The 54,368-nt window shown below is 35.4% G+C and carries 45 protein-coding genes; 22 read left to right on the top strand and 23 right to left on the bottom strand.

Going from position 1 to position 54,368, the window contains the following annotated elements:
• Nucleotides 1-212 precede the first annotated feature (212 nt).
• The gene (locus VB776_RS22190; protein WP_323699063.1) at nucleotides 213-1,127 is read right to left on the bottom strand and encodes an SDR family oxidoreductase; all 915 of its coding nucleotides are present in this window, start codon (nucleotides 1,125-1,127) and stop codon (nucleotides 213-215) included.
• Between the two features lie 47 nt (nucleotides 1,128-1,174).
• On the opposite strand from VB776_RS22190, the gene VB776_RS22185 reads away from it, so the two are divergent.
• Nucleotides 1,175-1,324, top strand: coding sequence for a hypothetical protein (locus tag VB776_RS22185; RefSeq protein WP_323699062.1), 150 nt, complete (start codon nucleotides 1,175-1,177; stop codon nucleotides 1,322-1,324).
• A gap of 41 nt (nucleotides 1,325-1,365) precedes the next feature.
• Here the strand turns inward: VB776_RS22185 and VB776_RS22180 are convergent, their stop codons facing one another.
• The gene (locus tag VB776_RS22180; protein ID WP_323699061.1) at nucleotides 1,366-2,076 is read right to left on the bottom strand and encodes a peptidylprolyl isomerase; all 711 of its coding nucleotides are present in this window, start codon (nucleotides 2,074-2,076) and stop codon (nucleotides 1,366-1,368) included.
• 213 nt (nucleotides 2,077-2,289) lie between these two features.
• Between VB776_RS22180 and VB776_RS22175 the strand changes: the two genes are divergently transcribed.
• Nucleotides 2,290-3,873, top strand: a complete 1,584-nt coding sequence (locus VB776_RS22175; protein ID WP_323699060.1) for a GDSL-type esterase/lipase family protein — start codon at nucleotides 2,290-2,292, stop codon at nucleotides 3,871-3,873.
• Between the two features lie 85 nt (nucleotides 3,874-3,958).
• Here the strand turns inward: VB776_RS22175 and VB776_RS22170 are convergent, their stop codons facing one another.
• The 5 genes from VB776_RS22170 to VB776_RS22150 form a co-directional block, all read right to left on the bottom strand.
• The gene (locus tag VB776_RS22170) at nucleotides 3,959-4,351 is read right to left on the bottom strand and encodes a hypothetical protein (RefSeq protein WP_323699059.1); all 393 of its coding nucleotides are present in this window, start codon (nucleotides 4,349-4,351) and stop codon (nucleotides 3,959-3,961) included.
• Nucleotides 4,352-4,420: 69 nt separating this feature from the next.
• Nucleotides 4,421-5,350: a hydroxymethylbilane synthase gene (gene hemC / locus VB776_RS22165; protein WP_323699058.1), complete on the bottom strand. Its 930-nt coding sequence runs from the start codon at nucleotides 5,348-5,350 to the stop codon at nucleotides 4,421-4,423.
• A gap of 177 nt (nucleotides 5,351-5,527) precedes the next feature.
• Nucleotides 5,528-6,637, bottom strand: a complete 1,110-nt coding sequence (locus VB776_RS22160; RefSeq protein ID WP_323699057.1) for a DNA polymerase III subunit — start codon at nucleotides 6,635-6,637, stop codon at nucleotides 5,528-5,530.
• Between the two features lie 159 nt (nucleotides 6,638-6,796).
• Complete coding sequence (locus tag VB776_RS22155; RefSeq protein ID WP_323699056.1) at nucleotides 6,797-7,951, bottom strand: GlmU family protein; 1,155 nt, start codon at nucleotides 7,949-7,951, stop codon at nucleotides 6,797-6,799.
• A gap of 324 nt (nucleotides 7,952-8,275) precedes the next feature.
• The gene (locus VB776_RS22150; RefSeq protein WP_323256622.1) at nucleotides 8,276-8,521 is read right to left on the bottom strand and encodes a type B 50S ribosomal protein L31; all 246 of its coding nucleotides are present in this window, start codon (nucleotides 8,519-8,521) and stop codon (nucleotides 8,276-8,278) included.
• Nucleotides 8,522-9,263: 742 nt separating this feature from the next.
• Here VB776_RS22150 and VB776_RS22145 point away from each other — a divergent pair.
• From VB776_RS22145 to VB776_RS22125, 5 genes are all read left to right on the top strand, one after another.
• Entirely contained in the window at nucleotides 9,264-11,744 is a 2,481-nt protein-coding gene (locus VB776_RS22145; RefSeq protein ID WP_323699055.1) for a ribonucleoside-diphosphate reductase subunit alpha, read from the top strand.
• Nucleotides 11,745-11,924: 180 nt separating this feature from the next.
• Nucleotides 11,925-12,389, top strand: a complete 465-nt coding sequence (locus VB776_RS22140) for a hypothetical protein (protein ID WP_323699054.1) — start codon at nucleotides 11,925-11,927, stop codon at nucleotides 12,387-12,389.
• 188 nt (nucleotides 12,390-12,577) lie between these two features.
• Entirely contained in the window at nucleotides 12,578-13,111 is a 534-nt protein-coding gene (locus VB776_RS22135) for an LVIVD repeat-containing protein (RefSeq protein WP_323699053.1), read from the top strand.
• The gene (locus tag VB776_RS22130) at nucleotides 13,108-13,851 is read left to right on the top strand and encodes an LVIVD repeat-containing protein (RefSeq protein WP_323699052.1); all 744 of its coding nucleotides are present in this window, start codon (nucleotides 13,108-13,110) and stop codon (nucleotides 13,849-13,851) included. The genes VB776_RS22135 and VB776_RS22130 overlap by 4 nt, the downstream gene beginning before the upstream one ends.
• Complete coding sequence (locus VB776_RS22125) at nucleotides 13,848-14,555, top strand: hypothetical protein (RefSeq protein ID WP_323699051.1); 708 nt, start codon at nucleotides 13,848-13,850, stop codon at nucleotides 14,553-14,555. The genes VB776_RS22130 and VB776_RS22125 overlap by 4 nt, the downstream gene beginning before the upstream one ends.
• 58 nt (nucleotides 14,556-14,613) lie before the next feature.
• On the opposite strand, the gene nadA is transcribed toward VB776_RS22125, so the two are convergent.
• The 3 genes from nadA to VB776_RS22110 all read right to left on the bottom strand — a co-directional run bounded on the left by nadA (nucleotide 14,614) and on the right by VB776_RS22110 (nucleotide 17,547).
• A complete protein-coding gene (gene nadA, locus VB776_RS22120; protein ID WP_323699050.1) occupies nucleotides 14,614-15,603 on the bottom strand; it encodes a quinolinate synthase NadA in 990 nt (329 codons plus the stop codon).
• Nucleotides 15,604-15,710: 107 nt separating this feature from the next.
• Nucleotides 15,711-16,565, bottom strand: coding sequence for a carboxylating nicotinate-nucleotide diphosphorylase (gene nadC / locus VB776_RS22115; protein WP_323699049.1), 855 nt, complete (start codon nucleotides 16,563-16,565; stop codon nucleotides 15,711-15,713).
• 16 nt (nucleotides 16,566-16,581) lie between these two features.
• Complete coding sequence (locus VB776_RS22110) at nucleotides 16,582-17,547, bottom strand: leucine-rich repeat domain-containing protein (RefSeq protein ID WP_323699048.1); 966 nt, start codon at nucleotides 17,545-17,547, stop codon at nucleotides 16,582-16,584.
• 305 nt (nucleotides 17,548-17,852) lie between these two features.
• Here VB776_RS22110 and VB776_RS22105 point away from each other — a divergent pair, with 305 nt between their 5' ends.
• The 5 genes from VB776_RS22105 (at nucleotide 17,853) to VB776_RS22085 (ending at nucleotide 25,286) form a co-directional block, all read left to right on the top strand.
• Nucleotides 17,853-18,215 carry a hypothetical protein gene (locus VB776_RS22105; RefSeq protein WP_323699047.1) on the top strand — a complete coding sequence of 121 codons (363 nt, stop codon included), beginning with the start codon at nucleotides 17,853-17,855 and terminating at the stop codon, nucleotides 18,213-18,215.
• A gap of 125 nt (nucleotides 18,216-18,340) precedes the next feature.
• The gene (gene secDF / locus VB776_RS22100) at nucleotides 18,341-21,295 is read left to right on the top strand and encodes a protein translocase subunit SecDF (protein ID WP_323699046.1); all 2,955 of its coding nucleotides are present in this window, start codon (nucleotides 18,341-18,343) and stop codon (nucleotides 21,293-21,295) included.
• Nucleotides 21,296-21,517: 222 nt separating this feature from the next.
• Nucleotides 21,518-22,966, top strand: a complete 1,449-nt coding sequence (locus VB776_RS22095) for an APC family permease (protein ID WP_323699045.1) — start codon at nucleotides 21,518-21,520, stop codon at nucleotides 22,964-22,966.
• 148 nt (nucleotides 22,967-23,114) lie between these two features.
• Entirely contained in the window at nucleotides 23,115-24,716 is a 1,602-nt protein-coding gene (locus VB776_RS22090; RefSeq protein WP_323699044.1) for a peptide chain release factor 3, read from the top strand.
• A 126-nt stretch (nucleotides 24,717-24,842) separates the two neighbouring features.
• Entirely contained in the window at nucleotides 24,843-25,286 is a 444-nt protein-coding gene (locus VB776_RS22085; protein WP_323699043.1) for a TM2 domain-containing protein, read from the top strand.
• Nucleotides 25,287-25,349: 63 nt separating this feature from the next.
• Here the strand turns inward: VB776_RS22085 and VB776_RS22080 are convergent, their stop codons facing one another.
• The 5 genes from VB776_RS22080 to VB776_RS22060 form a co-directional block, all read right to left on the bottom strand.
• Nucleotides 25,350-26,222 carry a hypothetical protein gene (locus tag VB776_RS22080; protein WP_323699042.1) on the bottom strand — a complete coding sequence of 291 codons (873 nt, stop codon included), beginning with the start codon at nucleotides 26,220-26,222 and terminating at the stop codon, nucleotides 25,350-25,352.
• Nucleotides 26,170-26,997, bottom strand: a complete 828-nt coding sequence (locus VB776_RS22075; protein WP_323699041.1) for a tetratricopeptide repeat protein — start codon at nucleotides 26,995-26,997, stop codon at nucleotides 26,170-26,172. Before VB776_RS22075 ends, VB776_RS22080 begins: the two co-directional genes overlap by 53 nt.
• A 68-nt stretch (nucleotides 26,998-27,065) precedes the next feature.
• Complete coding sequence (gene yidD / locus VB776_RS22070) at nucleotides 27,066-27,500, bottom strand: membrane protein insertion efficiency factor YidD (protein ID WP_323699040.1); 435 nt, start codon at nucleotides 27,498-27,500, stop codon at nucleotides 27,066-27,068.
• Nucleotides 27,481-28,098: a hypothetical protein gene (locus tag VB776_RS22065; RefSeq protein WP_323699039.1), complete on the bottom strand. Its 618-nt coding sequence runs from the start codon at nucleotides 28,096-28,098 to the stop codon at nucleotides 27,481-27,483. The genes yidD and VB776_RS22065 overlap by 20 nt, the downstream gene beginning before the upstream one ends.
• A gap of 229 nt (nucleotides 28,099-28,327) precedes the next feature.
• Nucleotides 28,328-30,082 (bottom strand): phospho-sugar mutase, encoded by a 1,755-nt coding sequence (locus VB776_RS22060; protein WP_323699038.1) that lies wholly within the window; start codon nucleotides 30,080-30,082, stop codon nucleotides 28,328-28,330.
• A 321-nt stretch (nucleotides 30,083-30,403) separates the two neighbouring features.
• Between VB776_RS22060 and VB776_RS22055 the strand changes: the two genes are divergently transcribed.
• The 6 genes from VB776_RS22055 (at nucleotide 30,404) to VB776_RS22030 (ending at nucleotide 39,778) form a co-directional block, all read left to right on the top strand.
• Nucleotides 30,404-33,412 carry a SusC/RagA family TonB-linked outer membrane protein gene (locus tag VB776_RS22055; protein ID WP_323699037.1) on the top strand — a complete coding sequence of 1,003 codons (3,009 nt, stop codon included), beginning with the start codon at nucleotides 30,404-30,406 and terminating at the stop codon, nucleotides 33,410-33,412.
• Between the two features lie 28 nt (nucleotides 33,413-33,440).
• Nucleotides 33,441-34,883: a RagB/SusD family nutrient uptake outer membrane protein gene (locus tag VB776_RS22050; protein ID WP_323699036.1), complete on the top strand. Its 1,443-nt coding sequence runs from the start codon at nucleotides 33,441-33,443 to the stop codon at nucleotides 34,881-34,883.
• Between the two features lie 191 nt (nucleotides 34,884-35,074).
• On the top strand, nucleotides 35,075-37,705 hold the full coding sequence (locus VB776_RS22045) for a T9SS type A sorting domain-containing protein (RefSeq protein WP_323699035.1): 2,631 nt from the start codon (nucleotides 35,075-35,077) through the stop codon (nucleotides 37,703-37,705).
• Between the two features lie 214 nt (nucleotides 37,706-37,919).
• Entirely contained in the window at nucleotides 37,920-38,762 is an 843-nt protein-coding gene (gene accD, locus VB776_RS22040) for an acetyl-CoA carboxylase, carboxyltransferase subunit beta (protein ID WP_323256664.1), read from the top strand.
• A gap of 229 nt (nucleotides 38,763-38,991) precedes the next feature.
• Nucleotides 38,992-39,297, top strand: coding sequence for a type II toxin-antitoxin system TacA family antitoxin (locus VB776_RS22035; RefSeq protein ID WP_323699034.1), 306 nt, complete (start codon nucleotides 38,992-38,994; stop codon nucleotides 39,295-39,297).
• Nucleotides 39,269-39,778 (top strand): GNAT family N-acetyltransferase, encoded by a 510-nt coding sequence (locus VB776_RS22030; RefSeq protein WP_323699033.1) that lies wholly within the window; start codon nucleotides 39,269-39,271, stop codon nucleotides 39,776-39,778. Before VB776_RS22035 ends, VB776_RS22030 begins: the two co-directional genes overlap by 29 nt.
• A 98-nt stretch (nucleotides 39,779-39,876) precedes the next feature.
• Here the strand turns inward: VB776_RS22030 and VB776_RS22025 are convergent, their stop codons facing one another.
• The 4 genes from VB776_RS22025 to VB776_RS22010 all read right to left on the bottom strand — a co-directional run bounded on the left by VB776_RS22025 (nucleotide 39,877) and on the right by VB776_RS22010 (nucleotide 43,937).
• Entirely contained in the window at nucleotides 39,877-40,224 is a 348-nt protein-coding gene (locus VB776_RS22025) for a heavy-metal-associated domain-containing protein (RefSeq protein WP_323699032.1), read from the bottom strand.
• A 347-nt stretch (nucleotides 40,225-40,571) separates the two neighbouring features.
• Nucleotides 40,572-41,135 (bottom strand): helix-turn-helix domain-containing protein, encoded by a 564-nt coding sequence (locus tag VB776_RS22020; RefSeq protein ID WP_323699031.1) that lies wholly within the window; start codon nucleotides 41,133-41,135, stop codon nucleotides 40,572-40,574.
• Between the two features lie 6 nt (nucleotides 41,136-41,141).
• Nucleotides 41,142-43,400: a TonB-dependent receptor gene (locus tag VB776_RS22015; RefSeq protein WP_323699030.1), complete on the bottom strand. Its 2,259-nt coding sequence runs from the start codon at nucleotides 43,398-43,400 to the stop codon at nucleotides 41,142-41,144.
• A gap of 105 nt (nucleotides 43,401-43,505) precedes the next feature.
• Nucleotides 43,506-43,937 carry an HYC_CC_PP family protein gene (locus tag VB776_RS22010; RefSeq protein ID WP_323699029.1) on the bottom strand — a complete coding sequence of 144 codons (432 nt, stop codon included), beginning with the start codon at nucleotides 43,935-43,937 and terminating at the stop codon, nucleotides 43,506-43,508.
• A 330-nt stretch (nucleotides 43,938-44,267) separates the two neighbouring features.
• On the opposite strand from VB776_RS22010, the gene VB776_RS22005 reads away from it, so the two are divergent.
• From VB776_RS22005 to VB776_RS21995, 3 genes are all read left to right on the top strand, one after another.
• On the top strand, nucleotides 44,268-44,558 hold the full coding sequence (locus VB776_RS22005) for a DUF2752 domain-containing protein (protein WP_323699028.1): 291 nt from the start codon (nucleotides 44,268-44,270) through the stop codon (nucleotides 44,556-44,558).
• The gene (locus VB776_RS22000) at nucleotides 44,555-44,914 is read left to right on the top strand and encodes a TM2 domain-containing protein (RefSeq protein ID WP_323699027.1); all 360 of its coding nucleotides are present in this window, start codon (nucleotides 44,555-44,557) and stop codon (nucleotides 44,912-44,914) included. The genes VB776_RS22005 and VB776_RS22000 overlap by 4 nt, the downstream gene beginning before the upstream one ends.
• A 205-nt stretch (nucleotides 44,915-45,119) precedes the next feature.
• Complete coding sequence (locus tag VB776_RS21995; protein WP_323699026.1) at nucleotides 45,120-46,022, top strand: hydroxypyruvate isomerase family protein; 903 nt, start codon at nucleotides 45,120-45,122, stop codon at nucleotides 46,020-46,022.
• 64 nt (nucleotides 46,023-46,086) lie between these two features.
• On the opposite strand, the gene VB776_RS21990 is transcribed toward VB776_RS21995, so the two are convergent.
• From VB776_RS21990 to VB776_RS21980, 3 genes are all read right to left on the bottom strand, one after another.
• Nucleotides 46,087-50,652, bottom strand: coding sequence for an Ig-like domain-containing protein (locus tag VB776_RS21990; RefSeq protein ID WP_323699025.1), 4,566 nt, complete (start codon nucleotides 50,650-50,652; stop codon nucleotides 46,087-46,089).
• Nucleotides 50,653-50,769: 117 nt separating this feature from the next.
• Nucleotides 50,770-51,825, bottom strand: a complete 1,056-nt coding sequence (obgE, locus tag VB776_RS21985; RefSeq protein ID WP_323699064.1) for a GTPase ObgE — start codon at nucleotides 51,823-51,825, stop codon at nucleotides 50,770-50,772.
• 78 nt (nucleotides 51,826-51,903) lie between these two features.
• A complete protein-coding gene (locus VB776_RS21980; RefSeq protein WP_323256686.1) occupies nucleotides 51,904-52,476 on the bottom strand; it encodes an adenylate kinase in 573 nt (190 codons plus the stop codon).
• 221 nt (nucleotides 52,477-52,697) lie between these two features.
• Between VB776_RS21980 and VB776_RS21975 the strand changes: the two genes are divergently transcribed.
• The gene (locus tag VB776_RS21975; RefSeq protein WP_323699024.1) at nucleotides 52,698-53,705 is read left to right on the top strand and encodes a Gfo/Idh/MocA family oxidoreductase; all 1,008 of its coding nucleotides are present in this window, start codon (nucleotides 52,698-52,700) and stop codon (nucleotides 53,703-53,705) included.
• A 471-nt stretch (nucleotides 53,706-54,176) separates the two neighbouring features.
• Here the strand turns inward: VB776_RS21975 and VB776_RS21970 are convergent.
• Nucleotides 54,177-54,368, bottom strand: a 192-nt coding sequence (locus tag VB776_RS21970; protein WP_323699023.1) for a hypothetical protein, incomplete at its 5' end; no start/stop codon positions are given.

Raw genomic sequence — 54,368 nt, 5'->3', positions numbered from 1 at the left:
AATCAAACAAAATTGTATTTTTTAAATAAAGCACCTCAGATGAAAGCAAAAATCCACCCAGAACATGAGTGGATTTTATCGTAAAGCAATATCGAAAAACAATTTTCAAGGGAAGCCTAGTTCTTGTAGGGATTTTTTTGTTGAGTTGAATCCAAATTTATCACTAGGGCTGGACTTAAGTCTAGCCCTAGTGATAAATTTCAAGTTTGAATTTAATCGTTCTCTTTAGTTTGTTCCGCCACAACAGCAATCCCCTCTTCAAAACTTACTGGATTGTATCCTAATTCAGCAATAGCTTTATCCAAAATAAAACCAGTTCTTGGTGGGCGTTTCGCTGGCTGAGTGAAATTACTTGAATCGGCTTCGCTAATTAATGATTTATCTAAATGGAAAAAATCAGCCGTTTTAATCGCCATTTCATAAGGCGTTAAAAAGTCTTTCCCCGAAATATGAAAAACTCCTTCCGCTTCTTTATCAGTCATTAACCAGCAGCCTTTTGCCAAATCTTCTGCCAAAGTAGGTGTGCGAAACTGGTCGGTAACCACTTTGATATTTTTACCTTCTTCTAAGGATTTTTTTACCCATAAAATAATATTACTTCGGCTCATGTCCGAAACGATACCATAAACCAAAACTGTTCTGGCGATACTCCAACGACATTTTGAACGCTTCACTACTTCCTCCGCTGCATATTTCGTCCAACCATAATAACTTACTGGACTTGGTTGTGCTTCCTCTGAATATAGTCCAGCTTTCCCGTCAAATACAAAATCTGTTGAAAGGTGACAAAGATAAATATCATGCTTTTCGCAAGCTTCTGTCAAATACTCCACAGCTTTTACGTTCATTGCCCAACATAAATCTTTTTCAAATTCACACTGATCAACATTCGTCATAGCGGCGGTGTGAATAATGGCATTTGGTTTTACTTGTTCTATTATTTCTGCTACTTGTTCAGGATTGGTAATATCCATTTCCAGATATTCGTAGCCTTCTGTAAATGGTAATCGGTTTTTGCCACGAGCCGTAGCAATTAAATGAATATCGCTTTGGTTTGCCAATAACAAAACTAGCTTTTGCCCTAACAAACCATTAGAACCTGTAATAAGTATTTTCTTTTTTGACATATATATATTCAAAAATCATTTTTGGGTTTGTCCCGTTTATCAAAACTATGTCACATAAGCTAGAGAGTAAAATCCTATTCTCTACTGCTTACTTTTCTTGTCTTGAAACAAGAAAAGTAACAAAAGAAATTCAAGAAATTCCGAAACTCGCTCCGCTCAAACAGCGGAATTTCGAAAAATACTTCTACCTTAATTAATAAAAATATTACATAAAGTATTAATGTTCTTTTCTTAACATTTAATCTCCAAATGTATAAGCATACAATTTAGTAATCTTCTTTTTACGCATTTTTTTACAAGTAATTTTCATCGGAATATCTTTTAAAGGACGATTATTTTTGTCTCTCGCCTGATTTGCTACCGAATCTACCACCCATAAATTATCAATTACTTGTCCGAAAACGGTATAATTTCCATCCAAATGTGGAGTTCCGCCAATGGTTTTATAAACGTTTTTTTGTTCTTCCGTATAAGTTCTCAACGGACTTCTCGCCATTTGTTTCGTCAAACTTGAATCATTCCAAACCTGACCTTGCACGATATAATACTGACAACCCGAAGACGCTTTTTCTGGATTATTATCACGTGCCGCCGCCAAAACACCTTTTTTATGAAACAATTCAGGCGTGATTTCAGCAGGTACTTTGTAGCCCACATCGCCATTTCCTAATAACTCTCCTTCTTTTGCTTTTTTTGAATTCGGGTCTCCACCTTGAATCATAAATGACTTGATAACACGATGGAAAAGTAAACCATCATAAAATTTATGATTCACCAATTTCAAGAAATTCTTTTTGTGCTGTGGCGTTTCATTGTGCAAAATAGCGTGCATTTCGCCAAAAGGTGTGCTAAAAGTAACGAGATATTCTTTTCTTTTACTTTGCGAAAAAGTCTCCAAAGAAATGAATGATACGAGTAGGAATAAGAGTGTTTTTTTGTTTGAAATCATGCCAAACGAGACCATTTTAGTGAGATGAAACGTTAAAAACTAAATGTACTATTTTTTTCTTGATGCACAGAATCACAATCATAAAAACCAGCATCAGTTTTTGGAATTGGATATTGTTAACTGATAATTCATGATTAACTTCAAGCATATTTTGACAGACATAGAATTACATTCATGCTGCTTAATTCATTACAATCTCAAATTTTAATAACTATGAAAAAAACACATTACAGTTTAATTTGTGCTTTACTCCTCAGTTTCTCTACTTTCTCACAGGAAGTCACCAAATTGTATTCAGGCAAAGCCCCAGGTTCTGAAAACTGGACTTGGTCGGAAGCCGAAAACACAAATAACATTTTCAAAACCAGAATAGTCTATAACGTAGCCGAACCAACCATTACGGCTTTTTTACCAGACAAAGACAAAGCGACTGGAACGGCAATGTTGATTGCACCGGGCGGAGCATTTCATACGCTTTCTATCGACAGTGAAGGCATTGAGGTTGCCAAGTATTTAAACTCAAAAGGGATTGCCGCATTCGTCTTGAAGTACAGAGTAGCCAGAAGTTTCACCGACGACCCAGTGAAAGAATTGATGGGAAAAATGGGTAACTTCAAAACGTTGGATGAAGAAAATGCACCAGTAATTCCTTTGGCGATTCAAGATGCTTCAACTGCCATTAAATACATCCGAAAAAATGCAGAAAAGTACGACATCGATCCAAACAAAATTGGGATGATTGGCTTTTCGGCTGGAGCAACCCTTACTTTAGGAGCAACTTACAAAGCTACCGAAGAAAGTAAACCTAATTTTATCGCTCCCATTTACGCTTACACAAAAGCCGTAGAGGAAATCAAGAATATTCCTAAAGAAAAAACGCCCATCTTTATCGCTTTGGCTTCTGATGACCAATTGGGTTTTGCACCAGCAAACGCACAATTATATTTAGATTGGAAAGCCGCAGGACAACCCGTAGAAATGCACATTTATGAAAAAGGCGGACATGGTTTTGGTATGAATAAACAAAAAATCCCGACCGATACTTGGTACGAACGTTTTGGCGATTGGTTGAAACTACAAGGTTATCTCAAGAAACGTTATCCTAACAAATGGGAACAACAATTTACCGAAGAACAATTAGAAATGTTTTCAAAACAAAATGCTGAAAGAGAAAGAAGAGATTGGGCAAATTTGGTAAAATACAAAAAAGCCAATGCCGAAATCGGTGAGCCAAAACAAGGACAAACAAGAGTTGTTTTTACAGGAGATTCAATCACAGAAGGTTGGGTTGGTGCTGACGCTGACTTTTTTAACAGCAATAATTATGTAGGAAGAGGCATCAGCGGACAAACTTCCCCACAAACTTTATTACGTTTTCGTCAGGATGCGGTGGATTTGAAACCAAAAGTAGTCATTATCAACATTGGTATCAACGACATTGCAGAAAACACGGGCGATTATATGCCAGAATATACTTTGGGAAATTATAAATCAATGATTGAAATCGCCAAAGCGAATAATATCAAGGTGATTTTGGCTTCGGTGATGCCCGCTGCGGCTTTTCCGTGGAGAAAGGAAATTAAAGATGTACCAAGCAAAGTAATGGCTTTGAACGAAGGCATCAAACAATTAGCAAAACAATACAACTTGGTGTATCTTGATTACTTCACGCCTTTGAAAGATGAAAGAAATGGATTGAGCAAGGAAATGGCAGAAGACGGCGTACATCCAACAATTGCTTGCTATAAAATCATGGAGAAATTGGCAAAAGAAGCTATTGCAAAGGCTTTGAAATAAAAGAACAGTAGGTCGAGATTCCATCTCGACTTGTTTCCTGTCATATACTTTCTTTTCATAACCGTGGTCGAGATGGAATCTCGACCTACTTTCCTACCATTGTTGCTGGTCTGCCACGCAAAGCAGACCAAGTTTCATCAATAGCTACTTGTGAAACCGCTTGAAGCCCGATTAAATCAAAAGCCGTCCAAACTGTTTCACGTTTAATATCACTTTTTATTTTACCTGTTCCTTTTGGATAACAAGCCCAAAATACACAATCGAATTTTCCAGCTTTACTTACAGACTGCATTAAAGTCTCCAATTCAGCTTGCTGAAAGGCAAATACTTGTACAAAATCATAAATTCCCTCCGCTTTTGGTTCAGTATCAAAATTAGAACCTGCCAATAACGATAAGTAACTTTCAGGAGCATTCACAATCAAAAGCTGTTTATCGCTATCTAAACGAAGTTTTTTGAAGATATTTTCAGCAGACATAAAATGATTTTATTGAAGAAGGTTCATAAAATGACTATCGTAATCACTCAATCACAAATCACTAATCCACTAACTATTCAACCCCGCACGAATTTCTTTCAAAATTCTATCTCCACCCAGTTTTAAAATCTTGTCTGCTAAAATTTCGCCTACTTCAACAGCATCAGTTCCTGATACTCTTTCTTTCAACACTTCTTGACCATCTAAACTGATGATTCCACCTGTCATCGTCAATTCTCCGTTTTCAGCAGTTTGTGCCAAGCCAAAAACTGGAATACTACAACCACCTTGTAAGCGTCTCAAATAAGCACGTTCTGCCAGTAATTGTTGTTCTGTTTCGCCATGATTACACAATTCACGAATTTTTGCTTTCTTTTCAGCATCCAACGAAACGGCACATTCTATCGCCACAGAACCTTGTCCGACGGCGGGCGTAAATTTATCTAAAGAAATTAGTTCGGCTATATGTTCTTCGTAGCCCATGCGATGTACTCCTGCATAAGCCAATAACAAAGCATCACAAACGCCACTTTCTAATTTGCCCATACGAGTTTGCAAGTTTCCACGCATATCCACAGTTTTGATGTGCGGATAAAAATGCTTCAACATTGCTACTCTTCGGGTCGAAGAAGTACCAACCACAAAAGATTTTTCACTTTCCAGCGACAAACTTTTGTCATAACTTACCAAAACGTCGTTTACTTTTTCACGCTCGGTAAAGGCAATTAATTCTAAATCATCTGCTAATTCCGATTGTAAATCTTTGGCAGAATGTTGTGCAATATCTATTTCGCCCGAACGAAGTTTTTCTTCTAATTCTTCCGTAAATACTCCTTTTGAGCCAATTTTCGACAAGGAACGGTCTAAGATTTGGTCTCCTTTAGTATTGATAATGACGATTTCAACAGATAAACCGCCTTTTTCTAATGTTTCTTTGATGAAGTACGCTTGCCAAAGTGCTAATTTTGACCCTCTCGTTCCTAATTTTATTGTACTCATGGTTGGATGATTATTAGCTCTGAGCTATAAGCCTTGAGCTGTAAGCTTTTAGTTTTGGGGTAATTTCAATTAGGATTCGAATTAATTCGAATCCTAATTGGAAAAGGTAATAGTTTTTATCTACTTATTAAGAAAATACAAATAACTGATACACGTTAACGAATAACGTCTTTTTACTTAACTTTTAAACAATCGGGCGATGCTTAGTGATAAATCTAAATGTAATATTTTCGCCCTTGCGTTGCGTTCTAAATAATAATATACTTGACTGAACTCTTGAACAATCAGTTCGATGGATTCAATTTTTACGGCTTTTGAAAAATTTTGTACAAAAGTAAGTTCCTCTCCTTCTAATCTCACCAAAGCTTCTGCACCGTTTTTCCAAAGTAATAAATCTCTGAAAATATTCAAGCCGTACTCCATCATGCCTTTTTGGTCTTCTTTCGACATTCCGTCAAATTCATCAGCTAATTTTATCAAAGCTTGTACATTCGGTTTGTACGCCATTCGCATCCAATTGGCAAACCATTCATGCTGTACTTGTCCTTCATGGGTGGTTAAAGCTACTGCTTTTGAGATATTTCCTTCGGATAAGTACGCAATTTGTTTAGCTCTTTCGGTTGTTACTCCAGTTTTTTCGGTAAGGTATTCAACTGTATTTTCATCCGAAAAAGCAGGAATCATTACTCTTTGCGTTCTGGAAAGTATCGTTGTTAATAACTTGTTGGTATCGTTACATACGAGAATAAACAGCGTTTTGGTAGGCGGTTCTTCTAAAATTTTTAATAAAGAGTTCGCCGACTCAATATTCATTAATTCTGGTTGCCAAATAATCAAGATTTTGTACTCTGCTTCAAAAGCCTTGAGCGAAATTTTCTCAATAATATTATGAGCTTCCTTGATAGGAATAATTCCTTGCTTATTGCCAGTTGCTCCTGTAAACTCCAACCAATCCGTTAAACTTCTGTATGGACTTTCAATCAAAAACTTACGCCAAGTGGGCAATAATTCCAAAATAGTTTCCTTCGCACTCGGAGTCGGAAAAATATGGTGAATATCAGGATGCACCATTTTCGCCATTTTGATACAAGACGCACAACGCCCACAGGCATCTGTTTCAGTCTTATCCTCGCAATTGATATAAGTAGAATATGCCCAAGCCAAAGCCAAGTTTGCTCCGCCAACTGCTCCATGAAACAATTGTGCATGAGCCACATGGTTCATTTGCACCGAACGAATCAGCGTATTTTTGATGGCACTTAAACCTGGGATTTCTTTAAATAACATTTATTTCTATTTTGAAAATTTGATGATGTGAGAGAATTTGAAAATTTGAAGATTTGAAAAAGTGGAAGAATTTGGAAATTTGATGATTTGAAAATAAGTAGCTTACTCATATTTCATTTTCAAATTACCACACTTTCAAATCTTCAAATTCCCAAATTTTCAAATTAATTCAAAAATTGCTTTCAAAATTTGTTCTTCAACAGCATCAAATTCTTTTCCTCTACGTTCCAAAACAGCACGGGCTACTTGGTTTGCTTTACGCAAATGATAAGTTTTGAAAGTACCATTTCCGTTACTCCACGAAAATGAAGGAATATGTTTTGGTTGAAAATCTGCTCCGAAAATATTACAATTCACACCTACAACCGTTCCAGTGTTAAACATTGTATTGATACCACACTTAGAATGGTCGCCCATGATTAAACCCACAAATTGCGAACCTGTATTTTCATAACGATTACTTACATAACTCCACAATTCTACTTTTGAATAATCATTTTTCAAATTAGAATTATTAGTATCAGCTCCCCAATTACACCACTCGCCAATCACAGAATTACCCATGAAGCCTTCGTGTCCTTTGTTTGAATTGCCAAAGATAACGGAATTACTGATTTCTCCGCCTACCTTACAATGCGAGCCAATGGTTGTATTTCTACGCATTTTTGCTCCCATATTCACGACTGAATTTTCACAAATGGCAAAAGGGCCTTGAATCAAAGCACCAATACTTAGGCTTACGCCTTTGCCAATATAAATTGGACCATGTGTAGCATCGAGTACAACCGATTTTAAATCAACACCTTCTTCAATAAAAATCTGTGATTCATTATAAAAAGCAGTAAAGCGGTCATTAATGGGTTGCGAGGTTCTTCCTGCGGTGATTCTCTCAAAATCATTGGTAATTTGCTCGCCGTTGTGTGTATAAATATCTATTGCATGACGAATAATTCGGAGAGAACCTTCGAAAGCAATCGTATTTTCAAAAGTATCTTTGGCTTCTTTACTTCTGTAAGCAAGAATGGTTTCTCCTTGAAGTAAAGCAGTTTCGGGTGCTAATTGCTGAATTGCTTCAAGTAAAGTTTTCGTTGGGCAAACTGCACCGTTGATAAATATATTATCTTCAGTCAAGATTAATGGATACTTTGCCTGTAAATAATCTTGTGTATGAAATGAAATTTTGCTTTGCAAGTAGGCTTGCCATTTTTCGCTGATGGTTTGAATTCCAATACGGATTTCGCTGACAGGACGAGTAAAAGTTAGAGGCAACAAAGACTGACGAATCTGTATCTCATCAAAAAGGATAAAATTCATAAACTTAGTACGGAATATCCCATCCGCTGGGCAAGAATATTTAATAATTGATTAGCATACAAAATTAGTTTTAAAATTTTGCTTTAGGCTGTAAGCTTTAGGCAATAGGCAAAATGTTTATTTTTTACTATAAAAAGTATTTCCGCTTACGGCTTACAGCCTATTGCCTAAAGCAAAAAAATTGATTTAATGCCGTATGCTCACTTAACAACAGATAATCACCACAAATATAAGTTATATATTACCGATAATTTATCATAAAAAAACCTTTCAGATTTCTCTAAAAGGCTTTTTTTTAATTTCGACACCGACTGGGTAGAAGAATTATTTCTTGCCACCGAAACGTTTGTAGAATTTATCAACACGACCCGCAGTATCCAATAATACATTTTTACCTGTATAGAATGGGTGCGACTCTGAAGAAACCTCGATTTTGAATACTGGATAAGTTTCTCCTTCAAATTCAGTTGTTTCAGTTGTTTTTACACATGATTGTGTTAAAAACTTGTAATCAGCAGACAAATCATGGAAAACCACTGGTCTGTAATCTGGATGAATTCCTTGTTTCATGATAATATTTTGATTTTGAGACGATTCCCCGCCGTCTCTGGATTGTATATAATTAGTCGATTGTTAAATTGGGAGATACAGTATTCAAGATGTTTAAACTAATTAAACGAATTACTGATAACAATCGACAAAAGCACTTTTCTTATTTGAGGGTGCAAAATTACATTTTTTTTGGTGGTTTCAAAAACTTTTTTAAGGTAATTTGATTTAAGTTTTTAAGAAAAAGTATTCTTAATTTTTCTTAAAAAATTTCAGTATAATTATTCCAAGTTAGATACTTAGCTGAATAGCACTAGGCTTGAATTCTTGTTGTACATAACAAATAGTTTGTATTTTTTCTTGCTTTTTAATGGTTGGTTATTCGTTGCGAATAGATTAAGAAATTGTTATCTTTGAAGTGCATACCAAAATCATTCATTATTAACGTTTCTGTTTTATTTAAAGATTTAGCCCATCGAATCAATCTTTGATTTCTTTGAGATTGCTAGCACAAAAATTCTTAAAATTTTAGCTGAATTAATTCTTAAATCATTTTTCATCTTCAAGAAAAAACAATGATTTAAGTAAAAAATAATGGAGATTAAGGAATGAAAAACAAAAGGTTTGTGTTGAAGAGAACACCCACAAAATGGTTTCAACGATACACTCAAGGAATGATTATTTGATTTCTTTGAATGATTATATTCAAGCCTTCTTTCTTTATTTTAATAGAACTGAACACAATAAAAAAACCCGAGTTAATATGTACGTTATTAAAAGAGATGGCAGACGTGAGTCTGTAAAGTTTGACAAGATTACCGCCAGAATCGAAAAACTTTGCTATAGTCTCGATCCATTCTTTGTGCAGCCCCTCGAAGTAGCCAAAAAAGTTATTACTGGGCTTTATGATGGAGTAACCACGAGCGAATTAGATAATTTGGCGGCAGAAACAGCTGCGTCGATGACGACGAAGCACCCAGACTATGCCGTGCTTGCAGCTAGGATTGCTGTTTCTAATTTGCATAAAGGGACTTTAAAGTCGTTCTCGGCAACGATGAAACGTCTCTATAATTATACAGACCCAAAAACTGGAGAAAATGCAGCGCTTTTATCAAAGGAAGTGTATGATATTATCAAGAAAAACGCAGGAGAATTAGACGCTGCTATTATTTATGACCGTGACTTCGGCTACGATTATTTTGGGTTCAAGACTTTAGAAAAATCTTATCTTCTAAAAATGGAAGGTAAAATTGCTGAACGTCCGCAACACATGTTGATGCGTGTATCTATCGGTATTCACGGTAGTGATGTTGAAAAAGCCATTGAAACTTACAATTTATTGTCAGAACGTTGGTTTACTCATGCTACTCCTACGCTTTTCAATGCAGGTACGCAAAAACCACAAATGTCATCTTGTTTCTTGTTAACGATGCAAGACGATTCAATTGAAGGAATTTATGATACATTAAAACAATGTGCTAAAATTTCTCAATCGGCTGGTGGAATTGGTTTATCAATTCACAATGTTCGTGCTACAGGTTCATATATTAAAGGAACAAACGGTACTTCAAACGGTATTGTACCGATGTTGAAAGTATTTAATGATACCGCTCGTTACGTTGACCAAGGTGGGGGAAAACGCAAAGGTTCATTCGCTGTTTACTTAGAACCTTGGCATGCAGACATTTTTGATTTCTTAGAATTAAAGAAAAATCACGGTAAAGAAGAAATGCGTGCAAGAGATTTATTCTACGCATTATGGATTCCAGATTTATTCATGAAACGTGTTAAAGATAATGATACTTGGTCATTACTTTGTCCGCACGAATGCCCAGGCTTAGCTGATACTTATGGTGAAGAGTTTGAAAAACTTTACACGAGCTATGAATTAGCAGGAAAAGCACGTAAAGTAATCAAGGCTCAAGATTTATGGTTCGAGATTTTAGAATCTCAAACAGAAACTGGAACGCCTTATATGTTGTTCAAAGACCACGCTAACCGTAAATCAAACCAGAAAAATTTAGGTACAATCAAGTCTTCAAACTTATGTACTGAAATTATGGAATATACTTCTAAAGATGAAGTAGCGGTTTGTAACTTAGCATCTTTAGCTTTACCAAAATTCGTAAAAACTAACGAAAGAGGTTTCCAAGAATTTGACCACCAAGCTTTATATAAAGTAACAAAAGTTGCAGCGAAAAACTTAAATAAAATCATCGACCGTAACTATTATCCAGTTGAAGAAGCAAGACGTTCAAACATGCGTCACCGTCCAATTGGTTTAGGTGTTCAAGGTTTAGCTGATGTATTTATTTTGTTAAGAATGCCTTTTGAATCGGCAGAAGCGAAACAATTGAATAAAGATATTTTTGAAACCATGTACTATGCAGCGATGGAAGCTTCAATGGAATTGGCTATTCAAGAAGGTCCTTATGAAACTTGGGCAGGCTCACCAATCTCGCAAGGTATTTTCCAATTTGATATGTGGGGAGTTACGCCAGAGTCTGGTCGTTGGAATTGGGAAGAATTAAGAGAAAAAGTAAAAACACATGGTGTTAGAAACTCATTATTAGTAGCACCGATGCCAACGGCTTCGACTTCACAAATTTTGGGCAATAACGAATGTTTTGAACCTTATACTTCAAACATTTACGCACGTAGAGTACTTTCTGGAGAATTCGCTGTAGTAAACAAACACCTTCTTCGTGACTTGGTGAAGTTGAACTTATGGAATGATTCAATGAAAAACAAATTGATTTCTGCCAACGGTTCGGTTCAAAACATTGCTGAAATTCCGCAAAGTTTAAAAGATCTTTATAAAACAGTTTGGGAAATCAAACAAAAAGTAATTATTGAAATGGCTGCCGACAGAGGTGCATATATTTGCCAGTCGCAATCATTAAATATTCATATTCAAGACCCGAACTTTGGTAAACTTACTTCGATGCACTTCTACGCTTGGGAAAAAGGCTTGAAAACTGGGATGTATTATCTTAGAACAAAAGCTGCCGCCGATGCTATCAAGTTTACAGTCGAAAAACAAGCCGAAGTGGCCATTGAGCAAGCAAATGTTGTGCAAGAGCACGAGATGAGTTATGAAGCTTATGCCGCACAAGCAGCACAAGCGAAATCATCAGCTGCCTCTCTCGTTGTAGGAGGCCTAGACAGCGTAGTCGAACAAAATTGGTCGGCGATGCAATGCTCAATTGACGATCCTGATGGATGCGAAGCCTGCGGGTCTTAATCATTTCAGTATAAAAAAGCCCTCATTTCGAAAGATTGAGGGCTTTTTTTATAAACTTCATCTAAAATACTGAAAAGAGTAGCAGAAAATTATTAATTTAACTTTTCATTCTCCGAGGTACGTAACAATACTTTTGATGATGATTAAATTGCTTAACACAAAAACAAATCAGGTTGCCCAATGAAAGCCAAAAAATACTCAACACTTTTATTCGCTTTATGCTTTTCTATTTTCTTGCATATCCATGAAAGTAATGCACAATACGGACAAGGCTATGGACAAGGAGGATACGGAGGAGGCTTAGGAAGAAGCAGAATCCCCCAAGCAGGCGAGGGTATGCAAAGAAAGCCAGAAAGTTTAGACCCCGAAAAAATGGCTAATGAGGACACTCGTTGGATGATAAAAAAATTAAAATTGACAGAAGAGCAAATTCCAAAAGTTGAAAATGCCAATATAAATTTTGCATTCAAACGTTTAGATTTTTCAGAAGAAGTAAAGAAAATTGTTCCTCCAATTACTGAAGAAGTACGTGCTAAAATCAGAGCAAAAGCAGTAACTATCAAAGAAGAAAGAGATAAAGAAATGAAAGCGATTCTCACAGAAGAACAATTTCAGATTTATTTGAAAAAGAAAGATAACTATTAAATTGAAGCGTAAAGTTGAGCAATAAACAAAAATATCTTGTTTAAAGTAAAATATATCAAAACATCGAAAGTCATCGGCATATATTGCTGATGGCTTTTTTTATTAAAAAAAATAATTAAAAATATAAAGGTTTACTTCGTAAAAACACCTAAATTAGCTATTGATTCTTTACCCATTAAACGTTAATTATGAAAAAACTACTATCCTACTTATCTCTTGCTTTACTGGCAAGCAGTTGTTTCAAATTTGATAGTCCTCCAGAATTTCCAATCACTAGCGAAGGATATCGACCTATTTATGCAAATGCAGACGAAATAGACAAAGTAGTTATCACTACTCCACAACCATTAAAATCTCTCGGCAAAATTTATATCAAAGATCAGTTTTTATTTGTGAACGAGATTGGTAAAGGCGTTCATATCTTTGATAACAAAGATCCGAAAAACCCCAAGAAAATTGCTTTTTTGCAAATTCCAAGCAATGTAGATATTGCCATTAGAGGTGATATTTTATATGCCGATAACTTAAAAGATTTGATAAGCATCAATATTAGCAAGCCTTCGGAAGCCAAGCTAGTACATCGCCTAAAAGATGTATTTGAATCGCAGGATTATCCGCCAGTTACCAATGTTCGTTTTGAATGTGTTGACAGTAACAAAGGTGTAGTAATCGGTTGGGAAAAAGTTTTATACGTTGACTACACACTAAAATGTTACAGATGAAAAATACACAATTATTATATTGTATTTTGGGGTTAATATGCCTTCAAAGTTGCCAACAAGGAGCTAACGATTCGGTGTCTCCCTTCGGAAATGGTACTGGTGGTTCTATGGCTCGTTTTACTTTAGGTGATGGCTATCTTTATACAGTAGGCACTAGCACCATGTCTATTTTCGATATTAAGAATACTTCTCCTCAAAAAATCAAAACTATCAATTTGGGCTTTGGCTTAGAAACCATTTACCCTTATAACAACATGCTCTTTATTGGAAGTAATACAGGAATGAAAATTTTCAATAATCAAGACCCAGTCAATCCCGTTTTGCTTTCTACTTATACACACATAAAGAGTTGTGACCCTGTGGTTGTTCAAGATAATTATGCTTATGTGACCTTAAGAAATGGAACATTATGTCAAAGAGGAGTAAATTCTCTGGATATTGTCAATATCAGTAATCCCTCAAACCCTACATTGGTAAAATCCATTCCAATGAAAAATCCTCATGGATTAGCAGTAGATGGTAAAAATCTATTTATCTGTGAAGGTAGTTTTGGATTAAAATCTTTTGATTTATCAGACCCAGTAAATCCAGTTGAAAAGGAGTTTTTAACAGATGTGGTTTCGTATGATGTTATCCCAAATCAACAAAAACTAATAGTAACTGGTCAGAATGGCATTTATCAATACGATTATAGCGACCCAAAAGCATTAAAGCTTCTCAGTAAAATACCTATCGAATGAAATATTCTATCTTAATAATATTATTAGTCTTCAGTCGAGTCTTCACATTTGCCCAAAGTGATACCATTTCGCATCGACACTTACTTCTCAAAATAGCACCATTGACATATCTAGGAACCCATGCCGCTATTCAGTTTGGGCTTGAAACCAATATTAGTACTAGAACTACTATTGCATTTGATTACGCCTATGGCAATCCTAATATTTCATTAGCAGGCACAAAGGGTACTTATGACGAAGGCGAAATATCACAACGATACAGATTAGAATTTAGAAGATATACAAAACCATTTGCTTTGAGAAATAAGGGTATAAATGCTTTTTATGGACTTGAACTCTTCAACCGTACCAATACTTATCCAAGTACAACAACCATTGGTAGAGGAGGAAATTCTTGGAATAATGATTATAAATATTATGAAAAACTCTCTGACGATACCATTTATAAAGTTTGGGGAGCTTATGGAAAAATAGGAGTAATGGGACAAATCAGTGAGCGATTTTGGCTAGAATGGTATGGAGGAATTGGCATGGCTACTCATACAAATACAACTGGCAAATACACATTAGCACCCAATGACCATATTTTCACTGAAAATGGGCGTCCAAAAACGATATACTTTAATTTTCATAATCCACTAAACTTTAAACTAACAGGTGTGGATTTTTTATGGTCTTTAAAGTTGAGTTATCAAATCTTATAGAATGGTTATTACAAAAAAAAGAGGCTATCAAATCCAGATTTGTTAGCCTCTTTTTTAATTATTTACTAATCTCCAACATTGCTTTCAATGCTTTCAAAGCAGGAATCCTTACTTCTTCTGGCACTTGAATTTCTGGTAATTCATAGAACATTGCGTTGTAGAGCTTTTCCATCGTATTCATTTTCATATACGGACATTCTGAACAAGCACAGGCATTTTTTTCATTTGCTGGTGCTGGAATAATCTTTTTATCTGGTACAGCTAATTTCATTTTGTGCAAAATACCTGCTTCTGTCGCTACGATAAATTCTTGACAATCTGATGTTTGAACAAAACTTAAAAGAGCCGTGGTTGAACCTACAAAATCTGCTTGAGAAAGAATTACTTCCTTACATTCAGGATGGGCAATTAATAAAGCATTAGGATTTTCTTCTTTCGCTTTCTTGAGTTTTTCCAAAGAAATATCAATATGAACAATACAAGCACCTTCCCACAAAATCAAATCACGTCCAGTTTTTTTGGCTACATATCTTCCTAAATTGGCATCAGGAGCAAAAATAATTTGTTTGCCGGCAGGAATTGATTCAACGACTTTCACTGCATTTGATGAAGTACAAATAATATCAGTCATTGCCTTAATATCGGCAGTACAATTGATATAACTTACTACAACAGCTTCAGGATATTTTGCTTTAAAAGCAGCAAATTCTTCTTTTGGAGCAGCATCCGCCAAAGAACAACCAGCGTTCAAATCTGGCAATACAACTTTTTTATTCGGATTTAGAATTTTGGCTGTTTCGCCCATGAAATGTACTCCACAGAAAACAATCATATCAGCATCAGTTTGTTCTGCCGCTTGTGCCAAACCCAAACTATCTCCTAAAAAATCTGCGATTTCTTGAATTTCAGCATCAACATAATAATGAGCCAAGATTACCGCATTTTTCTCTTTTTTAAGTTTTAAAATCTGTTCTTTTAAATCTTCTCCTTTGAATGGAACAGAGCGACTGACGTAGCCAACTCGTTGAGATTCTTCTAATAAATTCATTGTTAAAATTTTATATCGTTAGAAAAGACACCTGTTTGTTGAGTGAATGAGTGTTTTTTGATTGAGTGATTAAGTAAATAGTCTAAAAATCACTAATCAATCTAAGCCTAGTAAGCTTTTAAGCTCAAATCTAAACTATTTACATGATGCGTTAAAGCTCCACAAGAAATATAATCTACACCACAGTCTGCATATTGTCTAACGGTTTTTTCATTAATTCCACCAGAAGCTTCAGTCGGATAATTGCCATTTATTAATCTTACGGCTTCACGTAAATCGTCAAATGAAAAATTATCCAACATAATTCTGTTTACTTGTCCTATTGCTAAAACTTCCCGAAGTTCTGTTAAGTTTCTTACTTCAATCTCAATGCTTAATGCACGTCCTGTTTCCTTTAGATAATCGTTTGCTTGTTTGATGGCATTATGAATTCCGCCTGCATAATCAACATGATTATCTTTTATCAAAATCATATCGAACAAGGCATAACGATGGTTTTCAGCACCACCAATTTTACAAGCCCATTTTTCACAAAGGCGAAAATTTGGTGTTGTTTTACGAGTATCGAGTAATTTGGTTTTCGTTCCTTCCAATAATTTCATCATCGAATCGGTATAAGTAGCGATACCCGACATTCTTTGCATACAGTTCAAAACCAAGCGTTCTGCCTTTAAAATTGATTGCGAAGAACCTTCTACTGTCAAAACGATTTCTCCTTTTTTTATCGTTGTGCCGTCTTCCAGCAATACTTTTACTTCAAGGGCTTTATCAACTTCTTCAAAAATCATCGTTGCTAAAGTTACTCCTGCTAACATTCCATCTTCTTTTACCAATAATTTTGCTCGTCCAGTGGCTGTGGCAGGAATCGTCGATAATGAAGTATGATCACCGTCACCAACATCTTCGGCAAGAGCAGTTTGAATGAATTTTTTGATATATGATGGTTCTAAATAATTAAACATTGTTTTCTGGTTTTTATTAAGGGCATACTTTATAAGTAGCCTTAGCGTCTTTATCCCAAGCGGGTTTTACTTGATTGAGACTATTTACACAAATGGTTTCCATATTATTGAAACCGCAATACAATTGAGTCAAGTTATTGATTTTACTAACATCCAAACTATTTAATTGATTACCAACACAATTCAATACATCAATTAAAGTATTTTTTTGAAGGTCTAAATTAACCAATTTATTATCATAACAATTTAGAGATACTAATTCAACATTTTTACTTACATCCAATATAGGCAAAGCATTTGAACTACAATTTAATACCTGTAAAGATGTATTTTTACTTAAATCTAAAGATGTCAACTTATTTATAGAACAGCTTAGATACACAAGTTTAGTGTTGTGAGTTACATCTAGAGTATTAATACTTGTATAATTACAATCTAACCGTTCTAAAGAAGTATTTTTACTAAGGTCAACATAAAGCAGTTTATTATCCGCATAACCTAACTCTTTTAAAGAAGTATTTTGACTAATGTCAAGATTCTTCAATTTATTACCATAGCAATCAAATACTCTTAATCGTTTATTTTTAGTAATATCTAAGTTTGTCAACTGATTTCCTCCACAACGAAGTACTTCTAATTCTGTACGCTTGCTGACATCTAAAACTGTTAAATTATTACTATAACACCACAATTCAGTTAAAGCCGTATTTTTACTAATATCTAGTTTCGTTAATTCATTGTATATACATTTTAGTGTTTTCAGATTAGCAAATGCTTCTATACCTGTTAAATCTTTTATTTTGCCATAAGTATTTTTAATATCTTCAGGAGAAGAAGACATAGAAAGCGATGTAACTTTAAGAACATTACTTTTCAATACTTTACCATCCTGTACTGAATCAATCTTATATTGAATTAAGGCTTTTTCGAAATTTTCATCAGGAATTATTACGTACTCTAATTCTGGACTTGGGTTTTCCACGGTGCTACACCCATTAAACAACAACATAATTGATATGTAGAAAAATAGGGAGGATAACTTTGACATTTTATGACTCATTGCGAATAACTGTTGTTTTTAAGTGTATTTGAATGCCAAAGATAATAATAGAATATTTGAGTTTATAGGAGTTTTTCATAAATCAGTATTATTGATACTTAGATTACATAAATCCAAGAACACTTATAAATTACCATAACTACTAAAGTCGAACATTGTAATCTTATAATTATTTTAAGTGAGAATTTGGAATTACCAAACAAAAAGTGATAGTTTTGTAATTCAGAATGCAAAAAAATTCACACATAGCTCGTTTGTTCAGCGTCTTTTTGATGTCGCTTGTTATTGTTTTTACCGTATTTGGTAAAACAATAAGTGCTACTCAAAAAAGTCAAACCCTGCTAAGTAAAGTAAAAACAGAACAAAGTCAAGATAATCATACGCCTAAACAATGCTCTGTTTCTGAACTTTCGGTGATGCAGGTTTCTGTACCTGTTAATATTGATTTTGCACAAGAATTCATTTTCCATCCTTGTGAATTTGCTTTTTTATCATTTGAACGCACAATTCAATCCGTTCAAAATTTAGCATTTCGCCTTCCGTATCTCGAAGTACTTTTCGAGCATTTTATCGTTACCAACGCCCCATAATTTTTTCTTGATAAATATTTTTGATAGAAATTTCTATCAAATTGAAGACATTTTGCCATGTCGGCTAGAATGTTACAACCCTAATCATCCGTTTATTTACTCACAATTACTTTTTCCCTACAAAAATGCGTTATAAAAGTGCCATAATTTGGCTGACTGGAATTATTTCAGCCTTATGTTTATTTTTCCTTTCGTTTACTTGGAAAGCAAGCTCAGTTCGTGAAGATGCTATTAATTATGCTACTTCAAAAGCTGGCGTATTAGACCCAGCAAAGAAAACTCATTACATTGACTCTCTTTGGAAACAACCTATTTATTTAGGCTTTACTTTACAAGAAGTTACTACTTATGCACTTCATAAAGGTTTGGACTTAGAAGGTGGTCTTCATGCAGTGTTAGAGGTTTCTCCAGTAGAAATCCTTCGTGCATTGTCAGGAAAAAGCAATGATCCTAACTTTGAGAAAGCTATTCAAGAAGCATCTGCTGCACAAGCGACTTCAACAAAAACCTTCAATGAATTATTCTATGAGGCTTTTGCTAAAATTGCTCAGAATCAAAAATTGGCATCAATTTTCGCTAACTCTGTAAACCGTGAAAAATTAAATGCTAATTCTTCAGATTCACAAGTAAAGAAAGTAATCAATGATGAAATTGATGGCGCTGTTGACCGTGTTTATAAAACAGTTCAAACTCGTATTGATAAATTAGGGGTTGCCAACCCTAACATCCAACGTTTACCAGGAACAAACCGTATCCAAGTAGAATTACCGGGTATTGATAACCCTGAACGTGCTAGAAAATTATTATCAGCAGCTTCAAAATTAGAATTTATCGAAGTAGCTGAAATTTCTGAATGGGGACCGGGCTTAAATTCTTTAGGCGAATATTTAACTGCTGAAGAAAAAGCCAAAAAAGCAAGTACTTCAACAGCAACTACTTCAACTGACACTACTAAAGCTGGCGGATTGGCTGGTCAATTATCTGGTGCAGCTAAAGTAGCGAAAAAAGATTCTGCTGTAAAAGACACAACTGCTGGTTCGGCACTTACAAAATTGTTTTTGCCTTTGGATAACCAAGGAAGATCTTGGGGTGTTTTCCGTAAAGATACAGCTCGTGTAAATGAATTATTCAGTCGTCCTGAAGTAAAAGTGATGTTCCCTTCAGGTCTTCAATTTGCTTGGAATGCCATTGGAATTCCTGCAACAAATGGTGACGAAATTATTCCTTTTGAATTCTTGAGAAAAGCAGAAGGGCAAAAAGCACCATTGGATGGAGAAGTAATTACAGATGCCGCTCAAGATTTTGACCAAAACGGACGCCCAGAAGTAACCATGAATATGAATGGTACGGGTGCTAGAATTTGGAAAAACTTAACTGCTGCTAACGTTGGAAAACGTATTGCAATCGTATTGGATAATTATATTTACTCTGCTCCAAATATTAATGGAGAAATTGCTGGTGGACGTTCATCAATTTCTGGTTCATTCACAGTTGAACAAGCAAAAGATTTAGCTAACGTAATTAAATCAGGTAAATTATCTGCTCCTACTCGTATCGTTGAAGATGCTTTTATTGGTCCTTCATTAGGAGCTGAGGCTATCAATCAAGGTTATTTCTCTATGGCTTTGGGATTATTGTTAGTAATCATTTTCATGATTGGTTATTATGGTAGCCCAGGTTGGATGGCTAACGCTGCACTTTTCTTCAACGTATTCTTTATTGCTGGAGTATTAGTACAAATTCAAGCTGCTTTAACTTTGCCGGGTATCGCTGGTATTGTGTTAACATTAGGTATGGCGGTTGATGCCAACGTATTGATTAATGAACGTATCCGTGAAGAACTTCACCAAGGAAAAGGTTTATTAGAATCTATCAAACTCGGTTATGAAAAAGCACTTTCGGCAATTATTGATGGTAACGTTACGACAATCATTATCGGTATTATCTTAATTATCTTTGGTTCTGGTTCTGTAAAAGGATTCGGAGTTACATTGTGTATCGGTTTAGCCACTTCGGTATTTACTGCTGTATTTGTTTCTCATGTTTTTGTAGATTGGATGGCAAATCGTGCTATCAAAGCTGGAAAAGAAAAAGACGTTACTTTTGAAACTTTCATTTCTAAGGACCTTTTCAAAGGAATGAACTTCGACTTTATCGGAAAACGTAAGTATTCATACTGGTTCTCATGGGGTTTAATCGCTTTGGGTGCTATCGTATTAACAATTCAAGGTGGTTTTAACTTAGGTGTTGACTTCAAAGGTGGTCGTTCGTATGTCGTTGAATTATCAAAACCAGTAGAAGCAGGAACTATCAAAGATGGTTTGGCAGATAGCTTTGAAGGAAAAGGTGTTGAAGTAAAAACTTTTAATGGTGATACTAAATTAAAAATCACTACGGCATACTTAGTAGAAGACGAAACGATTCAAGCAAACCAAAAAGTTCGTAAAGCATTAGAAACTGGTTTAAAGAAATTTGCTGACGCAAAACCAACAATTGTTTCAGAATCTAAAGTTGGTGCAACCATCGCAGATGATATTTTAAAACAATCATTCATCTCAATTCTTTATGCTTTAGTGGGTATTTTCATTTACATTTTATTACGTTTCCGTAAATGGCAATATTCATTAGGTGGTATTATCGCCCTTTTACACGACTCATTAGTAGTATTAGGAATGGTTGGTATTACTCGTCTTTTCGGATTTGAATTAGAAGTTGACCAAATCTTTATTGCAGCGGTTTTAACTGTAATTGGTTACTCTATTAACGATACCGTGGTAGTATTCGACCGTATTCGTGAGGAAATTGGTGTTAATGCAGACCTTAGTAATAAAGAATTGATGATTAAAACAATTAACCAATCTATTAACCATACCATGAGCCGTACAGTAATGACTGCCACAACAGTATTCTTGGTGGTAACAGTATTGTTAATTTTTGGTGGAGATATTCTAAGAGGTTTCTCATTCGCTATGTTCATCGGTGTTGTTTTTGGTGCTTATTCTTCAATCTTCGTAGCTGCACCAATCGTTATCGATTTAGGTACAGGTAAGAAAAAAGTTGAACCTGCTACAAAAGCATAAATTTTAAATTAAAAGACCTGCTAGTTTCATTACTTGCAGGTCTTTTTTTGTTTTGAGACAAAATATTCTGTATCTTCAAAGATGTTTTAACAAAATATACTTTCGTAGAATGAAGTATTAATAGTTTTTTATCTCGAAAGGATTTCTTTGAACAAAAAACAGATTTATTAACTAACCAAAATCTAAAAATCACTTCAAATTCACACAAAAAACTAAAACCCTATGAATAACAGTATTTGGCGTAAAAAACCGATGGCAGCCTACGAAGCTGACATGAAAAAATCTGAACTTAAACGTGTTCTTACAAAGTGGGGACTTACTTCACTTGGTATCGGAGCAATTATTGGTGGAGGTATATTTACTTTAACAGGTATTGCTGCACACGACCACGCCGGGCCAGCCTTAGCACTTGCTTTCGTTATTGCTGCTATCGGTTGTACATTTGCTTCACTTTGTTATGCTGAATTTTCGTCCATTCTTCCTGTTGAAGGTTCTGCTTATGCTTATTCTTATGGAACAGTTGGTGAAATCTTCGCTTGGTTAATTGGCTGGAACCTTATCCTTGAATACATGATGGGAGCAACCACTGTAGCGGTGGCATGGTCTGGTTATTTCGAGAAACTCGTCCATCTATTCGGCATTGAATTACCGGTTACTTTAATGAACGACCCTTATACAGCAGGTACAAAATTAGGCGTTGACGGCCCAGTACCCGCTTTCAATGTTGCTGCCTTCTTTATTACTTGGGTAGTAACTTCAGTATTGGTAAGAGGTATTCAAGAATCTGCCAAAACAAATAATGTAATTGTTATCACAAAATTAGCTGTTGTATTATTTGTAATTATTGTAGGTGCATTCTTTGTAAAAACAGAAAACTGGCATCCATTTATTCCAGAAAGAGTATTTGATGCAGATGGTAAAGGACACTTCGGTTGGGATGGCGTTGTAACTGCTGCAACGATTGTATTCTTTGCTTATATCGGTTTTGATGCAGTATCTACACAAGCTGGTGAAGCAATAAATCCACGTAAAGATATTCCTTTCGCTATCGTAGCATCTTTAGTAATCTGTACTATTTTATATATCTTGGTGTCTTTAGTGTTAACAGGAATGGTAAAATACGATACGCTAGATTTAAAAGCACCAGTAGCTTCGGCTTTTGCAGATGCTGGCTTACCTTGGGCAGTGTTTATTATTACCATTGCAGCGGTGGCTGGTCTAACTTCCGTAATGTTGGTGATGATGCTTGGGCAAACTCGTATCTTCTTAGGAATGGCGAAAGATGGTTTATTACCTGCTTTCTTCAAAACGATTCACCCAAATTTCAAAACACCTTGGAAAAGTACTATTCTAGTTGGTCTTATCGTATCAATTGTATCAGCACTTACGCCAATTGATAAAGTATCTGAAATGTGTTCGATGGGTACTTTGTTAGCTTTTGCTATGATTTCGGGTGCGGTACTTTTACTTCGTTATCAACAACCTGATATTGAACGTCCATACAAAGCTCCTCTTATCTGGTTTGTCGCACCAATGGGAGTACTTTTCAACGTATTTTTAATGACACAAGTAAGACGTGAAACTTGGCACGCATTCTTGATTTGGAGTACTTTAGGAATTTTAGTGTATTTCCTTTACAGTAGAAATAAAAGTAATTTGAATAAGAACTAGTAATTATTTGATTACTCCATTTAAAAACCTCACAGAAAACAATTTTCTGTGAGGTTTCTTTTTTTATGAGTAATTTTGCAACTTATTTAAAAGATTTTTCAGGATTGAGGTGAATTAAAGTACTCAATCACTCATTTATAGATTGAAAATGGCAACCATACAAGAAGAAATACATAAACGCCGTACTTTCGGTATTATCTCTCACCCCGATGCGGGAAAAACAACACTTACCGAAAAATTACTTTTATTTGGTGGTGCTATCCAAACGGCTGGTGCGGTAAAATCAAATAAAATTAAGAAGGGAGCAACTTCCGATTTCATGGAGATTGAACGCCAAAGAGGTATTTCGGTGGCTACTTCTGTAATGACCTTCGAGTACAACAACCTGAAAATCAACATTCTGGACACTCCAGGTCACAAAGATTTTGCGGAAGATACTTATAGAACTTTAACGGCTGTCGATTCTGTAATTTTGGTTATCGACTGTGTAAAAGGTGTAGAAGAGCAAACAGAACGTTTGATGGAAGTTTGTCGTATGAGAAATACGCCTGTGATTGTTTTCATCAACAAAATGGACAGAGAAGGACAAAATCCTTTCGACTTATTGGATGAATTAGAACAAAAACTAAACATTAAAGTACGTCCGCTTACTTGGCCAATCAACATTGGTTCAAACTTCAAAGGTGTTTATAATATTTATGAAAAATCGTTGAACATCTTCAATGCGAATAAAACCAAAATTGAAAAAGAAGTTGTTGCTGTAGATATTTGGTCAGAAGAATTAGATAAAAAAGTAGGCGAAAGAGATGCCAATCAATTGCGTGAAGACATTGAATTGATTGAAGGTGTTTACGGAGATTTTGACAGAAGTGTTTATCTTTCTGGAGAAGTAGCACCAGTTTTCTTTGGTTCGGCTGTGAACAATTTTGGTGTTCAAGAATTGTTGGATACTTTCACCGAAATCGCTCCAAGTACGCAAGCACGTAAAACAGACGTAAGAATTGTAGAACCAGAAGAGAAAAAATTCACTGGTTTTATTTTCAAAATTCACGCCAACCTCGACCCAAAACACCGTGATAGAATTGCCTTCTTACGAGTATGTTCAGGAACATTCGAGCGAAATAAATTTTACAAACACGTTCGTTTAGATAAAAATCTTCGTTTCAACAATCCATATAATTTCATGGCTCAAGAAAAAGAAGTCATCGAAGAAGGTTTTCCGGGCGATGTAATTGGTTTATATGACACAGGGAACTTTAAAATTGGCGATACTTTATCAGAAGGAGAAGTAATGCAATACCAAGGTATTCCAAGTTTCTCTCCAGAAATTTTCAAGGAATTAATGAACCTTGACCCAATGAAATCTAAGCAATTGGAAAAAGGAATTCAGCAATTAACAGACGAAGGAGTAGCCCAATTATTCGTACAACCGCACTTAGGAAACAGAAAAATTGTAGGAACAGTTGGTGAACTTCAATACGAAGTAATTCAATATCGTTTGGAACATGAGTACGGTGCAAAATGTCGTTTCGACCATCGTGATATTGCCAAAGCTTGTTGGGTAACTTCAGATGATGAGAAAAAACTCACAGAGTTTGTTCGCTTAAAAGCACAAAACATCGCACAAGATAAAGACGGAAACTTTGTATTTTTAGCAGAATCAGAATGGATTTTAAGAATGAATATCCAAAATAATCCAGATATTCAATTCCACTTTACTTCGGAATTTAAAAGAGCGGTAGAGGCATAATTATAATTTTTCAAAGAAAATCGACCGTATAATAAGTTTTAAACTATTGGTAATAATAAGTATCAGTATTTTGGCTATCTTGTTCTTTTAAATAGATTCAGAACTCAATAAAATCCTGTCTTTTCCATGAAAAAAATTATCATCTTATCATCTATGCTGTTTTTAACAGTGTGTTCAAAATCATTCGCTTCTACGCCAAGTGAATATTTAGCTAATGATGCTGCCATAGAAGCAACATTGAGCAATGGTGTTGAAGTAGCAAGTTTAATGCCTTCTGTTAATGCTGAGGCATCTAATAACGTATTGGCTACAACAAGTAGTTTACCTACAACTTCAGTAGCAGGTAGTAAAAATGCAGCAACAGCATTTATATTATCAACTTTCTTAGGAGGTTTGGGTATTCACCGTTTTTACATGGGTACAGCAACTTTAACTGGAGTAGGTTATATCTTAACTTTAGGAGGTTGTGGTATCGTAGCTTTTGTTGACTGGGTAGTGTTGTTAATTGCTTTAGTTAACGACGAAGGTATTTCAAAATATGAAGACAATCCAAAATTCTTTATGTGGTAGATTTAATAGTCTTCAATTTTTTTTAATAAAAAAGCCAAGAACGACATTTTGTTCTTGGCTTTTTCAGTTTTCAAGTTCAATCAATGCTTTGGTTACTTTCGTTGTATATAGGTTCATTAATTGGCGATTCTTTTGCTCTGCTAATAATTCCGTACGCCTAATCCCTCCAAAATAAAATGCCTGAAACAGACCAAAACCAGTAAAAAAACCTGACAAATAATATCCTTTGGAAATATTATAAAAGCCAAAACCAAGTGTGGCAATTTGTAAACCCAATGAAACCAAACCTTCTGTAGTATTTCCAACATAAAGCATTCCTGCTCCTGGTAAAAAAGTCGCCAAAGCAGCTGCTTTTTTCACATTTTTAAATTTGTTTAACTTTTCAAATGCAAAAACAGAATCTACATTCATTTTTACATTTTTAGCACTGGCATAAACACTAAATACTTTTTTTGCTTCGGGGTAGCGTTTAAGTTGTGTTAAGCAAAGTATTTCCCACAATTTGCTATTTTGCGTTAGTAAAGAATCTTTTACAAAAAACCTTAGCTGTTGAATCTGGCTAAGTGCATCTTCATAAAAACCCGATAAATAATAACATACAATCAGCTCGTTTCGTAAAACAAATTGACTTGAATCCGATAAATTTGACAAATCGAATCTCAAAGCTGCTTTTCCAGCCTCGTCAAACTTTCCCATTACTTTCAAGCAATGAACTTTCTTTAATAAACAGCCATTTTTGGCTTCTTGTAAACTAATTGCTGAAAGTGTAGTATCTGGAAATTCTACTAATTCAAAGTAATTTCTCTCATAAGCCAGCAATGCAACATCATATTGCTTGTTCAACAATAAGCTATCTCCTTCCCGAAAATCCTGCGTATAAGATTTAGTTGAAAATAGTACGCAAAGGAATGTGCATATCAAATAATATTTGTTCATCTATCTTATCGTTAAATTCTTGTCTTTTGATTTTTACACTCAAAGCACTTCCCCAAATATTACCTATATAAAATAAGCTAAACAAACCTCCATAAATAATAAATCTAGGGCTTGATACACCATCTTTTCGTAAACCTTCGTAAGCTTGTAGACCTAATATGGCATTTTGTATAAATGTTGAAATACCTTGTCCTAATTGTCCTCCTACATATATTTTCCCTGCTCCAGGTACAATAGCAGATAGTAAAGCGGCTTTCAATGGCGACTTCCGCTGTTGTTTCTGAATAATTTCTCTGTAATCGCTAAAATTACTTTGCTGCTTTTGGAGTGGATAGTATGCCTCTGAAAAATGATTCTTAAGAGAATCAAATGCACTAAGGTTACGATTTAAAAGATTAAGACCTGCCAACTCAAAAGTACGAATTGCTGTAGTCAGACTATCTTTTGCATCAACAGCAAGAAACATTTTTTGAGCCTGATTAATATTACGAAGATAACTATAGGAAATTCCTGATAAGAACAATGATTTTTTAAAGTATTGACTCGAAGGATTTACTTTCGAAAAGTAAAAAGTACAAGAATCAAGTTTTTTGAGTGAATAAAAAGCTAATCCTTTCCAATATGGAAGTTCGAACCGTTGTTGAGTATCGTCTGAATAACGAGTTTGTAATTGAGAAATTAAAGTAATAGCATCTCGATGCTCATCTTTTGCTAACAAATACTGTAAAAATAAACTATCTTTTTTGATTTGAGAACAAGCAATTTTAGGCATCATAAAGACAAAAAACATTAAGATTATGCTTTTTGAGACCGATTTTCTAAAAAGAGAATTGTGTAGTTCCATTATTCTATTTTATACATCTTGGGGGAATCTATTACTTTACCCTGTTCGTTTACTCTGAATGGATTAATTGTAGTTCCACTTATTCTATTGCATCTAGCCAAGCGGTCAGCAGTAAGAGCCAATCCTTTTACGATACCATATTCTTGAATAGCTGATTGGCTAAACCTTGAGCATGAAAGTTCGTATAAACAATTGGCTGAAAATTGTGGAGATATTACTTTCTGATAAACCTTCAATGAACCATTCAAGAATAGTAATATCGGATTGAATGTTTTAGGTTTTTGTATTTGAACCGAAAGCTTTGAGCTACTGTCTTTTTGAATCAAATATGTTAAATCCGTTTTTAAACTTTGTGACCTAACTTCTTGAACAAGAAAAAAATAGAAAATCAGCAAAATCACATGAACCGAAACTTTATTTAAGGACTTTCGCATTGGCAGGAATTGTAAAATCTGACAGTTTGCTATTCACAGCTTCATTGACTTTTATATCAGAATATGTTGTCTTTGCAATGACAGAGTCTTTAGCAGAAAAATAATCTATTTGAGTAACAGTAAGCGGAAAATCTAGCCCACCAAAGTTTTGATAATTGTAATAATACATCTTTTTGATTACTTGCCCATTACCACCTATATACTTCGTATAAATTGGATTCGCACCATCATGAACTAACTCAACAGACTTAATATCTTTTGCTAAGCGTGCTGGTGCAGCCCAAGTACTTATCATTAAGTTTTTTTCGAACTTGGTATTTTTATTAACAAAACCCATTGCTCTTAAACCTAAATCTGCTTTTTGGTTATTTAGGAAATAATAAAACTGAGAAGTCTCTGTACTAAAAAGATAATTCACTTGTTGAATTACCGTATTTTTAACAGGATCGTAAATAGAAATTTCTCCTTTAGAAGTATTAACAATATATTGATTACTTGGCAGAGAATAATGACTAACCATTTTACCACCAGCTAATTGATAAAAAATATCAGCTTTCACAGTAACGGTTTTCCCAGCTCTTACAGAACGAGAAACCATAGATGCTGTTATTTTTTTGATATTACTAGAGGAAGTAAAAGCTAGTGAGAAGAAGGTTATTAGAAACCCAAAAACGATTATTGACCTTTTATTAAGCATAGTTAAAATGAGATAGGAATTTCAGGTTTTATCTTTTGGTGAGAATAAATTTAGGCTAAACCTAATTTATAAAGATAATAGTGATACAAAAACGATAGTTCTTGCATCACTATTATTATGATTTATTTGTTTACTTCAAACCCAAATCTTCTTGAATTGCTGAAACTTTTTGTTTCAATTTAGCTAAAACAGCATCAAAATCTTCTGCTTTTTCTAAAGGTTCATTGACAGAAACATAGAATTTAATCTTAGGTTCTGTTCCTGATGGACGAGCAGAAACTTTTGTACCATCTGCCAAAACCAATTGAATTACATTGGAAGCTTCCATACCCAATCCTGTTGGAATATTGGTTACTGCTCCAGATTTCAAATCTGTTGAAGTAAGATTTGTATAATCAATTACTGTTACTGGCTCTGAACCTGCCACTGTTGCAGGAACATTACTGCGTAAATCAGCCATCATTTTCTGAATTTCTTCTGCTCCAGCTTTTCCTTTTTTCGTTAAAGAAATCAAGCCTTCGTAATAGAAATTATTTTCCATGTACATACTCGTCAAGAAATCGAATAATGATTTGCCATTATCTTTAGCATAAGCCGTTAATTCAGCAATCATTGCACAAGAAGCAACAGCATCTTTATCACGAACAGCGTCTCCAATTAAATAACCATACGATTCCTCACCACCACCGATAAACTTCTCTTTTCCTTCTAATTCACGAATTACCGCAGCGATAAATTTAAAGCCAGTTAAAGTATTATAGCATTTAACGCCTTGTGTTTCGCACATTTTATCAATGATATTCGTCGTAACAATGGTTTTTGCGATGAACTCTTTTCCTGTCAATTTACCTGCTTTTTTCCAAGCATCTAACAAGTAATAGATAATCAAACTTGCCATTTGGTTACCGTTTAAAAGTACCCATTCGCCCGCTGGATTTTTTACCGCTGCTCCTACTCTATCCGCATCTGGGTCAGTGGCAATTACCAAATCAGCATCAATTTCTTTTGCCAAATTCATGGCTAAAGTCATTGCTTCGGTTTCTTCTGGGTTTGGATAAACTACCGTTGGGAAATCCCCGTTTGGCTCAGCTTGTGCTTCAACGACGTTTACATCTTCAAAACCTAATAATTTTAATGCTTTTGGTACAAGTGTAATCCCTGTTCCATGAATTGAAGAATAAACAATTTTTAAATCTTTCTGACGAGTAATTACTGCTGGATTAATTGAATTTACTTGAATAGTTTTCAAGTATTCAGCATCTATTTCTTCGCCAATAGGAGTAATCAAATCTGGATTTCCTGTAAAGTTGATTTCATCTACCGATTGAATTTTGTTTACTTCCGCAACAATATTTTTATCGTGTGGAGCTACTACTTGTGAACCATCATTCCAATAAGCTTTATAGCCATTGTATTCACGTGGGTTGTGCGAAGCCGTAATCACTAACCCCGCATTACAGCCTAAATGTCTAACAGCAAATGATAATTCGGGCGTTGGACGCAATTCTTTAAATAAATAAACCTTGATACCATTCGCCGAAAAAATATCAGCCGCTACTTTAGCGAAATATGAAGCATTATTTCTTGAATCATGGGCAATCGCTACGCTAATACTTTCGCCTGTGAAATTAGCTTTCAAATAATTGGCGAAACCCTGTGTGGCAGAGCCAACCGTGTATTTATTCATACGGTTTGAACCAACACCCATTTCACCACGCATTCCACCCGTTCCAAACTCTAGGTCTTTATAGAAAGAATCTGTCAATTCTGTTTCTTTTCCTTCATCTAAAAGTTGTTGGATTTTGGCTTTTGTGTCAGCATCATAGTTTCCCGAAAGCCACAAGTTGATTTTTTCTTGGGTAAGTGCGTCTAAGCTAGCAATCATAGTATTATTTGTTAAGTTAAAGTCTGAGATTTTTCGACCAACAAATATAAAAATTATTTGTTGTATTGAATACAGTTCTACGCCTTTAGTGAATAGTGATTTATTGAGCGGTATTTTTTAGCAATTACCTAATAAAATACATTATTTTATTAGGTTTTGTATAGTAAAATATTAGCAACAAATGTTATCTTTGAAATACCTAAAGTATCAATATTTGTTTACTTATTGTTAATTTTCAAGAATAAATTTTGTTACTTAGTAAAACCTAATTTATCAAGCAATTCTAACTAAACATTTAAATTAAACAACAAAATCAACAACATGAACAGAAAATTACTAATGATTTTTGTGCTGATGCTGACTTTAACGCTGAAAATAGCGGCTCAGGACAGAATTGTCTCAGGAAAAGTAACCTCCTCTGAGGATGGAGCAGTACTTGCTGGTGTGAGTGTTTCGGTAAAAGGTACAACCAAAGGTACAACTACTGCATCCGATGGTTCGTATAAAATTAGTGTCCCAAATAATGCAACATTAACCTTTGGTTTTGTTGGTTTTATTAAACAAGATATTGCTGTTGGAACAAAAACCATTATCAATATTGCTTTAGTAAACGATATAACAGACATCGAGGAAGTAGTTGTAGTTGGATATGGAACAACCAAAAAACAAAACCTTACGGCTTCTCAAGCAAATATTTCTGGAAAAGCTTTAGAAGGAAAAGCTGGGGGTTCAACATTTGATAATCTTTTGCAAGGTAAAGCGGCTGGTTTACAAATTACTTCGGTAAATGGTCGTCCTTCAGGACAAAACTTTATCCGTATTCGTGGAGAAGGTTCATTAACGGCTGGTTCACAACCATTAGTTGTAATTGATGGTGTGCCAGTTGCCAATAGTGAAGCACAAGGTGGTATCAACATTTTAAATACAATTAATCCAAACGAAATTGAAGATGTTCAAGTATTGAAAGATGCTTCGTCAGCGGCAATTTATGGTTCAAGAGGTGCCAATGGTGTAATTCTGGTTACTACCAAACAAGGGAAAAAAGGTTTACCGAAAATTACTTATTCTTTCCAAGCTGGATATTCAGAAAAAACACCTGATAATTTCAAAATGATGACTTTTGAAGAAAAGCTTCGTTATGAAAAAGACTTGGGTTACACCAACGGATACTTTCTGGATGATGTTACAACAATGACTGATGCTGAGTATCAAACAGAAGTAACAAGATTGTCTGCTGGTAAAACAGATTGGTTCAAAACACTTTTACAGAAAGGGCAGTTAAGAACACATCGTTTAGGTATTAGCGGTGCCAATGATGCTTTTTCATATAACATCGGTTTGCAAACTTCTAAAGTAGGCGGTTTGGTAAACGGTTCCAACTCAGATTTGAACACTGGACGAATCAATTTGGAATATCGTGCTTCAAAGTGGTTAAAAACTGGTTCTAATTTACAGTTTTCTGTTATCCAAACTAATGAGCAAAGAGACCGTTATAACGTTCAAAACCCATTTTATGCCATTTATGCTTATAATGCTTACGAGCCAGAATTTAATGATGATGGAACTTACAACCTTACTGCCAACGGTTTTAGTATCTCAGAAGCAATTGTAAACAATACAGAAAAGCAAAATATTGTAAATGGCTTAGGTAGCTTTTTTGTAGCCTTAACTCCTGTCAAAGATTTAGAAGTACGTTCTCAGATTGGTCTTACTTATACTGATTATGCAAGAGAGTACTATATCAAACCTAATTCAATATTAGACCAATACGTTGGTGACCCTGCCGCAAGAGGTTCAAAAACTGATAATGGTTTTCAAAACTTCAACTATGTATTTACCAATACAGCTACTTATTTTAAATCAATTGATGACACTCATAATTTCAAAATATTGGGTGGTATAGAATTTACCAGAGATAGAATAAAAACTTATACATTGTCATCAAAAGGCTTTCCATCAGATAAAGTGAGTACTCAAGATAACTCATCAACACCAACGGGTGCATCTACTGGTAAATCTGACTGGGCATTGTATTCACTATTTGGTCGTATCAATTATGACTTTAATCAAAAATACTTCCTTGATTTATCTGTTCGTCGTGATGGATCTTCTCGTTTTGGTATAAATAACCGCTATGGTTTATTTGGGGCAGCTAGTGCTGGCTGGCATTTAGATAAAGAGTCATTTATTGAAGATTTAACCTTTATCAATTCATTAAAACTAAGAGCTAGTTATGGTTTAACAGGTAACGACCGTATCGGTAATTATACTTCATTAGGTTTATATCGCTACAATAGTTATGGTTTAACTTCTGCTACTTTTCCATCGCAAGTAGAAAACCCTGATTTAACTTGGGAAAAATTAGCAGCTACTGATATTGGTGTTGACTTCTCGGTATTGAATAATCGTCTTTACGGTACTGTTGATTGGTACAACAAAAACAATTCATCGTTGTTGTATGACCGCCCTTTATCGTCAACAACTGGTTTTCAATCAAGAACAGAAAACGTGGGAGCAGTACAAAACAGAGGTGTTGAATTTACCCTTGGTTATAAAATCCTTGATACAAAAGACTTGAAATGGGATGTGAATGTGAATTATTCTATCAACAACAATAAGGTTACAGCACTTACAGAAGATGGAATTATCCGCCCAGGAGGTCTTAGTAAACTTCAAATCGGACAACCAATTGACGTTTATTTTATGACTCGCTATGCAGGTGTAAATGCTCAAACTGGTGCTCAACAATTCTATAATATCAATGGTGAAATCGTAGAAAATTATAGTCCAAGCGATGCCGTGGTATTAGAAGGAAAATCACGTTTGGCGACTCGTTTTGGTAATTTCCATACTGACATTAGCTACAAAGGCATTACGTTAGGTGCTGATTTATATTATTCAGGCGGTAATTATATCTTCAACTCTATGTGGAATGATTTAACATCTGACGGTGAATACATTTATAATAACCAAGCAGCAGATGCCTTGAATTATTGGAAAAAAGCTGGTGATACTAACGTACTTCCTCAACCAACTGGAATCAGTTATACAACAGACCGTTATTTACAAAAAGGTGATTTTATTCGTTTGAGAAATGTTACTTTAGGTTATACCATTCCTACAGGTATCACGAAAAAAGCAAAAATTCAATCTGTAAGAATTTATGCACAAGCTCAAAACTGGTGGTATCACGCATTTGAAGCAAAAGGTGACCCTGAAATCGGTTTCGGACAAGCAGAAAGTACAGGTGGACAAACACAAGGTTTATTCCGTGGATATAGCTATCCTGTTGCTCGTCAATTAACATTCGGTATTGATTTAACCTTCTAAATTCATCCACAAAATAGACTTTCAAAATATGAAAAAATATATTTTAACTCTTGGCATTTTTACTCTGATAGGAGTAACAAGTTGTAGTGAGAAAGAACTTGAATTAAGTCCCTACAACTCAGTAACGGATTCACAAGCATTTGAAACACAGACAGATTTTGATAATGCAGCACGAGGTATGTATGCTCGTAATGTTGGAGGGCTGTCAGGTTTATCGGGTGGTTCGTACTATGCAGGTTCATCAATTAGTCTTCCAGATATTATGTCTGATAATGCTATTATGAGCCGTACTGGTCGTTTATCAAATCGCTTTTTTCATGAATGGCGTTATAATGGCGACATCGCTTGGGATTTATGGACACAAGCATATTCATCTATTCGTAGAGCAAACGGTATTCTTGTTAACATCAATAAATTGCCAGATGGAACTGCTAAAAACAACTTCGAGGGAGAAGCCTTAGCCGTAAGAGCCTTAGCACATTTTGATATGGTTAAATTATATGGAAAAGCCTTTACTCAAGCAAGCGACTCTGATTTAGGTGTTCCTTTCGTGACAAGTACCGACCCTACTGCTAGACCAGCTCGTGAAACGGTAAAATCGAACTATGCTAAAATTGAAGCAGATTTAGTAAAAGCAGCCTCTTTAATTGGTAGTAGTAATGGCATTTATCGTTTCAACAAAGCAGCAGTGTATGGCTTACTTTCACGTTTGTATTTATATGAAGCACAATGGCAAAAAGCAGCCGATGCCGCTACACAGTCTTTAGCATTAAGTTCAAGCCCGGGTTCAATTGCTAACTTCTCAAGTATTTGGAAAGATGCAAGTAACGACGGAGTATTATTGAAATTACAAATTGTTGATAAAGATGCTGTATCGCCAGGAGTTGAATATAGCCAAAGCTCAGCGTCGGGAGTACGTTCAGAATATGTTGTTGATTTTGACCTTTTTAGATTATACAAAGACAATGATGTTCGTAAAACGGCATATATTGGTTCAAGTACTTTCGGAGGATTCAGATATAACAATATCATCAAATATTTTGGACGTGCTACAGGTAATGCAAACGTAGTTGACCCTAAGGTAATCAGAGTAGCAGAAGTATTATTGAATCGTGCAGAGGCTTTAGCACAATTAAATAAAGATGCTGACGCACTTAAAGATTTGAATACTTTGAGAGCAAGCCGTTACATTGGTTTCGTAGCTGCTGATAACCAAGAAGGTGGTAATGCTTTGAAAACCGAAATTGATTTACAAAGACGTCTTGAATTAGCTTTTGAAGGACATCGTTTCTTTGATATTAAACGTAAAGGATTGGCTATCACTCGTTCAAATTGGGGAGATAGATTCGATGGAACAGGAACAACTTATGGTTTCAAAAGCTTAGGAGCTAGTGATCCTAAATTCCAATTGCCTATTCCAACTAATGAAATTCGTACAAATACCAATGTTACACAAAACCCTGGTTATTAGTATTTAAAATAAATTTGTTAAAAAGGCTTTCTTAACATAAAAAGAAAGCCTTTTTTTTCGTTTACATAATGCTTGCTCCTTGATTAATTATCGTTTCTAAATCCTTTATCAATTTCTATCAAAAATAGTTATTATCTTGTGTAGCAAACACTTCAATTTCTATTGAATAAGTCTCCTAAAAACATTTGAATATGAAAAAATTATTACTTTTTACCTTCTTAATAATGGGAAGCATTGGGGCTTTCTCTCAAAAAATCAAAATTGAGTCTATCCCCGGTACTCAAATTGTTGATTATGCCCAAACTCCTGAGCAAGCCAAAGAACGTGTTTTGCCAATGGGCTATACAGAGATGATGAAAGCTAAATTAGCAGCCGATAAAAAGCTCGCTGCCAACACTCGTCAATCAGCAAGCCAAACAGCCAATTTCCAAGTATTTTATGAACAAGGCTCAAACTTGCCAGCAGAAGTAAAAGCCATATTCGAAAAAGCGGCAGCTACTTGGGCAAATGCCTTAAACTCTGATGTTCCTATTAAAATACTGGTGCGTTGGAGAAGTCTTGCTTCTGGCGTTTTAGGTTCGGCTGGTGCTTCTACATACTATCGTAATTTCCCCGGAGCGGCAAAAGCTGGAACTTGGTATCCAATTGCTCTTGCTGAAAAAATGGCAAGAAAAGATTTAAATGGAGAAGACCAAGCAGATATCGTTGCTACATTTAACTCTGACCGTACCGACTGGTACACTGGCGAATCTACACCAACTCGTTTACAGTATGACCTTTATTCGGTTGTATTACACGAATTTGGTCACGGACTTGGCTTTATTGGTACTTTTGGGGCAAATGATACAGTAGCAGGTTGGGGAAGTGGAAGTTTTGTTGGTTCAGCAGGTATTTTTGATAATTTTATCGTAAATAGTACAGGTGTATCTTTAATTGATTCAACTACTATCGAAAACTTTTCGGAAGCACTTCGTAAGGAAGTTGTTGGCGGTAAATTATTCTTAAACAGTCCATCTGCAACAAAAGCTAATGCTAATAAACAACCTAAACTGTATGCCCCAACAACATATAGTGCAGGTTCAAGTATTTATCACGTTGACCAAGCTACTTATCGTATTGGCGATCCGAATGCTTTGATGACACCATCCATTTCTGCGGGAGAATTAACTCGTGACCTCGGACCAATCATTTTAAATCTATTTGCTGATATGGGCTGGGTTAGTAGCTCTATTACTCATGACCCATTCACTGATAATGAAGATACTAATAAAGATTACGTTTTTACCGCTAAAGTATTTGGAGATACTGCTATCAAAGATGGTTCTGTAAAACTTTACATGACTACCTCCAACCTGATTGCAGATGCAAAAGAAGTACCTTTAACTAAAAGTGGTAATCAATATTCATACACACTTCCCAAATCAGCGGATAGAAGACAAATTAGTTATTATTGGCAAGGAGAAGATTTGGCAGGTAGAAAATTAGCGACTCCAGCAGAAGCACCATTAAGTACAAAAGGCTTCACTAATTTCTATCAATTTACCATCGGTGCTGATACCGTGAAACCCGTTATTTCTTACACCAACAACATTTACTCTATTTATACAACTGACACAGAAGTAAAATTACCTCAAGGACAAGCATTCGATAACATCGGGATTGATAGTGCTTATGTTGAATATTATATCAATGATGTGAAGCAAGCACCAATCTTGTTGACCTATACAACTGAGGATAGAACCATTACTTTTGATGGTAGCTTTAAATTTACGGCAGCTCAATTCAAAGGAAATGATGTTGTTAAATATCGCATCGTCGTAAAAGATAAAGCGAAGGCAAGAAATACAAGGTTCTCTCCAGAAACTGGTTTTTATGAATTCAAAGTATTGAAATTATTTGCTGCTGTGAATACCTACAATAATAATTTCGATACTTCGCCTGCGGCTCCAGAAGATTTTTATTTGAAAGGATTTACTTTTTCGAAACCAACTAACTTTACAAGTATTGCTTTAAATTCAGACCATCCTTATAAAAACGGTTCAGAAGAAGTATTTGAATCAGACGGAAACCTTTTTACAAACTACATTGCTCAATTATTAAGACCAATTACTTTGAGAAGTGATACCGCTAAAATCTATTTTGATGAGGTAGTTTTAGTAGAAACAGGTGCTGATGGTTCCGTTTTCCCAGATAGAGATTTCTTTGATTATGTTGTTGTTGAAGGCTCTAAAGACGGTGGCAAAACTTGGCAGTGGTTCCAAGCTGGATGGGATTCTAACGACGACCCTGAATGGGCTAAAGCTTGGACAAGCCTGAATGTTGATAAAGACCAAAACTCAAAAACAATTGGTAATCCTAATCTTTTCAGAAAAAGAGAAATTGATATGCTAAGTTCTGGTGATTTTAAAGCTGGCGATAATGTTTTAGTTCGTTTCAGACTTTTAGCTGACCCATTAGCTCATGGTTGGGGCTGGACTGTGGATAACTTAAATATCCAAGGACCATCTGGCAAGCCAGTTACACCAACAAATCCAACCGTTTTGGGTAATGAAACAAGTAATGATATTGAAATAGCGATTTCGCCAAACCCATCAACTACTGGCGAATACAAAATAAAAGCAAGCTTTGCGAAAGCTACCAAAAACGTAACAATCAATGTCGTAAACATCTTTGGATTGTCTGTTTTCAACGAGCAACATAGCAACTCAGGAAACGAATTTAACCATATTATTAACCTTGGTGGTGTTTCAAATGGTACTTATTTATTGAAACTTCAAACTGAAAATGGAGTAATCAATAAAAAGATAATTTTAGTGAAATAATCTTTTTGAACGAATTCAAGCGAGCCTTTTTGTGTATTCAATCAGGCTCGTTTTTGTTGTTGCTAATACAATTTTTCACAAAAATGTTATAAGTCGAATAGCAATACCTTATCTTTGCGAAGATTTTTCCATTCCTAAAATGGATAAAGTAACATCACAAACTTGGAACAAAAGGCTTTCAATCATTAATATTTGAATTTAGCAAACATAAAATATGTCTTGGTTTACCAGAAAAGATAAGGGTATTCTAACCCCTACAGAATCAAAACGTGAAGCTCCAGATGGGCTTTGGTATCAGTGTCCATCTTGCAAGAAAGCAATGCACACTCGTGAACACCGCTTGTTCGCTTATACTTGTTCAAACTGTAATTATCATGAGAAAATTGGCTCACAGGAGTATTTTGAGCTACTTTTCGACCAAACGAAATATACAGAACTAGACGCAATGCTTTCATCAGGTGACCCTCTGAACTTTGTGGATACAAAACGCTATCCAGACCGTATCAAGGCTACTGAAAAGAAAACAGGTTTGAAAGATGCTGTTAGAACTGCACATGGTAAAGTGAACGATATTGAAATTGTAGTTTCTGCAATGGATTTCTCATTTATCGGTGGTTCTATGGGTTCGGTAGTGGGTGAAAAGATTGCTCGTGGTATCGACTATGCACTTGAACACAAAATCCCATTCTTGATGATTTCAAAATCGGGTGGTGCTAGGATGATGGAAGCAGGTTTCTCTTTAATGCAAATGGCTAAAACTTCTGCAAAATTAGCTTTACTGGCTGAAGCAGGAATTCCTTACATTTCATTATTGACAGACCCAACTACTGGTGGTGTTACGGCTTCTTATGCCATGCTTGGAGATTTCAACATCTCTGAACCAGGTGCTTTGATTGGTTTCGCTGGTCCAAGAGTAATTCGTGAAACCATTGGTAAAGATTTACCTAAAGGCTTCCAAAGTGCAGAATTCGTTTTAGAACACGGTTTCCTTGATTTTATCGTTGACAGAAAAGATTTAAAAGATAAGCTTTCTTCTTTATTGGGAATGTTGGCTTAATAGCTTTAAGCGATAAGCTTTGAGATTATAAAGGGGTTGTTGATTCAGAATCGACAACCCTTTTTATTTCCTCCAGATGGCTGGTACTACCAGCCCATATTAAAATTTGCTTTATGCTATCACATTTGTACGGCAAATATTTGTACATTTACAGCTACAGTATTAGATAATACAAGAAATAGTAACAGGACTTAAACAAAAACATTAACAAATATTAAAGCATAAAATCATGAGAACAGTAATTAACGATAGAATTGATGTTCGGATTAGCAAAGAACAAAAAGAGTTCGTTAAATATGCTTCTGAAATTAGTGGATTTAAAAATCTATCTGAGTTTGTAATTTATTGTATTAATAAACAAGCAAATGAGATAATACTAGAGAACAACTTAATTCTAAAGTCGATTGAAGATAAAAGAGTTTTTGTTGATGCTATATTGAATCCGCCAAAACCTAATAGCAAATTGAAACAAGCTCAATCAAACTACAAAAAATTTATTGAGACCAATGAAAGCTCAGATTCAAAAGTTAGCTAATCTACACAAAAAAGATACTTTTAGCTGTGGGCAACCACTGTTAGACAATTATATAAGTAAACAAGCAAGCCAAGATGTAAAAAGAAAGTTATCGGTATGCTACGTTTTAGTGGATGATGAACAGACTGTTAAAGGCTATTATACATTGTCTGCCAATGCTATCCAAAAAGAATCTTTGCCTGAAGAATTAAGCAAAAAACTTCCGAAAAGTTATGAAGATTTACCTGTTATATTATTGGGTAGATTAGCCATAGACAAATCATTTCAAGGAAAAGGTTTTGGAGAAATTTTACTTTTAGATGCTTTGAACGAATGTTATAAATTGTCGAACCAATTAGGAACGATTGCAGTGATAGTTGATGCGATTGATACAAAAGCTCAAGAGTTTTATGAAGCTTATGGTTTTATTTTACTACCAAGCTCTGGGAAAATGTTTCTTCCAATGAAAACAATTGAAGATTTAGTTTCGAACGAACATTAAAAAAAAATTCATACCAAAAATGGGTTGTTGATTTTGAATCAACAACCCATTTTTATTTTTCTTCGCTACAAAAAAAGCTCTCACAGCCCAAAAAACTCTTAGTGAGCCGAGCCTCCTTTTTTACAGCAAGAAGGTAATTTTTCATAACCTTTTGCATCAGCTGCTACTTCTTCAGCATCGTAACCTACCGCAGAAATTGCTTTCTTGATTTTTTCTACAGATGTTTTCTTTGGATTGAATGTTACTGTAACCACTTTGTCTTTACTTTCTACATTCAAATTAGACTCTGATACTCCTTTTGTGAAAGCTAATTTTTTCTCAATACGCTCTTTGCACATTTCACAAATGGCAGAAGTTTTGATTTTTACGGTTTCTGTCTTAGGTGTTTCGGCAAAAGTGAATACTGAAACCAATAAAAGGACGAATACTAAAATGTTCTTTTTCATGTTGTTGTTTGTTTATTATGTTGTTTAAAAATTTGTTTCTGTTTTATTTCCAGATTTGACAACTTTTAAAAAGTTATAAAAGCTATTGGCTACCTCTTTTAGAATATAGCCCCCCGCTCGAAGAATATAAGCACCTTCTCGGAGAATATAGCTACCCGCTCGAAGAATATGACCACCCGCTTGAAGAATGTAAGCACCTTCTCGGAGAATATGACCACCCGTTCGAAGAATATAAGCACCTTCTCGGAGAATATAGCCACCTGCTCAGAGAATATAAGCTCCCGCTTTTAGAATATAGCCATCCGCTTGAAGAATATTAGCATCCGACTACAATTTACTCATCAATCCTAAATCGCATCAATAGCTTTTCTTTTATGATTTTGCAATTCTTTAAAGCGACTGGGCGTTAGTCCCGTTACTTTTTTGAATTGATTCGATAAATGTTGAACGCTACTGTAATGTAATTGGTCGGCGATTTGGCTTAATGTCAATTCATCGTAAATTAATAATTCTTTTACTCTCTCTGTCTTCTGGAAAATCAAATATTGTTCTATCGTCTTTCCTTCTACTTCCGAAAACAGCGTACTTAAATACTTATAATCTCTGCCAACACGTTCTGCAATCAGAAAAGAAGGCGTAATTTTATCGACATCCGCATCGGATTGATGCACCATTTCAATCACTACATTCTTTATCTTTTCAACAATTTTTTTACGTTTATCATCCAACAATTCAAAGCCAATATTTTCCAATTGTTTCGCTAAAGTACTTTGGATATTTTCGTCTAAATCCTGTTTAATGCTTACTTCACCCAGCTCCATTTGTTGTACTTCAATGTTTAGCTGAGTAAGTATTTGGCTAACCGCCATTTTACAGCGGTCACAAACCATATTTTTGATGTATAATTTCATGACAGCCTATTTAATTTTATAACGCATTCCCACATAAACCATTCGCCCGATAACTGGTCCCCAAACCATTGAGGCATCGAAATTTCTACCGAAAGGGTCATTCGCCGCAATAATCGGATTGCTTTGTGTAAAGTTATTTAGGTTTTCCCCACCCACATACATTTCCCATTTCAAGAAAGCCTTCGTAACCTGTGCGTTAATATTTGAAAAAGCAGGGGCGAAAACAGCAGGAGAAGTTGATGAATGCACGTGACCTTCACTACTATCTGGAATACGACGCTTGCCATTCCATTGCCAAGTGAAATCAAATTTCCATTTATTATAAGGCAAGGCATACGCAATGTTGAATAATACTCTTTCACGGTTGACAAACTGTTTCGGCAACAAAGTAAGCTCGCCCGATGGAGTCAAAACATCGTTTTTCACATCAAATAAACGATAAGCCAATTTGGTTTCGATGCGTTTGCTTGGTGCATAATTTACTTCTGCTTGAAAACTGTTAGAGAACGAGCGACCTTTTAAATTATAGAAACGGACTAAATCAGCATTTTCCATATCTACGATTAATTGGTTTTGGAAGTTGGTTCTATACACATCTAAAATAATCGTTCCTTTTTTGCCAAAGAGATAAAAATCGTTACTTAAACTCGCTCCGAAATTCCAAGACTCTTCTGGACGGATAACTTCTGGCACAGAAAGTTGTCTGGAATTAACTAACATTCCAAAGTTTTCAGCAATGGCATTGGGCATTCTCCAACCTTTCCCTGCACTTAAACGAAGATGCGTTTCAGCATTAATATCATACTTCAAATGCACACGAGGCGTAAATCTTGTTCCGTAAAGGTTATGGAAATCTACTCTTCCACCCCAAACAAGCGTTAATTTATCTGGAATAGTTTCAGTATATTCTACAAAAGCACCCGGTACTGATTCGGTTCTTTTGAAAGTAGAATCGAGATACTTTTCATTATAATCGTCTAACAAATAACTTAATCCAGCTTTGTATTGATGATTGGTATTTCCGAAAATATTTTGATAGATTAAATTAGCATACAAACCCTTTTGAGTACCCGAATAGTTTTTAAAACCAAAATAAGAAACGTTATCATGATAAACGCCATTGACGATAAAACCTAAACCTTGATAAGGCTTTGTTTGATAGAGTTTGGCGGTTTTGCTAAAGAATTCATAACGTTTGGTAGTACTTCCAAAACCATAAGCTTTGGCAGTATTGCGGTCGGTATCGGGATTAAAGTTTACTTGTCCGCCCAAACGGTCTTCATAAAGTGCTTTAATTCCAAACGCCGCCATCATTTTATCACTTTGATACTTCCAACGATTGATGGCATTGTATTGAGTATAAAGTGGTAAATCTAAGAAACCATCCTTGTTTTGGTCTAACTTCGTTTGTAAAGTACTGGCGTGCGTAAGCAAACCAACAGACCATTTTTCATTGATTTTATTGGCTAAATTCAAATTGATTTCTCCCCTACCCTGACTGTTCATATAAGTATTCAAGTACAACTTTTCAGCTACATCAGGTTTGGCTAATTCCACATTCAAAGCACCCGTCATCGACTCGTAGCCACTTACGACCGAACCAGCTCCTTTACCCACATCAATCGAAGAAATCCAAGTACCGGGAATATAATTCAAACCAAAAGTGCTATTTAATCCACGAATAGCGGGAATATTTTCAACATTCGTTTGGATATAATTGCCCGATAAACCTAATAATTGAATCTGTTTTGCACCAGTAACAGCATCCGAATAACTTACTGAAACAGAAGCGTTGGTTTCAAAACTTTCGGACAAATTACAGCAAGCCGCTTTGGCAAGTGCCTTTGAAGTAATGATTTCGGTATGAATAGGATTCATCCTATCGATAGAAGTAGCTTCAGCTTTTACAACAACTTCCGCCAAAGCCGCATTTTCTGGACTGAGATAAATCTCTAAAAATTCTAAGGAATGAACCATCAACGTGTCAGTTTTATAACCTACCGAACTGACAATTAATTGATGATTTTGGGGAGCTTTTGATAGAGAAAATTCTCCTTTTTCGTCGGATGAAGTTCCTCTTTGAGCATTCTGCCAACGGAGTGTTGCACCGATAATGGCTTCTTTTTTTCCGTCAGATTTTTTTTCTAAAACAATTCCTCGAACAATTTCTCCATTTTGAGAAAAAGTCTGGAAACTAATTACTATATTACTGATTATAAGGACAATAAACCCAGAGAGTCTTTTTAAAACGACAGTAGAATTCATGTTTTTTTGATGTTAAAATTTTAAAACGAAGAGGCTTTTGCTTATATATCAACAATAAGATAACGCAATTACCTGAAAGATAACGTTTGAGATTCTAACAAAAAATCAGATTAAGAAAGACTGGATGAAAATTAGGCGTTCTCGCCCAAACAAAGGCGGAGCAGTATTGTAGTAATGAGGAATTTTAAAAGAAACTGACTGTGCAACCCAAGCGAATGTAGGTAAAAGATGCGTTTCTACTAACCAATCGAAAGCAGGAAAATGAAAATCAACATTTACTCCTTGCGAAGCATTTGGCGTAATTTTATAATGCGTAACTGCATCAGAACAACACTTTGCTCTTTTGATGGTAGTCTTAGATGAACCATTGGTCATCTTAGCTTTACTGGCACAACAAGAACGTTTGGGTTGCGTATAAGTAACTTTACTTTTACCACTAATTTTACAAAGATGCTCATACATAGCAAATCCAACGCTTGCAAAAAGCACTTGGAACGCCATCAAAAGGCAAAATATGCGTATGAGTATTTTTTTCATGATTGGCTGTAAGAATTACGCTATCAGTCTTCGGCAATCAGCTTTCGGCTAAAATATTTAAAGAAAACTGCTTTGTATCTAATGCTAAATCTTGTGATTCAACTAAAACTGATAGCCGACGACTGAAAGCCGAATGCTAAAAGCTGTCACAAAGATACACATTTACAACATTACAAGTATTTATATTTGTTTCTGATAATGTTGCATAATTTTCTGATTTAAGAAGTAGAAATATTTTCATCCTGCAAAACGTAGTATTCACCCATGAAAAATACAATTGGTGTATAATTATAGATAATATTCAGAAAATCAATCCACCTTTGATTCACAATGAAACACAAATTCAATATCGAACTAATTTTCTGGCTGGGTGCTTTAATCTGGCTGTTTTTTGATAATCCACTGGAAAATCATTTTACACTTTGTCCGATAAAGAATTTAGGATTTTCATTTTGTCCGGGTTGCGGAATTGGGCATTCGATTTCGTTTTTATTACACGGAAATCTAAAGCAATCATTTGACAGCCATCCACTTGGATTTTTTGCCTTGATTGTCATTATTCACAGAATTATTACTTTAATAAAAAAATACTTACCAACATTTAAACATACAAAACTATGAATCCGAACCTAATGATGATGCTTTCTAACCTTGAAGCTGAGGAAGCCATGTTTATTCAAAATTTAATTAAAGATTACTCAGAAGACCAACAAAAAACCTTCGTGATGATGTATCAAAACAAACGCCGAGATAGCACACTTATTTTGGTGACAATAGTAGTTGGTTTCTTTGGTTTTGCAGGTATTCAAAGATTCTTGACAGACCAAATCGGAATGGGAATACTTTATTTCTTTACAGGCGGTTTGTGCTTTATCGGTACAATCGTCGATTTAGTAAATTATAAAAGTTTGGCTTTTGAATACAATCAAAAAGCCGCTTTCGAGACTTTACATTTAATGAAAACGTGGAATCAATAATTTGATATAATTTCCATAAAAGGCTTTCTATCAGGTATTAAAAACATTAATATCTTGTTAGAAAGCCTTTTTTTATTATCCCAATCGTGAATCAACAATACTTATCAGGATTGTTTTTTCAAAAAAATATCCTAAATTTCATAGAATTTGAGTATTAATTCTTTCAGCTATACTCTTTAGGTTCAAATCAGGAATAATATAAACTATGGAAAAAACTTTTTCACGCCGAGCGGCTCTACAGGGAGTCGGTGCGGTAACTGCAACCATGCTAACTTCTTCGCTCAGCAATCGCATTGAAGCGGCAGACACACAGATAGGTGCCGCATTAAAAGGTAGAGTAAATCACTCTGCCTGTCGTTGGTGTTATTCATCTATTCCTTTTGAAGATTTATGTAAATCTGCGAAAGAAATCGGAATGCAAAGTCTTGAATTGACTGGACCTTCGGAATGGGAAATCTTAAAAAAATATGATTTAACATCTGCTATGGGTTGGCCAGAGGCAAACAACTGGGGAAATGGCATGGGTTTAACAAGTTGTTTCAACAATGTTAAAAATCATGATGCTTTAGTGGCTTTGTATGAAGACTTAATTCCGAAAGCGGCTAAAGCTGGTATTAAAAACCTAATTACTTTTTCTGGGAACAGAAATGGTTTAAGCGATGAAGATGGATTGATTAATTGTAAAAAAGGTTTGCAAAGAATCATGAAAACAGCTGAAAAACATGATGTAACCATCACGATGGAGCTGTTGAACTCTAAAGTAAATCACAAAGATTATCAATGTGACCATACCGATTGGGGTGCTGCTTTATGCGAAATGGTTGGTTCTGATAAATTCAAATTGCTTTACGATATTTATCACATGCAAATCATGGAAGGGGACGTAATTGCAACGATTAAAAAATATCACCAATACATTTCTCATTATCACACAGGTGGTGTTCCGGGTAGAAATGAAATTGATGATTCACAAGAATTATATTACCCAGCTATCATGAAAGCAATTGTTGATACTGGTTATAAAGGTTTTGTAGGACAAGAGTTTATTCCTGCAAAATCTGATAAAATTGCTTCATTAAAACAAGGTGTTTTAATCTGCGATGTGTAAATAGAAAAAGCCTTTTAATTCTTGATTTGAATTAAAAGGCTTTTTTTATTTTGACTTGCTACACTTAGTTCATCACTAATACTTTCTTCACTTTTTCAAAACTATCTGTTTTGAGTTTGATGTAATAAACATTTCCGATTGAACCTGTCAGCTTTATCGTTTTGGGTGTATCAAATTTCCCAATTTTAAATTCTTCGATAATTTTACCCTCCATGGTATAAACTGTCAATTCAGCACCTACTAAATCCTCCACCACTTGAATCGTAATATCACCCGTAGCACTTGGATTAGGATAGACATTTACTCCTTCAAAAGATAAATCTTGAACATACTTATACACATTTGAAGGTTTCGAATAACACATCAATTTTCCACCCGGCAAGGCTACTTGGTTGTACACAACACTTGCCTGTACTTGATAATCACCATCTTTTTTCACTTTAATTGTTTTTGTGATAAAGCTCTTTTGCTCATCGCCATTATATTTCCAGATATATCCTTCATCGTCACCATTACTTTGTGCTTCTAAATAGAAAGCACCCGCTTGTGAAATAACAGGAGTACTTGGAAGCGAACGTACATCAACAGTAATATTATTGGAAGGTGCTGAAAAACATGAGTTTCTATCTTCTACTCTAGCAAAATAACTTCCTGATTTATTGATAGCAATTGTATTATTAGAGCCTGTTCCTAGAGAGTCGTTAGTACTTTTATACCAATAAGCTTTATTAGTATTGGCAGTAGATAAAGTAACACTTTCGCCATCGCAAAAGACAGTACTTGAAGCATTGGTAATCTGTGGAGCAGCAGGCAATGGATTAATATTCAGAATGATTGGCTGCGATGGTTTAGAAAGACATGCAAATGTACTTACCGCTTGAACCGTTACATTGCCAGCCGTATTTACTGTAATTGTACTGCTAGTACTTGATGAAATACTCCATTTATAACTATTAGCCTGTACACCGATAGCCGTCAAAGAAACATTTTTATCAGCACAGAATGGATTTGAACCTCTGATTATAATTGATGGTGCCGATGGAAGTGGATTAACCGTTGTTTTTATCGTATCAGAACTTGCCACAGATTTACAGCCGTTAGTATCAATAATGGCTACACCAATTGAATTGGCTTTTTTCCAAGTAAAAATTCTTCCGCTGATATTACTTTGTAGTTGTCCGTCAACTGTCCATTGATACACATTTTTACTACCATTCGTTGTTGTACTTGGTAAACTTGCTTCTAGTAAAGTACTATCGCCATCACAGAAAATTTTTGGACGAACAATTCTCAATGTTGGTTTATTCGGTAATGGGTTTACAGTAACTTTCAGTACCCTAGAATAAGCAGAGAAACATCCAAAAACATCTCTTACTTTTACAGAATATCTTCCAGAAGTATCAGTTGTGATAGATGAAGAAATGGCTATTTCTTTTTGAGTATCTTCATTTCTCCAGCTATATCGGTCAACGTTTCCATTAGCAATTAATGCTCTTAAAGTAACATTTCCACCCTTACAGAAAGTAGCAATTGGTGAAGCCAAAATACTAGCTGGCTGTGGTGCTTCACGCACACTCACTTTTACACTTTTTGAAATTTTAGAAACACATTTCTTCGCACTAATTGCTTGAACAGCGTACTCGCCTGGTTCATTAATCACAACTGATTGTGTCTTGTTAAAGACAGAACTATTGAGCGTATTCGTCCAAATATATTCACTTCCAACTACCGAAGACGACAACGTAACGGTAGAATCTGGACAGAAAATTAATGGTCCATTTGCTAAAACATTTGGTGTATTAGGCAAAGGATTAACAATAACTGTTACTGGATTAGAAGCATCTTTTGATTTACAACCTTTATCTGAGATAGCAATTACAGAGATTACTGAAGAGATTTTCACATCAATCTGAGCGGTTGTTTGTCCGTTGCTCCAAAGATACCCCGAAGCCGTTGAAGACCTTAATGTGGTAAAATCTTCATCACAAAATTCAAGTGGGCGACTTGCAGTAATGGTAGGTTTTGCAGGCAAAGGATTTACCGTTAGTACTGTAACCAAAGAAGGAGCAGAAGTACAGGTATTTCCATCAGTATAAGTTAAGCTATAATTTCCAGCAGAATTTACGGTAATACTTCTTGCTTTCTTTCCATTATTCCACGAATATACTCCGTTACCTTTATTGTTTGCACTAAGTACAGTGCTATCAAGATTACAAATACTTACTGCTGTTCCTTCAAGAATAACAGGAGGACTTGGGTTGGCATTTACCGTCACAATCAGCGGTTCTGAAGCGATAGAAAAACAGCCAAAAATATTTTTAGCCTTAACGGTGAATGTATTACTTGCTGTTACGGTTATACCATTTTTGCCTGTAGTTTGAATATCAGTGCCATTTGTTCTACTCCATAAATTACTATTGCTTGTATAAGAAGAAGTTAAAACAACACTTCCACCATCGCAAAAAGTAGTAGCTCCACCAGCAGTAATAGAAGGTTTTGCAGGATTCACAGACAACACTAAAGATTGAACCGCTGAAGTATCAGAAACACAACCCACTTCATTGATTAAAGTTACTTTAAAGTTATAAGAACTGTCTGCTTTAACATCAGCTCTTGTAACGATAAGCGTATTCACTTTTGATGAAAGTATTGTGGCATCTCGTTTCCAGATGTATCTACTTCCACCGCTTGTTGCTATTAATGTTTTTGTTTCTGTACCACAAACCAAATTCGAACTTGGTGTTGCAATAACTGGCTTAATTGGTTTAGGTGAAACTTTCAAGCCAACAGCTAAAGAAGTATCAGAAAGACAACCTACAGAGTTTTGTAATATTACTCTATACTGATAAACTCCAGCCTTTGTAACATCATTACCCGTAACGATTAAAGCATTTATTTTTGAAGACAAAGTAGTTGTATCTCTTTTCCAGATATAGGAAGTACCGCCAGTTGTTGCTGTAAGTGTTTTAGTACTTATGCCACAAATTGCATTGGTATCAACTGCTGCAATAACAGGTTTAACAGGTTTTGGAGAAACCTTTAAACTAAGTATAGCTGAAGTATCAGAGACACAACCAACTGAATTTTTCAGCACAACTTTATAACTATAAGTACCCGCTAATAAAACATCTGTTCCTTTAACGGATAAAGTATTAATCGCTGATGCTAATGTTGTAGTATCTCGTTTCCAAACATAAGACGCTCCACCACTCGTAGCTGTTAATGTTTTTAAATCTGTTCCACAAACTAAGTTTGGACTGACAGATGAAATCACTGGAGTAGCAGGTTTTGGAGAAACCTTTAAGCTAATCGCTACCGAAGTATCTGAAAAACAACCAGCAGTATTTTTTAGAACAACTTTATACTTATATGTACCTGCTACTAAAACATCTGTTCCTTTAACAGATAAAGTATTAATAACAGCACTTAGCGTTGTAGTATCACGCTTCCAAATATAAGAAGCACCACCACTTGTAGCCGTTAAAGTTGTTGTATTCGTTCCACAAATTAAATTGGGGTTTACTGGCGAAATAATTGGCGTTGTGGGTTTTGGAGAATATGTCAAATTGATGACCGATGAAGTATCAGAAACACAACCAACTGCATTTTGAAGAACTACTTTATACTTATAAACTCCTGCTGTAACAAGACTTGCTCCGCTGATTGTTAAACTACTGGTCGTTGTACCCAGTATTGTTCCATCCCGTTTCCATACATAAGAACTTCCACCACTCGTTGCCGTTAATGTTTTTGAATCTGTTCCACAAATTAAGCTTGAACTTAATGGTGAAATTACGGGTGTAGCAGGTTTGGGAGAAACCTTTAAACTAATAGCCACAGAAGTATCAGAAGTACAACCAACAGCGTTTTGGTAAACTACTTTATAGTTGTAAGTTCCAGCCGTAGAAACATCATTCCCTGATACTGCTAAAGTATTAATCGTTGAACCAAGAGTTGTTCCATCACGCTTCCAAACATAAGAAGTACCTCCACTGGTTGCAGAAAGCGTCTTTGTATCTGTTCCACAAATTAAATTGGGACTTACTGCTGAAATTACTGGTGTTGTGGGTTTCGGTGAAACCTTCAAACTGACAGCTGTACTTGTTGATGTACAACCTGTTGTGCTATTAGTTGTGGAAACAGTATAAGAATAAGTACTCGCAGTTGATACTGAAGTTCCTGCAACGGATAAAGTTGCAGTGGTGATGCTTAAGGATGTTCCGTCTCTTTTCCATTCATAATTAGTTGCTCCACTGGCTACAATATTTCTAGTACTTGTGCCACAAACAGCTGTTACAACATCAGTTGGTGGAGTCACCGTTGGAGCAATAGGAACAATTTGCGTAACAGTAAAAGCACCCACTGAAATATAAGAACCAATCGCAGTTTGTTTTACTTTTGCCGTATAAGTTCCGGGCGTGGCAAGATAAGTTTGTGTTGAAGCAACTAAAACATTACTGGCATTATACCATTCATAAACAACATAACCACTTGGTAAAGTGAGTTTGGATGTTCCGGTACCTGTACAAGTATAAACACCAGCAGCAGTAATTGTTGGGGTTTGTGCAGACGATACCTTTAATGATAGGATCAACCAAATCATTAAAAGATATGAACAGCTTGTTTTCATAGTTATTGAGTTGATTGCTTTTGTTACAAACGGATGCTGTAATCAAATGAAGTTGATGGGTACTGTAATAATCTACATTTCAGATAAAATCGATGAAATGTAGATTATAAAATATTTTTACTCAGAATCACTTTCGAGTTGTTCAACATCCTCAGTCGGTTTTTCTACTGGTGGTTGAGCATTCTGTAAAGTTGTCCACAATAAATCTTTCAATTCTGTTAATCCCTGCTGCATTGCTGAAGAAATTAATACGTATGGTAAGTTTTCGGGAATCTGTTTCAGGATTCTATCTTTATCTTCTTCAGATATTACTAAATCCATTTTTGAAACAGCCAAAATTCTTTCTTTATCCAACAAAGCAGGGTTATATTGCTTTAATTCATTGAGAAGAATTAGATACTCTTCTTCGATGTTTTCTACCGAAGCAGGCACTAAAAACAACAAAATAGAATTTCGCTCGATATGTCTTAAAAATCTAGTGCCTAAGCCTTTACCCTCAGCCGCACCTTCGATAATCCCCGGAATATCAGCCATGATAAATGACTTGAAATTTCTATAGGCAACCACACCTAAATTAGGAGTAAGTGTTGTAAAAGGATAATCTGCGATTTCAGGAGTAGCAGCCGACATTACTGAAAGTAAAGTTGACTTTCCTGCATTCGGGAAACCCACCAAACCTACGTCTGCCAATACTTTTAGTTCTAAAACTACCCACATGTCTTCGCCTATTTCACCTGGCTGTGCATAATGTGGAGCTTGATTTGTTGATGATTTAAAATTGGTATTACCTAAACCGCCTCTTCCTCCTTTCAAAAGAATTACTTCTTCACCATTTTTGGTCACTTCTGCTAATACTTCGCCTGTTTCAGGGTCTTTTACAATTGTTCCTAACGGAACATCAATGATTGCATCTTCACCTTGAAGCCCCGAACGGCGTCCGCCTTCGCCACCTTTTCCGTCTTTCGCAAAAATATGTTTTTGGTATTTTAGGTGGAGTAAAGTCCAGTGTTGTGAGTTTCCTCTCAGAACAACGTGTCCTCCACGACCGCCATCACCACCATCTGGACCACCTTTAGGTACGTGTTTTTCACGACGAAAATGGCTAGAGCCGCTTCCTCCGTGGCCCGAACGGACGTTAATTTTTACGTAGTCAATGAAGTTGGATGCCATGATATTTTGGATATTATTGATTGATTTAAAAATGGGTAATTCGTAGAAATATAAAATCGCCACAAATTACCCACAGATAAATTATTTTACTGCATCAATTGCAGTACAGATATTAGTAAAAATTTCTTCGATATTTCCGATTCCGTTTACTTTAGATACTTTGCCTTGAGCGTCGTAATATGGTAAAACATGAACTGTTTTAGAGAAGTATTCGTCGATACGCTTCAACAATTTATCAGCATCATCATCAGCACGACCCGATACTTTTTGTCTTTCAGCAATTCTATTTTTGATTTCGTCTTCGTTAACATCTAACTGAACTACACCATTAATTTTTTGTCCGTTTTTGGTCAAATAAGCATCTAATGCTTCTGCTTGTGTTACAGTACGTGGAAAGCCGTCAAAGATAAAGCCTTTTGCTTCAGGATTGTTCTTTACTTCTTCTTCTAGCATATCTATCGTCACCGAATCTGGTACTAAAAGCCCATCAGCTAAGATTTGTTTCACACGTTGCCCTAGTTCAGTATTATTAGAAATGTGCATGCGAAACATATCTCCTGTAGAAATATGTACTAACTGATACTTTTCAATTAATTTAGCTGACTGTGTTCCTTTACCTGCACCTGGAGGGCCGAATAAGACGAGATTTAACATTGGTTACACCGTTATTTTTAAAGTTCTTTATTAACGTTTTGTTATAAGACTACAAATTTACGAGAACCATAATGAAATATCTGCTAATTGTCTGATAATTTAGCAAATGAGGTATAGATGAATCAAAACTAGCGATGATTGACAAGGCAATATCCAGTAAACTTTACTAGTTTTATGCTTATTTTGTTAGAATAAATTTATAAACAGACTCCCAATAAATAATGCTCAATGTTGCACTCATTGGTTTTGGTTTATCAGGCAGATACCTCCAAGCCCCATTTTTCTCGGTAAATCCCAATTTCAATCTTAAAACGATTGTTTCTAATAGTCAAAATCCAAAAGAATATTTTCCTGCTGTTGAAGTAATGAAAAGTTTGGAAGAAGTATTAGCCGACGATGCTATCGACTTGGTAAGTATTTGTTCCCCAAACGCTACACATTACGAATTTGCTAAGAAATGTTTGTTAGCAGATAAGCACGTATTGGTAGAAAAACCTTTCACTGCAACTGCTGAACAAGCAGAAGAATTGATTCAATTATCGAAAGAAAGAGGTAAAATCATCTCTATTTACCAAAATCGCCGTTTTGATAGCGATTTTATGACGGTAAAAAAAGTAATTGAAGATGGTTTATTAGGAGATTTATTAAGCTACGAAGTACATTTCGACCGCTACAAGCCAATTTTAAATGCCAAGAAATGGAAAGAAACCAACAATGCTGCTAATGGTATTTTGTATGATTTAGGTTCGCATATTATCGACCAAGCAATTGTACTTTTTGGTACACCAGAAAAAGTATGGGGTGAAACTTGTACACAAAGAGAAGGCTCAGAAATTGATGATTCTTTCGACATCCGTCTTGATTATGGTAAGCTAAAAGTTACCTTAAAATCAAGTTTGATGGTTCGTGAAGAAGGACCTAGATATATTTTACATGGTACAAAAGGTTCTTTTGTAAAATATGGAATAGATGTACAAGAAGACCATCTGAAAGCAGGTATTTTGCCAAACATGGAAGGTTTCGGAATTGAACCAGCCATTCAAGCAGGAATACTTAACAGCGATGTAAACGGTTTACATTTCAGAGGAACGATTGAAACACTAAAAGGCGATTGGGGAATACTTTTCCAAAACCTTTACGAAGCCATTACTGGCAAAGCTGAAGTTTTGGTAAAACCAGAAGAAGTTTTGGAGCAAATTAAGATTATGGAGCAGATTAAGAGGTATTAAGCGGACAGCTTTCGGTCTTCGGCTATCAGTCAAAATTTACTTTTAAGTTCACTCAAAGTGGTCTTATAGAGCACTCGGAGTGCATTAGAGTTCACTCGAAGCGGTCTTGTAGAGCACTCTGAGTGCATTAGAGTTCACTCGAAGCGGTCTTATAGAGCACTCCGAGTGCATTAGAGTTCACACGAAGCGGTCTTATAGAGCACTCCGAGTGCATTAGAGTTCACACGAAGCGGTCTTATAGAGTACTTTGAGTGCATTAGAGTTCACTTGAAGCGGTCTTATAGAGCACTCTGAGTGCATTAGAGTTTGCTTGAAGCGGTCTTATAGAGCACTCCGAGTGCATTAGAGTTCACTCGAAGCGGTCTTTTAGAGCACTCCGAGTGCATTAGAGTTCACTCGTAGCGGTCTTACTGAGCACTCGGAGTGCATTAGAGTTCACTCGAAGCGGTCTTATAGAGTACTCTGAGTGCATTAGAGTTCACTTGAAGTGGTCTTATAGAGCACTCCCCTAATTGACTCAGTATTAAAACCTAAAAGCTTGAACGGCACCCTCCCCTTAGTTGTGTAAGTTTTGTTGGGGCTTTGATTTTTTAAAAAATCAAAGCCCCAACAAAAAACTTTAAATAACTTAGCAACAATAATTGTCATTTTTATGGATAAGTC

Source organism: Arcicella gelida (genome assembly GCF_034931025.1).
Taxonomy (GTDB): Bacteria; Bacteroidota; Bacteroidia; order Cytophagales; family Spirosomataceae; genus Arcicella; species Arcicella gelida.
Note: the sequence above shows the minus strand (reverse complement) of the source record. Positions and strands in the feature narration are given on the sequence as shown.

Bases quoted from the DNA above. Each gene is read 5' to 3' on its own strand.
- VB776_RS22190 (WP_323699063.1), bottom strand. From the start codon at position 1,127: ATGTCAAAAAAGAAAATACTTATTACAGGTTCTAATGGTTTGTTAGGG.
- VB776_RS22185 (WP_323699062.1), top strand. From the start codon at position 1,175: ATGTCACATAAGCTAGAGAGTAAAATCCTATTCTCTACTGCTTACTTT.
- VB776_RS22180 (WP_323699061.1), bottom strand. From the start codon at position 2,076: ATGATTTCAAACAAAAAAACACTCTTATTCCTACTCGTATCATTCATT.
- VB776_RS22175 (WP_323699060.1), top strand. From the start codon at position 2,290: ATGAAAAAAACACATTACAGTTTAATTTGTGCTTTACTCCTCAGTTTC.
- VB776_RS22170 (WP_323699059.1), bottom strand. From the start codon at position 4,351: ATGTCTGCTGAAAATATCTTCAAAAAACTTCGTTTAGATAGCGATAAA.
- hemC (WP_323699058.1), bottom strand. From the start codon at position 5,350: ATGAGTACAATAAAATTAGGAACGAGAGGGTCAAAATTAGCACTTTGG.
- VB776_RS22160 (WP_323699057.1), bottom strand. From the start codon at position 6,637: ATGTTATTTAAAGAAATCCCAGGTTTAAGTGCCATCAAAAATACGCTG.
- VB776_RS22155 (WP_323699056.1), bottom strand. From the start codon at position 7,951: ATGAATTTTATCCTTTTTGATGAGATACAGATTCGTCAGTCTTTGTTG.
- VB776_RS22150 (WP_323256622.1), bottom strand. From the start codon at position 8,521: ATGAAACAAGGAATTCATCCAGATTACAGACCAGTGGTTTTCCATGAT.
- VB776_RS22145 (WP_323699055.1), top strand. From the start codon at position 9,264: ATGTACGTTATTAAAAGAGATGGCAGACGTGAGTCTGTAAAGTTTGAC.
- VB776_RS22140 (WP_323699054.1), top strand. From the start codon at position 11,925: ATGAAAGCCAAAAAATACTCAACACTTTTATTCGCTTTATGCTTTTCT.
- VB776_RS22135 (WP_323699053.1), top strand. From the start codon at position 12,578: ATGAAAAAACTACTATCCTACTTATCTCTTGCTTTACTGGCAAGCAGT.
- VB776_RS22130 (WP_323699052.1), top strand. From the start codon at position 13,108: ATGAAAAATACACAATTATTATATTGTATTTTGGGGTTAATATGCCTT.
- VB776_RS22125 (WP_323699051.1), top strand. From the start codon at position 13,848: ATGAAATATTCTATCTTAATAATATTATTAGTCTTCAGTCGAGTCTTC.
- nadA (WP_323699050.1), bottom strand. From the start codon at position 15,603: ATGAATTTATTAGAAGAATCTCAACGAGTTGGCTACGTCAGTCGCTCT.
- nadC (WP_323699049.1), bottom strand. From the start codon at position 16,565: ATGTTTAATTATTTAGAACCATCATATATCAAAAAATTCATTCAAACT.
- VB776_RS22105 (WP_323699047.1), top strand. From the start codon at position 17,853: ATGCAAAAAAATTCACACATAGCTCGTTTGTTCAGCGTCTTTTTGATG.
- secDF (WP_323699046.1), top strand. From the start codon at position 18,341: ATGCGTTATAAAAGTGCCATAATTTGGCTGACTGGAATTATTTCAGCC.
- VB776_RS22095 (WP_323699045.1), top strand. From the start codon at position 21,518: ATGAATAACAGTATTTGGCGTAAAAAACCGATGGCAGCCTACGAAGCT.
- VB776_RS22090 (WP_323699044.1), top strand. From the start codon at position 23,115: ATGGCAACCATACAAGAAGAAATACATAAACGCCGTACTTTCGGTATT.
- VB776_RS22085 (WP_323699043.1), top strand. From the start codon at position 24,843: ATGAAAAAAATTATCATCTTATCATCTATGCTGTTTTTAACAGTGTGT.
- VB776_RS22080 (WP_323699042.1), bottom strand. From the start codon at position 26,222: ATGAACAAATATTATTTGATATGCACATTCCTTTGCGTACTATTTTCA.
- VB776_RS22075 (WP_323699041.1), bottom strand. From the start codon at position 26,997: ATGATGCCTAAAATTGCTTGTTCTCAAATCAAAAAAGATAGTTTATTT.
- yidD (WP_323699040.1), bottom strand. From the start codon at position 27,500: ATGCGAAAGTCCTTAAATAAAGTTTCGGTTCATGTGATTTTGCTGATT.
- VB776_RS22065 (WP_323699039.1), bottom strand. From the start codon at position 28,098: ATGGTTTCTCGTTCTGTAAGAGCTGGGAAAACCGTTACTGTGAAAGCT.
- VB776_RS22060 (WP_323699038.1), bottom strand. From the start codon at position 30,082: ATGATTGCTAGCTTAGACGCACTTACCCAAGAAAAAATCAACTTGTGG.
- VB776_RS22055 (WP_323699037.1), top strand. From the start codon at position 30,404: ATGAACAGAAAATTACTAATGATTTTTGTGCTGATGCTGACTTTAACG.
- VB776_RS22050 (WP_323699036.1), top strand. From the start codon at position 33,441: ATGAAAAAATATATTTTAACTCTTGGCATTTTTACTCTGATAGGAGTA.
- VB776_RS22045 (WP_323699035.1), top strand. From the start codon at position 35,075: ATGAAAAAATTATTACTTTTTACCTTCTTAATAATGGGAAGCATTGGG.
- accD (WP_323256664.1), top strand. From the start codon at position 37,920: ATGTCTTGGTTTACCAGAAAAGATAAGGGTATTCTAACCCCTACAGAA.
- VB776_RS22035 (WP_323699034.1), top strand. From the start codon at position 38,992: ATGAGAACAGTAATTAACGATAGAATTGATGTTCGGATTAGCAAAGAA.
- VB776_RS22030 (WP_323699033.1), top strand. From the start codon at position 39,269: ATGAAAGCTCAGATTCAAAAGTTAGCTAATCTACACAAAAAAGATACT.
- VB776_RS22025 (WP_323699032.1), bottom strand. From the start codon at position 40,224: ATGAAAAAGAACATTTTAGTATTCGTCCTTTTATTGGTTTCAGTATTC.
- VB776_RS22020 (WP_323699031.1), bottom strand. From the start codon at position 41,135: ATGAAATTATACATCAAAAATATGGTTTGTGACCGCTGTAAAATGGCG.
- VB776_RS22015 (WP_323699030.1), bottom strand. From the start codon at position 43,400: ATGAATTCTACTGTCGTTTTAAAAAGACTCTCTGGGTTTATTGTCCTT.
- VB776_RS22010 (WP_323699029.1), bottom strand. From the start codon at position 43,937: ATGAAAAAAATACTCATACGCATATTTTGCCTTTTGATGGCGTTCCAA.
- VB776_RS22005 (WP_323699028.1), top strand. From the start codon at position 44,268: ATGAAACACAAATTCAATATCGAACTAATTTTCTGGCTGGGTGCTTTA.
- VB776_RS22000 (WP_323699027.1), top strand. From the start codon at position 44,555: ATGAATCCGAACCTAATGATGATGCTTTCTAACCTTGAAGCTGAGGAA.
- VB776_RS21995 (WP_323699026.1), top strand. From the start codon at position 45,120: ATGGAAAAAACTTTTTCACGCCGAGCGGCTCTACAGGGAGTCGGTGCG.
- VB776_RS21990 (WP_323699025.1), bottom strand. From the start codon at position 50,652: ATGAAAACAAGCTGTTCATATCTTTTAATGATTTGGTTGATCCTATCA.
- VB776_RS21980 (WP_323256686.1), bottom strand. From the start codon at position 52,476: ATGTTAAATCTCGTCTTATTCGGCCCTCCAGGTGCAGGTAAAGGAACA.
- VB776_RS21975 (WP_323699024.1), top strand. From the start codon at position 52,698: ATGCTCAATGTTGCACTCATTGGTTTTGGTTTATCAGGCAGATACCTC.